The following is a 57,671-nucleotide window of genomic DNA, read 5'->3' as shown; positions in this document are numbered from 1 at the left end:
TCAATGATTTATTGGGATTTGAAATTGGTGACCTCAAAACGGGAAAAATGCTGAATCGGATGGAGGTTAGCGGCTTTCAGAAAGGGCCCGTTAAACGTCACGGCTGCCCGAGTCACGGGGTAGGATTGACGCCTGATGAGCGTGAAGTTTGGGTAGTAGACGGAGCCAATCAGCAGGTGCATTTTTTTGATGCAACGTCTCTGCCGCCCCGTCAAATCGGAAGCTTGGCACTTCGTGACCAACCGGGCTGGGTCACGTTTAGTCTGGACGGTCGTTACGCGTACCCTTCAACGGGAGAAATCATCGATGTGGCCACACACAAAATTATTACAACCCTTATTGACGAACATCAGCAGGGAGTTCACAGCGAAAAAATGATGGAAATTCACTTTAACGGTCCCAAACCTGTCCGGTTAGGTGACCAATTTGGATTGGGACGGGTAAAATAAAGCCCCGTCCCTATTGAGAGTTAGTCTCTTTTGCTTTCGCGTTTTGCTTTTTTCTCAGCACGCTTTTGCTTCAAATCTTTTTCAGATTCTTTTTTCTTTTCTCTTGCAGGCTTATCTTTTGACATAGTTGTACAGGTTTTAATTTAATAGCAAGTTATCATTTTTTTGACAAATAGTTAACTAAAAATCGAAGTGCATTTAAAGTAAGAAATCAGAACTAAGACATTTTCCTGCCTCTTACCTCCTATTTCGTATTTCCTGCTTCGGGCTCTCAAAACAAGCTCAAAAATTTCGGTGGAACTTTCGTTTCAAAACGAAGTTTTTCCTTCGTTATTGGATGCGTGAAACCTAAAATCCACGCATGAAGTCCCAAACGGCCAATGGGATTGAGGCTGGAGCCGTATTTTTTATCGCCAATCACCGAATGCCCCAAGTCCTGCATGTGAACGCGAATCTGGTTTTTTCGCCCTGTTTCGAGGTTGACTTTCAGGAGCGAAAACTGCTTATTGGATTGGATGGTTTCGTAGTGCGTTATGGCTTTTTGTCCCTGATTGGGGTTTTGACTGGAGTACACAATCAACGCTTTACTCTCATTCAAATACGAAATAATCGTCCCCGAAGGCTCTGCCAAAACACCGCCTACCACCGCCAAATACGTTCGTTCTTTGGTCGTGGGTCCCCAAGATTCCTGAAGCATTTTTTGTATTTTTTCACTTTTGGCAAACACCATTACTCCTGACGTTTCGCGGTCAAGACGATGAACGATAAAGATTTTATGAGTCGGGCTTTGTTGCTTTACGTGGCTACTCAGAATGCTGTAAGCCGTTTGGTCTTCTCGGCGGTCGGTGGCAATCGAAAGCGTTCCTTCTTGTTTTTCAATCACAATCAGGTGCGGGTCTTCAAATAAAATGGTAAGCCCGGCGTATTTTTGCTCTCTTCCGGCTTTGCTCCCGCTGATTTCCACTTTTTGATTGGGTTTCAGGAGATGATTGAATTGCGTCACCACGCGGCCTTCCACCAACACCTGTTTATCCCGCAACAGAGTTTTGATATTATTCCGATTTTTTTGCGGCAACTGAGCTATCAAAAACAACATCAGTTCGACCTCTTCGGTCACTTTCAGGTACGCAGACGGTTTATCTTTATTCATTTCTTGAAATTTATTCAAAGATAACAGAAGCCAATAAACCCCAATCTTTCATGATTCATTGGAGGAGTATTATCTTCAATTTAATTCTTGAATTCGCCAAATAGACTTAGCATCTTTAGCCAATTCCTTTTGGCGTGAAGAAACTTTTGCTTCGTTCCAACTAGTATAATTATTCGGAATAGAACTCGTAAGGTGACTTTTGCTTTTTTCAAAAATTTTAACTTTGTCAATATATTTTAAAATGTCTGCTTCTTTGTTTAATTTCCGTTCCAATAAGCAAAGATTACCAATACGATAAATTGAACGATTCAACTCTTCTTGAGAAAAATTTCCCCAACTTTCATCAGCGCTCTCAGGCAAAATATGTTCAATAGTATATAAGTCACTGTCGTAATTAATTTCGTTTCTAAATTTATACTCTTCAATTTTTGCCAAAATATATTTAACAATTTTGTGGTTTCTACTCGTATTTTTAAATTGTTTAGTAGAAAAATCATTTTCAAAACTACTGTCAGGCACATAAATAGATTGAAAATCTAAAATTCCATATTTTTTTTCTGTATTTATTTTCAAAGCAATTGAATTATATACATCTTCTTGTGCATTAGGATTTAAGCCACCAATAATATTATATCGAAATGAAATAACAGCACAAATTTTTACCAATTTTTTAAAATAGTTTATTTCGAGGTTTTTGTAACCTGACAATAAAAGAGAATTCGTCTGTCTAATTTGAAACAGCTTTAATTCCCCTAATGATTCTTTAATTTCAAGGTTAGACTTCCAAAATTCATCATCGGGGTTTTGAATTGCTAAAAACAAGTCTGCAGTATCTTTTAAATTTCTAACCAAGCTAAATACAGCTTCTTTTGTAAGTATACTGCTTTTTATTGTCTTAAACAAGTTCTTCTTCCCAACGGTTTTATTGTAACTATTCCAGTAATACCTCAAATAATCTTCAAATTTCTGTTCGCCAAGTTTACCTACAATACTGCTCCAAATATTCTCTAATTCTTCTATTTCTGAAACATGGAGTTTTGTCTCATCAACCACCGAGAAAAGATGGTTTTTTAATAAATCAGATGAAGAAAGTTGAACTCCTCTTGCATTAAGTGTCTCAAAAACCTTGAAAGCATTCAATTGATCAGTAACTTCAATAACCGTAAAGAATAATTTATCTACAATATCATCTATGAATCCAGCAAGTTTTTCACCACTTTTAAATTCTTTTTTTACTTTATCATAATACCAATTAAAACATTCCCGCATGTGCTTTTCTGAGGTATTAGTATTTCTAAGAGGCAAATCTCTTAGTAAAACTAAATATTGCTTATAGTAATCATCACTATTTCTGTTTAATTTAAGCTTATTATTTGATATTAAAGTTACGGGATCTACATAACCTATATAACTATTCAGTAAATTTTCTTTCCTCTTATAGTTATTATCACTCTCAACATTGCTCTCTACTAAATCATTTAAACATTTCAGAACAGTGAGGATTAATATACTTAAAGTTGTTAGTCTTTGCTGCCCATCAATTATAAAATAGTTTTTATTATTCGAAGTTTGAAGAACTAAATACCCTAAGTAATGCTCCTTTTCTTCATTGGTAATGAGCATTTTAATATCCTGCCATAAATCATCCCATTGTTCATACTCCCAAGTATAATCTCGTTGAAATTTGGGGATTTCATAACGTAAACCATTCCCCATCAATTGGCGATAAGTTTTATTGGATGTTTCTTGAATTCCTTTCATGATTTTTGATACTCTAATTTAGAAAATGTTCAGCTATATGTGTATTTTTTCTACCTATCAATCACAATCCCTTCAAAATCGTTCAGTTGACTGAGTTGCAATTCCAAAAAACCGTCTTTCCACGTATAGACCACCAGCTGTTTATTGACCATTGCAACTACCTTCGAGGGCTTAAAGGACAATTGAATTTTAAACAACAGGTGGTACAAAGGTAACGGTTCAAAATAGGTATTCCCGCTAAAGCCCGTCAAATTAACGAGGTGAACAATCAGACCGTCTTTGGTTTTCTTCTCTCGGTTTTCGGGAACGTTTTTGATGTATTCCTGCAAAATCACTTCTACTCGCTCGTGCGCATTGGTCTGCAGCAATTGATTGGCTTCGGGAAAAACAGCGTCAATCACATCCAGCAAAATATTCTTATGCTCCTCATAGCCATGCAGATAGTACAACCTACCCAAGTTGATGGGCAACAGCACTGCTTTGCTTTTTTCGTGTTGTTTCAAGCCCATCGCATAGTAGCCCGTAGGCTCGTGGCCTCCAATGATTTCGGGCGGTCCAGGGCGACCTTTGGAGAGAATCGGGAGCATTTTTTTGTCCGTTCCCGATAAATCGTACAGTCCTAAATTAAACTTCCAAAACAGCATTTTCTGTTTGGTGAAGCGTTTGAAAACGTCCTTGTTATCCGGCGTCAAATAAAAACCGCTGCCTTCGTGATCTTTGTTGATAATTTTGGCCCCAAACAATTGGAATAAGACTTCGGGATTATCAAACAGCGTCTGATTGGTCGCAATCAGATTCACTCCCTGTTGACTTGCTTCTTTCAGCACCTGCACCGATGCCTTGCTCAGATACGTAATATCGGGCAAAATCAGCAGTCGATAGTCTTTGATTTTATCCGAAAGATGTTCGATTTGGGCGTCTTCCACAATATCAAAAGGAATATGGGCTTCTTTCAGCATCAACTGAATTCCCCGATATTCCTGCATCGGCGCCCCACTCGGCCACGAACCCGGCGCTATCACCGCAATTTTAGCGACGGAGGTGTATTTCCCAAAATACGGTTCGTATTTTTTGTGATGGGCGTAGATTTTCTTAATCACGTCGTAATTACGCTCGTCTTCGTAACCGCGCATATCGCCCATCATGCTGATATCCAAGCCCGAACCATTGGCGATGTTTTCATACAACCGAATGGAAACTTCCTCGGGTTCCACCGCATTGTACCGCGACTGAAAGGAAATTTGCTGAATACTGCTGTTGCTGATGATGTGGTCGGGGAAAGAATTAACGGCATTCCCCACGTTGTCGGACGACATATAGGGCCAATAGAGCAAGCTGTTGGTTTGTGATTCGTGGCGAATAATGTCCACGTACTTATCCAGGTAGGTACAAATGGCAATTTGGTCGCTCTTCGATTTTACCAACGTGTGCAACCGTTTTGACCAATCTTCCACCGTGAACTTCTTAAATTCTAAGTATTTCTGAAAAACGGCATCAGCTTTGTTTTCTTCTGTCGGCAACGCCAACCCATTACTGTAGTCGGCAAAGCGTTTTTTATCGTAGTTATTCTGGTCAATGCCGTGGTATTTGCCTTCGTACGGATTATTGACCTGATACCCGGGCATGTTGAGAAAAATACCGTCAACCGCAAAACGGTCAATGACTTCCTCTATGATTTTAAACGCCTTATCCTGCACGTAAGGCGCGTTGATAGACACCACGTACATGTCGGTGTTGATGATACGTTCGCCCTTGGGCGAAAGGTAGCACCAATCGGGGTGCGCCTTGAAAATACTTTCGTGTACCCGACTGAAATCAAACCGTACGATGACCTTAATTCCCCGCTGATGACATCGTTGAATGACGTCGCCCAACATATTTCCTTTCATGTACGGATTGGTGTACTGAAAATCCAGTTGGGTAGGATAAAACGCCATAATCCCCCCCGCGTTGATTAAAAGCGTATTGGCCGAACACGCTTCCAAGTCTTTCAGTAAGGAATCAGCATTTAACGTAGCGGCTTCATACGCCGGCAAATTCGTCTGAATCACCCGCAGGTTATTTTGCTTCCACCAAGGAATACCAACGGGCCACTTGATGGGGGGAGCAGATTGAGTTGTTTTCTGAGCAAAGCAAAAAGTAAAGGGCCAAAAGAGCAGAAGAATATATAAAACGAGAGGCTTTTTCATACAATAGCGAATGGATCAATTCATTCTCCAAAGCGTCATAAGCCCCAATTTTACCTCATTTTTAATACTTCGCCCCTGCTCCACCACCGCCAAAATCACCACCGCCGAATTGTACACCGCTATCAGCCGTTTGAATGTTGGTGGTAATTTGGGATAAAACGACCGTTTCAATCCTAAACTGAGCATTTTCTCCTGCTTCGGGAGCAAAACTAAAACCATATTTCGGCGTTTTGAGTTGTCGAATCACGACGTAGGCGATTACAGAAGCAGCTATTCCGCCGAGTATCATCCCCCACTCCACAGGCAAAACCGCGTGATAAAAACGTACAGTCAAAATCGAACAAACGACCGCCAAAATCCCCAACGTAATCAAGGTACGGTCGCGCCAACGAAAGCCTCTGTACAGGTAAAAAACGGGAATCAGAAAGGTCAGCCCCCAAAATAACGGTGCAAACGCAATCTCTGGTGCGGGGTCGGGCAGGCCATTGAGGGCTGCATTGGCCTGACGTACAACGAGGTAATTACCTGCGGCATAAAACAGCACCAAGGCCGCGATACTCACCCAGTAAAGAGCCATTTGCCAATAAAACGAAGTTTCTTTTTTCAAAAAGCGTCGAATCACCTCATACGTTATGCCCGTACAAATCATCAATGCAAAAGGAAGCAACGATTTTCCGACGGGATTTTTCATTAATAGCGAGGCAATGATAAACAAGGTGGTCAAAAAGGCTCCCAAGGCCACCAACGGTTCGCCAAAACTATAAGCAGCCGCCAGTAAAAAAGGCAAAAACAATAACGCTCCCACCCATAGTTCATCGATTTTGGCACTGTCATAAATTTGAAAAACTATGGGCCCAAACGACCCTAAAATGCAGTATAACAACGCATTGTCGAGGCCCGAAAAATGCAGTTTTCTTTCTCGGATAAAATACCGAAGGGCAAATAAAGTCCCAACGCCGTAAATCATGGAGATAATGGCAAAGCCGACAAACGATTCGCCCAAAACAGCCAGGGCGACAAAGGAGCTTCCAAAACTGAACCCAAAGCCGCCAAACAAAAACAGGACAGCCTTGATGAAAATGTTGGGATTGTAGGGTACCTCAGCGTGGAGTTTCTGAATTTCCGTGGCCTGACTCTCACTCAAGAGGCCCTCTTTTTGAAAGCGTTGGACTGCTTTCTGAGCGTATTCGTTGCGAAGAAGGGTTTCGTTATAGAATTTCATTGGTCAATGAGTGAATTGCGAATTAGTGAATTAGTGAATGAATCATTTGCCGGTGTTTAAGCCTGAGCGTAGGTGCACTGTTAACTATTAACCGTAAACTCCTCACTTCGGTCGGAGTAATTTTTTGTAATTGATGATAAACAGAATGACCCCTACCGAACTTCCGAGGAAGTAAAGACCGGATAAGGAAAAGAAGACATCATTGTCGTCAACCCATTTGAACAGCAGGTAAGTAAATGCAATGTAGCCATACAACACCGCCATCAACAGAAACAAAAAGGATTGTTCTTGTTGGGCATATCTAAAAAAATACCACGCTCCGGCCGCAATCACTACCGCAAACACATACCAATAACTTGATGAAACCAAACCCGCTAAAGCACTGATAAACATCAAATTGCCGCCCAAAAGTAAATAGGTAAAAGTAAAATGGCGTTTGATGTTTTGCTTATCCAGCCAAAGACTGATTCCAACTGATGCAATGCCGAAAAGTACCGCCGTATTGATGATCGACTCATTGTTAAAATCGTTGGAAGTCAATACTTCAAAGGGCGTTACGGTCAATCCTACCCACGAAGCCAAGGCCGTCAGCCCCATGGATAAAACCCCGCGATGGTCAAAACGATAGGCACAGAAGATAAACAAAACGGCGGGAATCATCGTAGCTAACCCGTAGCGCGTTCCAAAGACGTTGTAGCGCCACTGCACGTAGCCTTCGAGCGATAAAAACAAGGTGGCACCTATTAACAAAACAAAGTCGGTAAACTTCGATTCGGTGTCCACTATGCCCTTGGAGAAAGGTTCGCTGTGGCGATAGGTGTAATAAAAACAACCGCCCGTCAGCAAAGCTAACGCCGCAATGAGGGCGTCGTGGCCAATAGTATCAATATTTTTGTAAATAAGGATAGCCGCCCCTGCCGTAAACAGCAAAATACCCGCGTACAGCAGGGTACGAAGCAGAATATACAGCGAAACCGGGCGTGTGCGCTCGTGGCTTTCGATTTGAGTACGCTCGGCAGAAGTGAGCAATTGGCGTTGTTGCCAATCGTCAAGAAGGTCGGTTAGAGGGTTCATATAGGCAAAGATGAAGCTTTATTTTCAAACCTTGAAATTCAGTTATTTATCGTACATTTCATATTTTTTATGGCATTCATGGTTCAAATAAGTTTTCATCTCCTAATTTTGTGCAATTTTTGAACATACCTCCCCTTCAATTATAAAAATGCCCAAAAATCCAAACATCAAATCCATCCTCATCATTGGTTCCGGTCCCATTGTTATTGGTCAAGCCTGCGAATTTGACTATGCAGGTTCCCAAGCCGCCCGTTCGCTGCGGGAAGAAGGTATTGAGGTCATTCTGATTAACTCCAATCCCGCTACCATCATGACCGATCCCATCAATGCGGATCATGTGTATTTAAAGCCTTTGGAGAAAAAATACATTATTGAAATATTAGAAAAGCACAAAATAGACGCCGTTTTGCCAACCATGGGAGGCCAAACGGCGTTAAATTTAGCCATCGACTGCGATAAAGCCGGTATTTGGAAAAAATACGACGTGCAAATCATCGGGGTCGACATCAAGGCCATCGAAACCACCGAAGACCGCGAAAAATTCCGTCTTAAAATGCTCGAATTGGGCGCGGGAGTTTGTAAAGGTCGCACCGCTAAATCATTCCTCGAAGGCAAAGAAATTGCGCAGGAAATCGGCTTTCCATTGGTAATCCGCCCTTCTTTCACTTTGGGAGGAACCGGTGGTGGTTTTGTCAATACCGCCGAAGAGTTTGACAAAGCACTCCAACATGGTCTCATTGCTTCCCCCGTCCATGAGGTGTTGGTAGAGCAAAGCATCATGGGTTGGAAAGAATACGAATTAGAATTGTTGCGCGACGGCAAGGGAAACCTGATCATTATCTGCTCGATTGAGAACTTCGACCCGATGGGTATCCACACGGGCGACAGCGTGACCGTAGCTCCTGCCATGACGCTGCCCGATACGCTCTACCAAAAAATGCGTGATTTGGCCATTTTGACCATGAACGGTATCGGTAAATTCGCAGGTGGGTGTAACATTCAGTTTTCGGTCAATCCCGAAACCGACGAAATCATCGTTATTGAAATTAACCCTCGCGTTTCGCGCTCGTCAGCGTTGGCTTCAAAAGCAACGGGTTATCCCATTGCCAAGATTGCTGCCAAAATGGCCATTGGGTACAACTTAGACGAACTCATCAACCCGATTACGGGCAGTACTTCCGCATTTTTTGAGCCTACTATCGACTACGTTATCGTAAAAGTACCGCGTTGGAATTTCGACAAATTCCCCGGTGCCGACCGTTCGTTGGGCTTGCAGATGAAATCCGTAGGTGAAGCCATGGGTATCGGACGTAATTTTCAGGAAGCGTTACAAAAAGCCTGCCAATCGCTCGAAATTCGCCGCAATGGCCTCGGCGCTGACGGAAAAGAACTAACTGATGTAGAGGCAATCAAATACAGTTTGGCCCATCCAAGTTGGAACCGCCTTTTCCACATCTACGACGCCTTCAAAGTAGGGCTTTCGTTCAAAACCATTCAGAACCTGACCAAAATTGACCCCTGGTTTCTGCACCAAGTGGAAGAATTGGTGGAGTTGGAAAAACAAATCCAACAATACGATTTGGAAGACCTTCCCCCAAGTTTGGCACTTACGGCTAAGCAAAAAGGCTATGCCGACCGCCAAATTGCGCATTTGTTGGGCGTAAAAGAAAGCCGCATCTACAAATACCGCCAAGACCACCACATCAAGCGCGTGTTTAAGTGCGTGGATACCTGCGCCGCCGAGTTTGCCGCCAAAACCCCTTATTACTACTCCACGTTCAGCGTATCGCAGGACGAGCCGGAAAATGAGTCCATCGTTTCTGACCGTAAAAAAGTGGTAGTATTGGGCTCCGGTCCTAACCGCATCGGACAGGGAATTGAGTTTGACTACTCGTGCGTACATGGGGTGTTGGCCGCCAAAGAAGCCGGCTACGAAACCATCATGATCAATTGTAATCCTGAGACGGTTTCTACCGACCCTGATATTTCGGATAAACTCTACTTTGAGCCCGTTTTCTGGGAACACGTACACGCCATCATCATGCACGAAAAACCCGAGGGCGTTATCGTACAGTTAGGCGGACAAACGGCGTTGAAAATCGCTGAAAAGCTCCACCAATACGGCATCAAAATCATCGGCAGTACCTTTGACACGCTCGATTTGGCCGAAGACCGCGGTCGTTTCTCAGCCTTGTTGCGCGACTTAGGCATTCCATATCCTCCGTTTGATACCATCCGTACTGCCGATGCCGCTGCTGAAATCGGTAAAAGCCTGGGCTTCCCGCTGTTGGTACGCCCCAGCTACGTTTTGGGGGGACAGGGCATGAAAATCGTCATCAATGAGCAGGAATTGGAACAGCACGTAGTAAAAATCCTGAACGATATTCCCGAAAACAACATCCTGCTTGACCACTACTTAGAAAACGCCATTGAAGCCGAATCGGATGCGATTTGCGACGGTGAAGATGCGTACATCATCGGGGTCATGGAGCACATCGAACCCGCCGGTATCCACTCGGGCGACTCGCACGCGACCTTGCCGCCGTTTGATTTGACGCCCGACGAAATTCGCCAAATTGAAGAAATTACCATCAAAGTGGCCAAAGCGATGAAGGTGAAAGGTTTGATAAACATGCAGTTTGCCGTAAAAAATGGCGTAGTGTACGTGATTGAAGCCAACCCACGCGCCTCACGCACGGTGCCGTTTATCTGCAAAGCATACCAAGAACCGTACGTAAATTACGCAACGAAGTTCATGCTTGGCGATAAAAAAGTGAAAGACATCGACTTCAAACCCGTGAAGAAGGGTTGGGCCATTAAAATTCCAGTATTCTCGTTCAGCAAATTCCCGAACGTGAATAAAGCATTAGGCCCGGAAATGAAGTCCACAGGCGAAGCCATTTACTTTATTGACAGTCTCGAAGACGAATTCTTCCAGAAAATATACGGCGAGCGCAACATGTATTTGAGCCGCTAATAATTTGTCACGCTGACAAGCCTCTGAAAGCCTTCGTGAAAACGAGGGCTTTTTTTATTAAACCAATCAACGAGTGGAAGCCGGCACATTATTCGGAAGCAACCTATTATTTTTTGTCACTCTGAAAGAGTCTAAGTTCATTTGATTGGACGCATAAAAAGAGGCCAGTGGGCACTTACCGTGTTACAAACACTTTGTTTATTTTTGGAGTCGTAGTTGCAAACTACGACCAACTGGGGTTACTTCTTTCAAAGAACACAACAAATTTCTCAAGGTTCATGTCAAGCAAATAGAAAGAGAGTAGTTTCTCTGATTTGAAAAGGTCAGCAATTTTCTTACGCAGGTTTCTGTATTTCTTAAATTCTGCTTTTAAATCAAATCCTTCATCGCCGCAATAGGTTTTGTAGTATGATGTCTGAAAGAAAAATTTCTCTTTTATCTCTTCTTCATCATAGTCGTTAAGTTCAATGTCCCAAACATCAGATAGTTTTATGGAAAGTCTTTCTCCGTCTTGTTCGCCTGTAATTTCTTCTAGGAGGTCTTCAAGTTTAGCATTCTCAAATGAAGAGCTTTGCACTTCATCTTCATTTTTTGCAACAAACCAAACTTCATCAGTGCCTTTTAATGCTCGGTAAAGTGATGTTGTCCTTTGTTGACCGTCAAGAACCAGCCTAAAGTTACCACCGATTTTATTAATGTCTTGAATTTGCTTTTTAGTAATTGTCTTTACTTCGAGTGCTGGTCGCTTTTTCCCTTTTGTTATTTTCTTACGGTTGTCTATTTCCCTAATAGCAATGTCAAAAGAGGGTATGCCGTAAATAATTGCACCAATAAAAATGTCCTTAACTAAGGAGTCAAACAAGTCATAGGTTTTGGAAATTTCCCAAACAAAGTCACGTTGGAACTCAGGAAGAAAAATTTTCTTGTCGTCAATGTCAAGAATTAGTTGTTTGAGTGATTGTGTTTGCTCCATATTTCTTTTCTAACTATCCATTTATTAGTAATTGCTCAGGTTGAACTGTCGCCATAGCATGACCGACAACAAGTGAATATACACCATTATGGAGGTTATCCAACAAAATCTTCGTATCACTCACATAAAAGGGAGTTATTACTCTATTCTACACAAAACAAGCCCCAAAATACCATTTTTCAAATCCAATTCCCCTAATATTGTCTCCGTTTTGTGTCTTATTTATCAAACGATAGTTGCGTATCTCGGCTTTTAACCACCGTGTTGCACAGAGTAGTGCACAATGTCCAAAAGTGCCATTGGTAAATAGTAGAACCCATAGCTCAAAACCTTGTTTGACCAAACCTAAACCTAACAATCAGAATTTCGCTGATGACCTACGAAGCGCTGCAAACCCGTTTTAAATCTTTGATTGACCACAATCCCATGAGTACGTTCCAAGTTCTCATCGTGGCGATTTGTTTCATTCTCAACATGAACGATGGCATTGATGTCTTGGTCGTCTCGTTTTCAGGTTCCGAAATCGTGAAAGAATGGGGGCTTTCCAAAACGGAATTGGGATACATTTTCAGCGCGGGTTTGATGGGAATGACGGTTGGGGCCTTTTTTCTGGCTCCTTTGGGCGATACTATCGGCCGCCGAAAAGTTTTTATCCTGTCATTGGTGCTGATTACGAGCGGCATGTTGTTGGTTTTTATTTCAGCCGCTTATTGGCAATTATTGCTTTTGCGTTTTTTAACGGGCATGGGTATTGGAGGTATTTTGCCCACGATGGCCGCCACCGCATCCGAGTTTTCCAACAACAAACGTCGCGATTTTAACGTAGGTTTGGTGCAGGCGGGCGGGCCCGTGGGTGCCATTTTTACGGGATTCTTCTGCGCGTACGCCATTCCCGCCTACGGCTGGCGATTTGCTTTTCTGTTTGCCGGGGGTATTTCGTTATTGATGCTCGTTCTCGTGTGGGTATACATGACGGATTCTCTGGACTTTTTGAGCAAACAGCAACCCGAAAACGCCCAACAAAAAATCAATATCTTATTGAGCAAAATGGGTCACGAAGGCATTTCGGCTTTACCCGAAAAACCCCTGCACTACGCCAACGCCCCCGTCAAAGCGTTATTCAGTCCCGAGTATCGGAACTCCACCTTCAAACTTTGGGTAGCTATTTTCTTTGGTTTTTTAACCTTGTATACGCTCATGAGTTGGGTGCCCAACATCGCCAAAGAGGCGGGACTACCTTTTGAAATGGCCACCTACGTCGGCATCGCCCTTAACGCCGGTGCCGCCATCGGAACGGCGGGTTTGGGAGTCGTGGCGGCGCGATTGGGTTTGCGAAAAACGGTATTGAGTTTTATGCTCTGTGCTTTTGTCGTGATACTGATCTACGGGAACGTCCCGTTGACGACAACGCTGATCTTTGTGACCATTTTCCTGATTGGTATTTTTGTACAGGGAGGGTTTAACGGTATTTATCCCACCATTTCGCGGGTCTATCCCACCGAAATTCGTACCACCGGCGTCGGATTTTCGATAGGTGTAGGGCGTTTTGGTGCCATTTTAGGGCCTACCTTATTTGGTGTTTTGTCGGATGCGGGGTTTAGCACCGCCTTGCTTTTCAGTCTTTTTTCGCTTCCCCTTTTAGTGACGGGATTGTTTGTTTTCAGCCTGAAATCGAAGAATTTGGATGAGAGGAATGAATGACGAATACGGTATATAGAAGATACTCAATAGGGATATTCGCGGAGCCATTGCCAAAAATTTTCCCGATGGATGATTTTTGTTTCGGCGGGTTGATAACTGTCTAAAAATGCCTGTGGAAACTTTGATTTAGCTTCCGGATTCCACTTGAACTCAAAGGCATAAATGTTACCGTCAATTTCTTCGATATAATCCACTTCTGCCTGCTGTTTATTTCGCCAAAAGTAGGTACGTCCATGGAAACCATTGTACGCCAAAAGCTTTTTGCGCTCGGTCATTAAAAAGTTCTCCCACAGTGCTCCAATGTCATTTCGGGTAACAATCGGATTGAAATTTCCGATGAGTGCATTTCGAATACCGTTATCGTAGAAATAAATTTTCTTTTTTGTACTTATCTCATTTCGTTCATTTCTGCTCAATGCCCCCAAACGATAGACTACAAAGACCTGTTCCAATAAATAAATATAGTTGTCTACTGTTTTTACATCGGCGGAAACCAAATTGGCCAATTCATTGAGTGACACCTCACTACCCACCTGCAAAGCCAACGCTTTCAGTATCTTTTCCAGTAATTGGGGCCTTTTTAAACCTACCAATGCCTGCACATCCTTATACAAATAGCTGCCGGCAATGTTTGTCAGAATCTCTTTCGCATCCAGAATATTAACCACTACTTCGGGATACATTCCGTACACCAAATAATGAGGCAACAGATTCAGAAATTGAGGTATTCCCTGATACTCCATCAATTCTCCACTGCTGATCGGATACAGAAAGTACTCCCATTTTCTGCCGGTCAGCGGCTCCTGGGTTTTGTCAGCAATGGTTAGTGAGGAAGAACCGGTGATGATAAATTGAACCCCCATTTCGGCATCAATCAATTGTTTACAAATCAATCCGACTTGTTCAATCATTTGTGCCTCGTCTAAAATCACTACTTTCTTATGACCAAAACTTTGTTTCAATGCCTCAATCCCTGACATGGACCACAGCGTTCTGGTAACGATACTATCACCGCTGAAATAGGTATACTCTTCCTGTAAACTTTCCGCAAACGCTTTGGCCAACGTAGTTTTCCCTACCTGTCTCGGACCGAAAATCAAAAAGGCTTTTTTAAAATCTAACCTCTTTTCTAACTTTTTCTGCAGTGCTCTTGCAATCATAAAAGTCTATATTTTCCCAAACATACAGACTTTTATGGATTCAATTCCATAAAAGATATACTTTTTGTGGAATTGAATCCATAAAAGTTACGAAAGTAAAGATAATGGAGAAAAAGCAAAGGCCATTTTTAGGAGAAGAATTAACCCAATTTCAGCATCCTAATCGCATTTTCTTTCAGGATCAACGGCTTTACTTCTTCTTTAAAGCCCGCTTCCTCAAAGTCATTCATCCAGCGTTCGGGCGTGATCAACGGAAAATCAGTTCCGAACAATACTCTGTTTTTCAGCATCGTATTGGCATATTGCACCAATTGTTTGGGAAAGTATTTAGGCGACCAGCCGCTCAAATCAATGTACACATTGGGCTTGTGCATCGCAACGGAAAGGGCTTCGTCCTGCCACGGCCAACTGGGATGCGCAATGATGATGGGGCAATCGGGAAAATCAATAGCGACGTCGTCGAGGTGCATGGGGTTGGAATATTCCAAGCGCAAACCGCCGCCACCGCGTACGCCTGCGCCAAAACCCGAATGTCCCGAATGGAAAAGCATCGGGAGCTTATACTCCGCAATAACTTCGTATAGATGATACGCCATCTTGTCGTGCGGATAAAAACCTTGCACCGTCGGGTGGAATTTAAAGCCTTTTACGCCGTAATTCTCAATCAAATCGCGGGCTTCTCTAGCACCCATGCGTCCTTTGTGGGGGTCAATACTGGCAAAGGCAATCATCACATCATCGTTTTTGAGAGCTACTTCTGCCACTTCAATGTTGGGAATACGGCGTTTGCCCACATTGTGCTCTGAATCCACCGTAAACATCACAAAGGCAAGGTTGCTTTCCCGGTAAAAATCGGCCGTTTCCTGAATCGTCGGACGTTTGTCTGACTTAAAATATTTGGCAAAAGCCACGTCAAACTCCGACCGATAGTCGTCGTGCGGCTGACAACACGACACTTCCGCGTGCGTGTGTACATCTATGGCAGTGATTTTTTGAAGATCTATCATTTTTTTAATATGTTTTTGCGAATGACGAATTATTCGAATGACGAAGGACGAATTTTTTAAGCAACACTTTCGAATGACGAGTTATTCAAGCGGGCCGCCGCAGTGACGAATGTATTTAGTGAAAAAAATTTATTCGTCATTCGTAATTCTAAATTCGTCATTGGAAAAGTGACTAATCCTAAACAACATCGTCTATCGAAATAAATTTTCTTTTATGAACATAGATGAACTAAAGGTGAGATATAAAAACTGGGCAATCTCGGTTATTTTATTGACGAGAAAATTACCCAATGAACCGGAATTTAAGGCCGCGAGAAACCAAATTGTACGTTCGGCTCCGTCAACAGCCGCTAATTATCGCGCAGCTTGTCGAGGAAAATCAACTCCTGATTTCATTAATAAGCTCAAAATTGTGGAGGAAGAATTAGATGAAACAATGTTTTGGTTAGAATTTATCGTTGCGTTGTTACTGGACATCAGAACGGATATAATACCAGTCTACAAAGAAGCCGATGAACTCCTATCTATCACGGTCTCCTCCATCAAAACAGCAAGAAAAAGCGATAAATGAGGGAGAATGACGAATGGGCGAGTGACGAATGTTGTACTAAAAAAAATTCGTCACTCGTCATGCTCTCATTCGTCATTCAACAAATCCTGCCTTTGCCTTCACTCCCGTTTTGACCCAACTTCTGAGTTCGTCAAAAGCCTGGGTGGTTTGGGAATTGGTGAAATTACAATGGCCTTGTCCATTAGTGTATTTTACCGTGAAATAGGCGTCTTTGCCCTGTTTATGAACCATATTTTCAAAATTAACGATCCCGTACGTCGGCGGAATGAGCTGGTCATAAATGGTATGCATGGCCACCACCGGCGTGTTGACATTTCCCGTACGGTCGTATTTAGAAAAAATGGATTCGGGGTTGACCGTGGCCGCCAAGCGCTCGGCTTTCTGATTGACAGCTAAGTCGTTGGGGAAACCGCTGTACAGGGTGTTGGTATTGTCAAACGGATTTCCTCCCGTTTTTTGGGCTAAATCACGAAGTACATTTTCATTGAAAAATAACGAGAACGGCAGATCGTCTGCTTTCAGGTCGAAGCGTTTGGCAAAAGCTACCGCTAAGGCAGAATCTTTTGCATAAATAGCCTTCCGGATTTCCATCGCGCGGGCTACCATTTTACGGGCATCCTGCGCCTGATACGGCTTCGATAGGTCGAATATCTCGGAGAGCGATTTGACCACGTTGGGAAACAATCCATTGAACGTAGCGTACATATCAAACTCTTTGCGACACTGCAAATACGGCCGACTCGACAACGGACACAGCGGTAAAGCGCCGTGGTAATTTTTGCCGAAATTTTCCATCATCGCCAGCGTTACGCCGCCGCCCAAGGAATGCCCTACCATAAAGGTCGAATCGGGTTTTCCGTATTTTTTGACAAAATAGCCCCGCAAAGCTTCCGTATCGTCCACACCTTCGGGCAAAGAATACCCCTGAACACGGTAATCGGAAGCGGCAACGGCAAAGCCCCGTTCGAGAAAAGGAGCCATTCGTTTTGGAAAATCAGAACTCTCACTTTGGAGCGGTTTGGCCCCCATAAACTCGTAGCCGTGCGCATACATGACCAATTTCCCTTTCCAGTTTTCGGGAAAAAGGATACGATATTTTGCCCCAATGATGGCTCCTGTGTCTATTTTTGATACATTTTGAGCAAAACTCAAACACGGAATCAGGAGAAAGAAAAGTAGTTTTTTCATTCGATTAGTTGTCTGCTGCGTTTATGCTTCGCCCCATACTTTAATGGCCGTATTCACCACCAATTCCATCTTGCGCCATTGGTCATCGTGAGTCAGGTCGTTGCCGTGGTGAGTGGATGAAAATCCGCACTGCGGACTCACGCACATCTGCTCCAAAGGCATGTACTGAGCGGCTTCGTCAATGCGTTTCGCCAAATCGTCAATGCTTTCCAGTGCTCTTACTTTTGACGAAATAATGCCCAAAACCACATTTTTATCTTTGGGCACAAAACGCAACGGTGCAAAATCGCCCGAACGCTCGTCGTCGTATTCCAGAAAATAGGCGTCTACGTTGATGCTGTTAAACAGAATTTCCGCGACGGGTTCATAACCGCCTTCGGCAAACCACGTACTCCGGTAATTGCCTCGGCACAGGTGAATGCCGACCGTCAAATCCTCGGGACGGCCGTCAATGACCGAATTGATCAGCGCGGCGTAAGTTCTGGGCAATTCGTTGGGGTCTTCGCCGCGTTCGGCGGCAGCGGCCCGCATTTTTGGGTCGCAGAGGTAGGCCAAATTAGTATCATCCAATTGCAAATAACGCAGTCCTGCTTTGTACAAATGATCAATTTCCTGCCGATACGCCACCGACAAATCATGGAAAAACTCGTCCATGTCGGGATACGAATTGATGTCTATCGATTTGCGCCCACCTCTGAAATGCACCATCGTCGGCGATGGAATGGAGACTTTCGGCGTTTGGGTTACGACTGATTTTAAGTACTCAAAATCAGCCACCTGAATGTCTTTAACGTGTTTTAATTTGCCCGTTACGCTCAATTTTGGCGGCGTAAATCCATCTTCTGCCGCTTTGGCATTTGGGTTAGCATCGATGCCGCCCGTGACGGTGACGCCATCCAATTCTTTCAAAAAATCAAGGTGAAAATAATCCCGACGAAATTCTCCGTCGGTGATAGATTTCATGCCCGTAGCTTCCAATTTTTTGACGGTCTCGGCAATGCCTGCGTCTTCAATGGCGCGCAATTCTTCGGCTGAAATTTCGCCTTTTTTCCATTTGAAGCGGTTTTCTTTTACTTCGGGCGTACGCAGCAAACTGCCCACGTGGTCGGCTCTGAAAGGAGGATTCATTGTATAGTTATCGGTTAATCGTTATCAGTTCTTGGTAAAAAATAAAGTACATAGCTATTTTGCTGCCATTCGGATGGCTCCGTCAAGGCGAATCACTTCGCCATTAAGCATTTGATTTTCAATGATATGTTTCACCAATGCCGCGTACTCATCGGGCTGACCCAGCCTCGAAGGAAACGGCACCTGTTGGCCCAGCGAAGCTTTGATATCGTCGGACATTCCCATGAGCAGAGGGGTTTCAAAAATCCCCGGCGCAATGGTCATTACCCGAATGCCGAATCGCGCCAACTCGCGTGCAATCGGCAACGTCATACCTACAATACCGCCTTTGGACGCCGAATAAGCGGCCTGCCCGATTTGACCGTCGAAGGCCGCCACTGATGCGGTGTTAATGATAACTCCCCGTTCGCCGCTGCCTCCCGCTTCATTGTTTTGCATGACAGCCGCTACCAATCGAATGACGTTGAAGGTGCCGATAAGGTTGATTTGGATGACTTTCGAGAAAAGCCCTAACGCGTGAGGGCCGTTTTTCCCCACTACTCGTTGGGCAGGGCCGATACCGGCACAATTGGCTACGCCATTGATACCTCCAAACGTACTGATAGCCAAATCAATGGCATCCAGAACCTGTCCTTCGTCGCTTACATCGGTTTTCGCAAAACGGGCCTGTGGCCCTAATTCACGTTCGGCTTTTTGTCCTGCCTCTTCATTCACATCGAGCAAAACGACATTACCGCCATTTTCCACAATCATTTTTGCCGTGGCAAATCCCAAGCCCGAAGCTCCACCGGTGACGAGGAAAGTTTTTTGTTGTAATTGCATAATTCAATCGTTTTCTATGGAACACGGATGAAACGGATCCTTCGGAACACGGATTTTCACAGATTTTTTAAATTCAATTCTCTACGCGCTTTAATTTTTTAAATCCGATTATACTCTGTGCTTCTCTGCGTAAACCTTTGTGTAACTCTGTGTAAAAAAAATTTACGACAAGAAGTATCAAAGAGTCACCGTTTCCCGTACAATTTCTCCACCAAATTAGCTCTATATTTCAATACGGCCCGCTGATTCAGTGAACCTTTATCAGTGATCTCCCCCAAATCAATGGAAGGCGGCTCGATGGCGATAACGGCTTTGGCTACCAAAGTTGCACTTCCCGTCGCCTGTGCCTGTAAGCGTTCCAGCATTTCATCAATGAATTTTTGCACCGATTCATGCTGAAAAGCATCCTCATTAGCAATATATTCATCCAATGCTGCCAATTTCCGACAGGCATCGGGATTTAAAAATAATATGACCCCAACATAATCACGGTCCAGTCCCGCAATGACCACATCCTGCACAATAGGCGAACCTGCCGTTAACACTTTGGCCTTCAAAACGCCCACATTCACCCACGTTCCGGTCGACAATTTGAAATCTTCGGCAATGCGACCGTCAAACGCCAAGCCTCTATCAGGCTCATTTTCGTCCACAAACTTCACCGCATCGCCCGTTTTGTAATATCCCTCTTCATCAAAGGCATTGGCGGTCGCTTCGGGATTCCGCCAATAACCGGGCGTGACATTGGGTGCTTTGTAGCGTGCCTCCATTTTATCGCCATCGGGCACTAATTTTACTTCCATGCCCGCCACCGGCACGCCCAACAAGCCTGAAAACGCCCCGTGCCAACTCGCAAACATGGCCGAGGGTCCCGATTCAGTACAGCCTAAACCGGTAATGATGGGAATTTTTTGGCCAATGGTTTCCAACGCCAACTCTTCCAGGCGGTTCCAGACGGGCTGCGCTAAACTGGCACCGGCATAAAAAAGAATATGTAAATTTTTAAAAAATGTATTTCGTAACTCAGGCTCTTTTTCAAAGTAAGGAATCAACATTTCAAAGCCTTTGGGCACGTTAAAATACGCCGTGGGCGAGATGCCGCGCAGATTTTGAACCGTCATTTCGACGCCCTTCGGCGTAGGTTTACCCTCGTCGATGTAAAGCGTGCCGCCGTTGTAAAGGGTCAATCCAAAGTTATGATTTCCGCCAAAAGTGTGGTTCCATGGCAGCCAATCCACAAACACAGGCGGCTCAGATGCCATAAAAGGAAACACCTGCGTAATTTGCTGTAAATTGGCGCACCACATCCGCTGCGTGTTGATGACGCCTTTGGGCAAACCCGTTGATCCCGAAGTAAATAACACTTTGGCTACCGTATCGGCATTTACCTTAGAATACGCCGCTTCTACGGCTTCGGTAGGTACCGTATTTAACAATTCAGCAAAATCTATCTCCATTCCCGACTCGACCGTCACGATTTTCGCCTCGGGAAAAAGCTGTTTGGCCAAGGTCAGGGCTTGGGCATATACTTTTCCATTTTGGGCAAAAATGACTTTGGGGGTCATCACTTCCAGACAATGTTTCAGCTTTCCAAAATCATTGGAAATCAACGAATACGGCGGAGAAATCGGCGAATACGGAATGCCGATGTGAACCGCCGCCAAGGCTAAAAGCGCGTGTTCGAGACTATTTTCAGAAAGAATAACGATGGTTTCGCCCTCAGAAAAATGCAGGTCGAGCAAGTATTGGGCAATGCCGCGTACTTTCTGCACCGTTTCCGCATACGATATTCCTTCCCAGTTACCGGTTGTAGGGTTTCGATGCACCAGAAATAACTTATCGGGCTCTTTATTAGTCCAATCAATGAGTTTTTGGGTTAATTTTTCGGGAAACTCCGCCAACGGTTGTTGTAATTTCAACAAAACGGAGCCATCCGCTTGTGTCGTTTTTTCGGTAATCGTTGGCCCAAATGCAGTATCTTTAAACATAGCTTAACTGTCTGTATCTCACTAATTAAATCACCTTTTTGGCGCGTCCTTCCAAAAAATCCTGTAATCGCTTTTGAGCTTCTGGGCTTGCCGACGAGATCGCCGCAATGAGCGATTCCATCATCAATCCCTCTGTTTGTCCCGAATCAACGATTTTGGGCAAAACGTGCATCAGGGCGTAGTTGGTTATTTCGGCGTTGGAAGCAATTTTTTTAGCCAACTCAACCGCTTTTTCGAGTCCTTTTCCCTCTTCCGTTACGTATTGTGAAAGTCCATAGGTCAGTCCTTCTTCGGCAGTCAGCACCCGGCCCGTGAGCATCATGTCGGTCATGCGCGCCATGCCGATGAGTTTGGGTAACCGCACCGAAGCACCGCCGCCCACAAAAATCCCGCGCTGCCCTTCCGGAAGAGCATAAAAGGTGCTTTTTTCGGCTACTCGGATATGACACGCCGCCGCAATTTCCAATCCTCCTCCCACACAGGCACCGTGCAAAACCGCGATGACGGGTACGGTACCAAACTGAATTCTCTCCATGACCCGATGCCACATTCGGGAATGACGCAGTCCCTCCACGATATCTCTTTCCCGCAAGGCCGAAAGGTCGAGGCCCGCGCTGAAATGGGAGCCTTCTCCGTAAATAATCGCGCATTTGATGCCGGCAGGTATCGTCGTAAAAACGGTCTCAATGCTCAAAAGCAGTTCATCATTGATGGCATTTCGCTTTTCGGGGCGATTGATTTTTACGAACAAAAGTTCGTCTTTTATTTCAGTTTGCAGCATACTCTTTTGACGTTGAATCACGTAAAAATTAAAAACTTGTCCCTATTTATACTCTTGCACTGCAAGTCGGTAAGGCTTCAACGATAACCAACTGAACAACAGACCAAAGCCGCCACCTATCAGGTATAGAAATACAATGGAATAGCGAATCATAGATTCGTCTTTAAAAACAAAATCGGTAAAAAAGGCCACCAATAACGGCCCCAGGCCAATGCCGATCAGGTTGAGAATAAAAAGAAAAATCGACGAAGCCAACGCCCGTACCTGGTTGGGCATGATTTCCTGAATTGCCGCCGTGGCCGCCCCGAAAGGAGACGCCAAACCAAAAACAGGAATGGAAATAGCTAATAACGCCCATTCGGCTTTGGGCAGGAGCGGTATAAAAAAGGCAAAAAGTGCCATCGATATCCCCAAAACACCCACGCGCAATCGGCCGTCAGCGATGCCCTGTTTGGTCAGTTTATCAGCATACCAACCGCCAAACAAAACGCCCAACAGCGAAGCAACGACCACGACGGCTCCATAAAATGCCCCTGCTCTCGGAGCTTCCCAACCGTAGGTACGAATGACAAACGTGGGTATCCACGCATTGCAGCCGTAATTGATCAATGCCTGACAGGCCGTGGCAAAGCAAATCAGCAAGTAGGCTTTTCTATGTTTAAAAATGATTTTCAGCGATTCCGAAAAAGAAAGTTTAACCGTTTGATTTTTAACCATTAAAGTATTGGTACGCGCGGGTTCCTTAACCGTAAGAAGCAATAAAGCAATTACTAATCCGGGCAATCCTACGTACAGAAAAATCAATTGCCAGGGGAAAATTTCACCAAAAACAGGCACCGTAACCATCCCTTCGGCGGGCAATTTGGCCACAATTCCCGAGCCGATGAGCATTGCCAAACCCGAGCCCAGAAATACGCCCATCGAAAACACGCTCATGGCCGTCGCCAAACGATTTTTAGGAAACAGATCGGCAATCAGCGAAAAAGCCGAAGGCGACAGCGTCGATTCTCCCACACCAACACCCATACGCGCCATGAAAAACTGAAAATAATTGCCAATGCCCGCGCAAAGTGCCGTCATGGCCGACCAGACCGTAATACCTACCAGAATGATATTTCGGCGGCTGCTTCGGTCGGCAAGTCGCCCGATGAACATGCCGAACAACGTGTAAAAAATTGCAAAACTCAGCCCCATCAACAAACTCATTTCGGTATCCGACAGGTGCAAATCCCGTTTGATGGGCTTTACTAACAGACTCAAAATTTGACGATCAATAAACGAAGAAATATTGGCCAGGGTCAGCACAAAAACGGCATACCACGAAGCGCGGAGCGAAGAGGGCATCAATTGCGTTGGGTTGAAATGTTACAAAAATATATCAGAATAACACAATGCAAAGTTGCGCTTTTTTTAGCTCAGATGGTAGGCAAGAAACGTTGAATAGTATGCAAAAACAATCTTTTTTTAAATAATAAATTTCGAGTGACGAATTATTCGAATGACGAGTAACGAATTTTAAATACCGAATTTGAATGTATTTATTAGTCCTCGTTATTCTAACCCGCGGCGGCGGGCCGCTCATCATTCGCAAAAATGTGCTGCTTGAGCCATTTGAATAATTCATTATTCACACAAATGCCCCGCAAAACCATTCGTCACTCGTCATTCGAGTCATTCGTCATTCACTTAGTCTATACTTCGAAGGCGTCATTCCCGTATTTGTTTTAAAGAATCGGCTGAAATCGCTGGGTTCAAAGCGGCCAATTTTGAAGGCAATTTCACCAATGGTCAGATCTGTTTGTTTCAGTAACACTTTTGCCTCTAAAATACGCATATCATCAAGCAGGTGATGGGCTGATTTTCCCGTAGCGGCTTTGACACATTTGTGGAGATGGTTGGGCGTAACGGCCAAATAATCAGCAAATTCAGCCACCGTTTTTTTCTCATAGATAAACTCCGAAAGGGCATTTTTGTAGCGTTGTGTAAGCAGTGCCGACGCATTTTTTACTTTTAGCGCAGCAGGCTCCATTTGGAGTTTCAATTCCGATAAAAGCGTATGCAAGTAAAGGGGAATCAACGCAAAACGCTCTTCCCGGTTTCTGTAATTTTCATTTTCAAGAATATGCAATAACTGCACAAAACGCTCTTTGTCGCTTACTTTCAGCAGCGGCTCGCCGGTGAGTTGAAAAAAGGGAAAGTCATTTTCAAAATCAATTTTGAAAACCGATTGATTGAAGATTTCGGGCAGAAAATGGCAATAAAACCCTTCGGCATCAGCGCTGACGTACTCCAACGACGTGATTTGGTCGGCGGCAAGAAAAAAGAAAGAATCGGAAGTAATTTCATAATTGGTCAGCCCTTTGCTGCGGATGACTTTTCCTTGGGTTAGAAATACAAAAAAACAAACCGACCGGCGGTGGGGCAACAACGGCAGCGTCAAGTGATGTTTATAATCCTCGATGCGCGAAACGTGAAATCGGTCGTAAAACCCCGAAATAGGCGCTTTCCAGCCCGCAAACAAATAATCATCAAACTGCGATGGCTTCAGAATCGGAATCGGAGTGTTCTTCTTTTTGGTCATTGCGCTTTTTGAATCTTTCAGTAAAGTACAGGCAAACTTTCCAATACTCTTACCAGTCAGTTTATCAACGGTCTGGCCGACTTTGGTGTTCTTACTAAAGTCCTATTTAGCATAGGTTCTTTTGCAGGTCAAAAAATACCTGCAAAGGCACTAATTATCCCTTTACTCCTCCATTTCAAATGTAACCGTGACATTGCCCGTCCCAAGTGCCGCCACAAGCCCGTTTACATCCTCTATTTTCCCAAGCTTTGAATAGCTGTAAGAGGTTGAAAATGACTTGTAAAAAAGCACCAACGTGTTTGAACCGTACAACATCAAATCGCCCGATTGAATACTTGCCGGGACAGACGAATTTGTGGGAAGACTTTTCGGCAAATCGAAAAACTTCTCGTTGTTATTGAGTTCTTTCATGCTGATTGTCAGGGGCAACAACGCCTTAAAAGCTTTTGCGGTGGGGTTATCCAAAAGAGTGGCCGTAAAGGTGCTTGCTCCGATTTTGATCCGAACTTTGTTGCTTTTTACTGCATTGTCAGTTGTCATTTCCTCGGTATTATTTGGTGGTAAATTATCTTTATCGCAGGAGGCTAAACAGGCAATCATTGAAAACATAAAAGAGAAAGTCAGCAATAACCGTTTCATAGTGATTTGTTTGATTAGCGTGTCTATTTTCATTTGAACTCTTTATTTAAAAAACTTTGCAGGCGCAAAACACCTGCAAAGGCACTAATAAAACTTTCCGTTTCCGCATTTTCAGAAAGATGCGGCATCAATTACATAGCGGTATCTGGCTTCTTTATTCATCACTTTTTCCCAGACTTCATTTATCTGTTCGGCTTTAATAATTTGTATTTGCGGCAACACATTATTATCCGCACAATAGTGAACTACTTCCTGTGTTTCAGGAATACCACCAATGAGGGAGGCATTAAAATTTACATTCGACGTTGCTAAGCCTAAATTATTGAGTGTTAGTTCAAAACCCGCAGGCATTCCTAATTGCGTATAAGAGCCTCCTCTTTTTACCATAGAGGCGTAAGCTGCTACATCATATTGGGTCGGTATGGTGGAAACCATATAATCCAACATTCCTTTGAATGGTTTTAGTTTTGCGATATTATCGACCACAATTGCTTCTTTTGCACCAAATGCAAGAATGTCTTTTACTTTATCCTTTGATGTTGTAAATGCGTACACATCAGCCCCTTTCGACACGGCTAATTTTACCGCCAAGTGTCCCAATCCTCCAATACCCGCAACGCCCACTTTATCGCCTCTTCTAAAATTTGCCCTCATCAATGGCGAATAGGTTGTAATCCCGGCACAAAGCAATGGCGCGGCATCCTGAAGACTGATGTTGTCGGGAATATGAACCGCAAAATGGTCTTTTACTACAATATTGGTTGAGTAGCCACCTTGCGTAATGCCTGTAGGTGAGTTTTTATTGGGATAGCCATAGGTAAAAAGCGTTTCTCCATTATCACAGAATTGCTCTTCGCCATGTTTACAACTATCGCAATGCATACAACTATCCACCATGCAGCCAACACCCGCTCTGTCGCCCACTTTAAATTTTGTAACATTTTTTCCTATTGCCGCCACAATTCCGGCAATTTCATGACCCGGTACCTGCGGATATTGTTGTTTTCCCCAATCGCCTTTCATTTGGTGAATATCGGAATGGCAGATACTCGCAAATTTTATATCAATCAGAATGTCGTTATCCCCCACTGGTTTTCTTTCGAATTCCCAAGGGCTTAATTTCCCCGATGCATTTTTGGCGGCATAACCTTTCGACTTTATATTCTTGCCAATAGGTTTAATAGTACTTTTTTGTGAAAAAACTTGCAAGCATTACACCCGCTCCCGCAAATGAAGATTGCTGAATGAACCTTCTTCTGGATTGCTGTTTCTGATTTTTCATACGTTTTTTTACTAATGAAATGGTTGAATAATTATTAAAAAATACTGCCTACTACCGCTTTACACTTTTAGCATTAAGTAAATAAGCGAACTACAGCCGACTTTGGGGTAATCACCAAAGTCGTTTTCTCTTTATTTAAAAGACTTCATATCCACCACAAAGCGATATTTCACTTCACTTTTTTCCAACCGCTCAAAAGCCTCATTGATCTGCTCAGGGTTAATGAGTTCAATCTCTGCGGTGATGTTATGCTCTGCACAAAAATCAAGCACTTCCTTGGTTTCGGCGATACCGCCGATGTTAGAACCGGAGAAACTTTTTCGTCCATTCACAACATTAAAAGCCCCTACTTCCAGAGGTTCATTGGGCAATCCAACCAAGACCAATGAACCGTCTACTTTTAACAAATTCAGGTAAACATTTACGTTGTGTTTGGCAGATACCGTGTCTAAAATCATGTCCTGTTTTGGACAATTTTTCATTTGTCCCGCGTCAGATGACAAAACGACCTTATCCGCACCCAAACGTTCCGCATCTTCAGCTTTTGCCTGGGAAATGGTAAATACCGTTACGTAAGCGCCCATTGCCTTGGCGATTTTGATGGCCATGTGGCCTAAACCGCCCAGCCCGATGATACCGACGTTTTTTCCGGGGCCTGTTTTCCAGTGCTTTAAAGGAGAATATACCGTAATACCCGCACAAAGAATCGGGGCTGCACCGGCCAAATCCAATGTTTCGGGAATATTCACTACATAATTTTCATCCACTATAATGCTTTCCGAAAATCCACCATAGGTAATGCCGCCGTGTTTTTTGTCGGGTGAGTTGAAGACTACGGTCCAACCCTTATCGCAAAATTGTTCGTTTCCATCGTGACAATGATCGCATTCGCGGCAACTATCTACGATACATCCCACCCCGGCCAAATCGCCTACTTTAAATTTGGTAACTCCTTCCCCAATTTTTGTGATTTTTCCAATAATCTCGTGACTGGGAACAATCGGATAGACTGTGCCACCCCAATCATTGTGAACAGCGTGTAGATCGGAATGACAAATACCGCAATACAGAATATCTATTTCCACATCCTGAGGCGTAACATCCCTGCGCGATATGGTTACATGTTTTATCGGTGCCGTAGAAGCTTCTGCTCAATAAGCGTTTATAATTTTTACACTCATATCATCCATTGATTTAGTTGGTGATTGTTTAAGTAACCGTGACCTTTCTCGTCACAAACTTGGCCGCGAACCCGACTACCGCTTTCAGTGATTTACTTTGTCAAACTCTTCATCCGTGACGGGATTCATCCACGTAACCTGCACCTCCTCCTTATAATTGGTAATGGCAATGTGGACCATTTTTGTAGTAGCTGATGCACCGTGCCAATGCTCTACATTTTCAGGGATATTCACAACATCCCCTTTTTTAATTCCTCTTGCCTCCGCCCCTTTTTCCTGATAAAACCCTTGTCCTTCGATCACAATCAAAGCCTGTCCTTTAGGATGCGTATGCCAGTGGGTTCTGGCACCCGGCTCGAAAGTGACTGCCCCGGCCGAGAATTCATGATTTTTATCTTTGACGACCAAAGGGTGCAAAAATGCTTCGCCGGTAAACCAATCAGTGGGGAGTCTTTGCCCTTTTGGAAAAATCGAATGTTGATTAGCAGTTTCCATTTTTTTCAGATTTTTACTGTTTTTACAATTTGACAGTAACAACATCACTATAAGTATGCCGGCTACTGTCAAAAGTTGGTGTGAATACTTCATTGGTACGTTTTATAATATTTTAACCACTTTAGCCGGAACTCCGGCAACTACGGTATTGTCAGGAACGTCTTTGGTGACAACCGCCCCGGCGGCTACTACCGAATTTTCGCCCACCGTTACGCCCGGCAGGATGATTGCCCCTGCCCCAACCCACGCATTCCGTTTTATCAGGATTGATTTTAAATCAAGTGCTTTACGTTCAGTGGGTTGAATCGGATGATTTTCGGTGATGAGCTGAACATTCGGGCCAATCAGTACATCGTCTTCAATCGTGATACCGCCTAAATCCAAAAAACTGCAGCCGTGATTGATAAACACATTTTCTCCGATGTTGATAAATCGCCCGAAATTGGTGTGAAAAGGAATAAATACGGTAGTTGATTCCTCCACCTTCTTTCTGATTATTTTACTCAACCACTGCCGTACTTCGCTGCTGTCGGTTGAGGCGTTCAGCTTTTGCGACAACTTCATGGTTTCGTTGACAATCTCCGTAATTTGGGGAAATTGGGGGTCTTCATATCGAATAATACCCCCTTCCAGCATTCGTTCGAAAATGTCTTTTTCTTTGTTCATTTAATTTTTCATTAACTCACATATCACCTAAAGCATAGGCGTATTAGAATTGGAACTTGTTATTTTAAGATTCTAAAGCTTCTGCTAAAGTTATAGGCGACCATTACATTCCACATAAAGTCTTTGTTACCGGATATATTCGACCGGAAAGTTTGGTTTATCGTAGATTGAAGCGTGAACGGAAAATCCTTTTTGGACAGAATGGCGGTTCCTGAAAAATAGGTTCCTCGGCTGCCGTCGGTAAGCAACAAATACACCATCGGAATAAGATGCAGTCTGATATCTCCGCCTACCTTGATGTTGGAAATACTATTGTTTAAGAAGAAAACATCGGTGTTTTGCGGGCCATTTTTTTGCAAACCGCTACCGTGCAAATACACGGCTCCAATGCTCCAATTAGGCGTGATTTTATAATTTGGTACAACCTCAAAAGCCAGAAATCGCAACAGTTCGGTTATTTCGGTCGTTTTTCCGTTCTCGGTTAGGTTGCGGCGTATAAGCGTAAAGGCAGGATGATATCCAATCCTCAAACTGAACTTTTTTTGTTCGATCAGTCGGTACCTGAACCAAAAAATCAAACCGCCTTTGCTCGCATCCGGAACAAGGCGAATGTCAGGACGGTCCGCCGCAGCGGTCAAAACTGAATCTTTTTTTACGCCAATAAAAATTCATGATGGTTGCCGGACTGTTTAAAGAGAATGTCGGAACGATAGAAAAACCATTGTTGGTGATGCCCACCGAACCCGAAAAAGTGGAGACTCTTTGGGTACTGTCGGGAGACTGTCCTAAGCTCGTTTGTGAAACAAATGCAAAAAGAACTAAAAAGAAAATCGTATTTATGTACTTCATTTAGAGGATGTTATTCGTTCAAAAATAATCTTCTGCAAAATTACCCTGTACCTATAAGATTGCCTTTATACATTTTACGGTTTTACTTACCATTTTTACGGTCGGTACGTTGAGTTCACTTTTTCGTTTGTAGTTTTGACTAAAAAACACGCAGATGCTCATCTACGATACCATCAAAAAGTACAGTGAGACATTCAACAACAAAACGTTGCACCCGCTTATCAATTTGGTTGATTTGGATAAGGCTGCCCCATTAATAAGGACCAAATTCAGGCTGAATTTTTATGCGGTCATCATCAAAGAATCCCACTGCGGGGATTTGCGCTATGGCAATCAATATTATGATTATGCCGAAGGAACCGTGGTGTTTTTTGGACCAAGGCAGATCATCACCAACGAGCCCGAAGGCGAACTGCATCAACCTTACGGCACGGCCCTCATCTTTCATCCCGATCTTATCAAAGGCATGAGTTTGGGCAAGCAGATTCACGAATATTCATTCTTCAGCTACCAATCCAATGAAGCATTGCATCTTTCGGAGAAAGAAAAAGAAGTTGTAACTACTTGTTTTGGAAATATTGCCACCGAAATCGAACAAAACATTGACCGGCACAGTAAAAAGTTGATCGTGGCCAATCTTGAGTTGCTTCTGAAATATTGTTCGCGATTTTATGACCGCCAGTTTATCACCCGCGAGCATGTCAATCACGGCATTATTGAGCAATTTGAGCAAAAACTGAACGAGTATTTGTTGGGCGAAAAACTGAAAACCAACGGCGTGCCAACCGTTGCCTATTTTGCCGATGAATTGCATCTTTCCCCCAATTATTTTGGCGATTTAATCAAAAAAGAAACGGGGAAAACCGCTTTGGAATACATTCAGCTTCATCTGATTGATTTGGCGAAAGAGCGGATTTTTGACACCGCTAAATCGCTCAGTGAGATTTCTTACGAATTGGGCTTCAAATACCCGCAGCATTTTACCCGATTCTTTAAGCAAAAGGTGGGAGTAAGTCCAAATGAGTATAGAGGAATGAATTGATAATGATTGGCCAACTTTGATGTTATGCCAACGGTGGTGCTTTCACCAATGTTTTCTTTGGAATCAATAGCTGGCTTAACATTGCAGGTGAAAAACACCTGCAATGGCACTATAAACAATCTCTTAAACCTCAATCACCGGCACTTCACCTTCCACAATCAACTTTCCTTCCGTCACTGACTCAACATAGTCAACCGTTATCCCCGGTGCAATTTCCAATAGTTTAAAGCCTCCTTCGGGCACAACTTCAAACACGCCGAGTTCGGTCACGATTTTCTTGACACAACTAATACCCGTCAGAGGCAGGCTGCATTTTTTGAGCAATTTGGATTCACCCGCTTTGTTGACGTGCTGCATGGCTACGATGATATTTTTGGCAGAAGCCACCAAATCCATCGCACCGCCCATGCCTTTCACCATCTTTCCGGGGATTTTCCAATTGGCAATATCCCCATTTTCAGACACTTCCATGGCTCCCAAAATGGTCAAATCCACGTGTTCACCGCGAATCATGGCAAAACTCTCCGCCGAACTGAACAGCGAAGAGCCGTCCTGCATGGTTACTGTTTGTTTTCCTGCATTGATTAAATCTGCATCCACTTGCTCTTCCGTAGGGAATGGCCCAATGCCGAGCAAGCCGTTTTCTGATTGCAGTACTACGTTGATACCTTCGGGGATGTAGTTGGCCACTAAGGTGGGAATTCCAATGCCCAAGTTGACATAGTAACCATCACGAAGTTCTTTGGCAATGCGTTTGGCAATGCCGAATTTGTCGAGCGGTCCAGCCCCCCCCGCCCCCAATGGGGGAGCTCCTTTATACGCTGATTTTAAATGGGTTTCAATCTTTTTTAGAACTTCTTCTCGTTTAAAAAGTATCTCATCATTTGTAAAACGAAGAACATGATACCCTTCATTTTCCAACCAAATTGTTCTTTCTTTATCTGATACCAGATTATCAGGCAATTGATGAATAGACCCGTCAATTTCGATAATCAACCCCTCTCTTAAACAAACAAAGTCTGCAATGTATTGGCCAATAATATGTTGTCTTCTAAACTTATATCCTTCCAACTTTTTCCCAATTAACCCCTCCCACATAATTTCCTCAGCTTGAGTAGGATTATTTCTCATTCTCTTTGAATAATCTTTCAAAAGTCCATAAGTAAAAGGATCCGCTTTTTGCCAATAGGAAGAATCCCGTAAAAGATTTGTTCCCCCATTGGGGGTTAGGGGGCTGGGGGCCGTTGTCCGTTGCTCAATTCGCTTTTCGTAGTTTTTACCTTCAAAAATCCGCTGAACATAGATGCCCGGAACGTGAATCTCGTTGGGTTCTAACTCTCCCGCCGGAACCAATTCTTCCACTTCGGCAATGCAAACCGTGCCGGCTGCTGCCATCATGGGATTGAAGTTTCGGGCAGTACCTCTAAAAACCAGATTCCCCGAAGTATCCCCTTTCCAGGCTTTCACGATTGAAAAGTCAGCTCTTAGCCACGATTCCATCAGGTATTTTTTTCCGTTAAACTCCCTGACTTCTTTGCCTTCGGCTACTTCGGTTCCTACCCCGGCCGGGGTAAAAAACGCAGGTATCCCCGCTCCTCCTGCCCTTATCCGCTCGGCAAGCGTACCTTGGGGAATCAGTTCCACTTCCAGTTCTCCCGAGAGCAACTGTCGTTCAAACTCCTTGTTTTCACCCACGTACGACGAAATCATTTTTTTGACCTGATGCTTTTGAAGCATCAACCCAATTCCAAAATTATCCACGCCAGCATTGTTTGAAATACAGGTCAGGTTTTTGACTCCTTTCTCCACCAGAGCTGCAATACAATTTTCAGGAATACCGCACAATCCAAATCCCCCCAACATCAATACGGCTCCGTCCTGAATATCTGCAATGGCCGCATCGGCCCCGGTTACTACTTTATTGATCATAATTAATTGTGAATGGTGAATGACGGGTTCGCCCGTGCGGTGATTTAGTGAATAAATTTACTCAAATTACCCTATACACCTGAATCAGGACTTTGTCGGGTTTGCGAATGCCGGTGGCTACAAAAACGGAACGGGTCAACCACGCGTATTTGGGGTCAACGGTTTCAAAAACAGGAATGGAACGGAAATAATATTCTGAAGGGTTCACATCTTTTCCTTCGGCCAGTCGTTGCATCACTTCGGGTTTTCCGTGACGAAGTCCCTGATTGACAATCGTTATTAAAACTCCATCGTCGGTCACCAACACGTAACGGGCGTCCAATTCTGCTACCCCATCAGTGCGAATGATTTGCCAATCATACCCCCCCGGCTGTACGATCCCTTTGATATTTTTTCCTTCAAAGGTCCCGCCCGTAATCGGAATCATGCGGCGGTTTCCCTTTGGCGTATCTCCCATGACCTGAATCGCCGACACTTCTACCCGTAACTCAAAAGCAAATTCTACTTCCATATTTGTTGGTCGTTATCCGTTATCCGTTAATCGGTTATCCGTGTTCCGTTAATCCATTATCCGTTATTCCATTTCCCGTATTTCCGTTTTTACCCTTTCTTATTCAGAGTTTGAACATCAAAGCCCGCCACCTTCTTGTAATGATCCATTACTTCTTCCAACTCTGCGTGCGGTATTTCTTCTTCCGAAAAGCCGTCAGGAAAGCGCTCTTCCATCATGTCCATGATTTGGTCGGGACCTTTGGCGCGGTTTTGTAAGACCACTTTTGCCGCCGCAGGAACGCGTTCACGGTCATATGCTTCCAAGGCTTCCAACGGATTTACGTATTTCAGCAAACATTCGGTCAGGTAATCCGCATCCAAAATCGCCTGCGAAGCACCATTGGAACCAATGGGGTACATGGGATGGGCGGCATCACCCAACAATGTAACTCGACCAAATGTCCAACGATCCAGCGGGTTACGATCCGACATCGGAAACTCATATACGGCTTTTGCACCGTCAATCATGGCTGGCACATTGATCCAATCAAACGTCCAATCTTTGTAAATATCTACCAAACGCGCTTTGTCCGCTTCGCGATTCCAATCACGGGCGGTGAGTTTCGATTTTCCTTCTCTCAGATTGCCTACCCAATTGATGAGATAGTCGCCGTTTTCGTCGGGCGTCGGGTCAATGGGATACACCACCATTTTTTGTCCCATGTGCCCGATCATCACCATGGTAGTGCCGTTGAGAAAAGGTTTCATACGGGTGGTACCACGATACAGTACATTTTCGGAATACACAGGCGGCCCTTCGTTGGGGTACAGTTGTTGGCGCACTACGGAGTTAATTCCGTCGGCCCCGATCAACACATCGCCTGTTTCCCGGTGAATCGGCTCACCCGTTTCGCGGTTTATAAAATGCGCAATGACTTCGTTATCTGTTTGTTCAAACGAACCCAAATGATGGTTGGCAACGATGGCGTCGGCACCCAATACCCGCTTGGCTTCTTCAAACAAAATCATTTGCAGAGTACCGCGATGCACCGAAAACTGTGGCCATTTATAGCCCGCAAACCGCCCGCGCGGCTCCGACCAAAAGGGTTGCCCGAATTTGTTAAAATACGCCAAATCAGTGGTTTCAATGGCATTTTGCGCAATAGTGTTCTGCAAACCGAGATTGGTCAGCACGCGCACAGAATGGGGCAGGGTATTAATGCCCACCCCCAACGGTTTGACTTCTTTGACCGATTCAAACACCTTGACTTCAAAGCCTGCGTGATGTAGGCACAAGGCCGTGGTAAGTCCCCCGATTCCGCCTCCAATAATGATGATTTTCATAGGTCGCCCCCCGCCCCCCAATGGGGGAGTTTTTCGTTCATTTGGGTTTAGATAATAATTTCTCGTTCTCCAACGACTGTCAACACCTCTGTATTTAACAGGCAATCCGCCAAATAATGGATTTTTGACAGTTCGTATTTATAAAAAAATTGCATGGTTTGAATTTTCGACTCATAAAATACCCGGTCGTCTTCACTCACGTTTTGCGTTAAAAGTGCTTTTTGAGCAACCTGCCCCATGCGAAGCCATTGCCATGCCACATTCAGGATGCCGAAAAATTCCATGTAAAGCGTGGCATCCGCCATAAATACCTCGGCATCCCCCTGACCCGCAATTCCCAGCAAATGATTGGTAACCACCTCAAAACGCTGCAAGGCATTCGTGAGCGCATTGCAATAAGGTGTAAATAATTCATAGTTCGTTGCTTCAGTTACCTCTTTCTGCACTTCTTCCCGCCAAAGTTTCAGGCCCAATCCATTATTGCGAGTCACCTGTCGACCCAATAAGGCCTGCGATTGAATCCCCGTGGTGCCTTCGTAGATGCTCATGATGCGCACATCCCGCGCCATTTGTTCCAACGGAAAATCTTCGGTATAGCCATAGCCGCCCAGCACCTGTAAACCCTGATTGACCGATACAATGCCCATTTCGGCCCCATAGGTTTTTGCCACGGGCGTGAGCAATTCGAGCAGGGCGTCGTACTTGGTCTTATCTTCTATCGTCTCACTCACTTTGAGCAAATCCATGTAGTCATAACATTGAAAAATAAACGCTAACGCACCTTCTACGACCGCTTTTTGGGTCAGCAACATTCGCCGCACGTCGGGATGATTCAGAATAGCAGTCGGCTCATTTTGAGCATTTTTGGCATTCAATCGTCGTCCCTGCGTACGCTCATGTGCATATTGCAACGACGCATAATACGCTGCCGAAGCAATTGAAATACCCGTCAGGCCCACGCCCAATCGCGCACCGTTCATAATCTGAAACATTTGAGGCAGTCCCTTATGCGCTTCTCCGAGCAGATACCCCACACATTCATTGTTTTCACCAAATCCCAAATGAAGTGCCGGCGTCGCTTTTTGCCCCATTTTGTGAAAGATTCCGATGGATGCTACGTCGTTAAGCCCCCCCGCCCCCAATGGGGGTGCTAATGCCATTTTCGGAACAATAAAAAGGGAAATTCCTTTGGTGCCTTTGGGTGCCCCTTTAATGCGGGCCAAAACCAAATGAATAATGTTTTCTGCATAATCCTGATCTCCTGCCGAGATGAAGATTTTCTGTCCGTTGATTTTATACGTACCGTCAGCTTGAGGAGTAGCCATTGTGCTGATGTCCGATAATGAACTACCTGCCTGCGGTTCGGTCAGACACATGGTTCCACCCCATTTTCCTGATAATAAGTGCGGTATAAATTGGCGTTTCTGTTCGTCGGTTCCAAAATTCAGAATCAAATTGGAACAGCCCACTGCCAAATCGGTGAACATGATAAAGCTGTTGTGCCCGCACATGCAGATGTACTCGACCGCGGCGTTGACCGTTTTCGGTAATTGCTGCCCTTCCCATTCCAACGGAAACGTGGCCGCAAGCAATCCCGATTCAGCGTATGCTTTGATAAAGGCATGAACCCCTTCATGGACTTTCACATGACCGTTTTCGAGTTCGGGTTGTTTCCGGTCCGAGTCCATGTAATTGGCCAACATGATTTTTTCGCTGATTTCGGTGGCCGTATCCAACGTCATGTCAAACGTCTCCCGGTCGTGGGCATTGAAGTTCTCGAACTGCGTCAATGATTCCGCGTTCAGTACTTCGTAGAGCAAAAATTGAATGTTTCGGCACGAAAAAGTCTTCATAGGTTAGTTATTCGTAGTAACTGTTTTACGGAAAGAACCGGCCCATATTGCCAACAGGCCGATAAAAGCTACGCCCGTCATCACGATGACCATCGGTTTGGCCGTACCGTCATAAAAATAACTGCATACCGCTGACGCCACCGCACCCGCCCCCATTTGAATACTGCCCATAAGTGCCGTAGCGGAACCTACATTTTTAGTAAACGGTCGAATCGCCAGCGCCATGGCATTGGCCCCGATCATTCCCAAACAAAGCGAATAGAATCCTACCAATGTCATGATAACGGGCAGGGAAAGTTGACCCAACAGCACAAAAATCAGTAACGCTACGCCCATCGCGGCCTGCGTCAGTAATCCCCTGAACGCAATGGTTTCACTGTTATAATACTTTAATAATAACCGATTTAACTGGCTTCCCGCCACAAAAAACACGGCATTAAAGCCAAAAAACCAACCAAATTCTTTCTCTGTTACGCCCAATAATTCCATATACACAAAAGGAGCGTTGGAAATAAACGTAAAAATCCCGGCCGTATTCATGGCTCCCACGATAGTATAGGCCAGAAACGCAGGATTGCGAAGGATGGAATAAAAATCAGCAATGACGGCCTGCGGTTTCAGCGAAATACTGCGGTCTTTGCCTTTGGATTCGGAAAGCAGAAAATAGACCAACACAGAAACAAAAAAGGCAAACCCGGCCAATACCCAAAAGATAGCCCGCCAGCCTAAGCCCACCACCACAAACCCTCCCACGGTCGGGGCAATGATGGGAGCAACGCCCATCACGAGGGTCATGGTCGAAAAAACATGCGCGAGTCGATTGGCAGGAAACACGTCCCTAACAATGGCGCGATTAGCCACCATCCCCATGCTGCCGCCAATGGCCTGAAAGAAACGAAGTATAATGAGCCCTTCGACCGAAGTAACCATGGTGCAGCCAACGCTTGCCAAGATGTACACCGCGAGCATAAGCAACAGCGGAATCTTTCGGCCAAAACGGTCAATCAGCGGGCCGTTCAGTAATTGCCCAAGGCAAATCCCCACAAAATAGCTACTCATGGAGTAGGCCACCTGCGCAATAGACACCTTTAAATCCGCGGCAATACTCGGAAAGGCAGCCAGGTACATATCGGTCGAAAACGGCCCGATGCCCTGTAATGCCCCCAAGAGAAGGATGATGGTACGTTCCTGTTTTTTGGTCATCCGTTACACTCGTTCAATCACTACCGCATATCCCATCCCCACTCCAACACACATGGACGCAAGCGCGTAGCGTTTTTTTGTTCTAATTAACTGATTCACTGCCGCTTGAATGATACGCGTCCCCGACATGCCAAGCGGATGGCCCAAGGCAATGGCGCCTCCGTTGGGATTAATTCTGGGGTCATTATCAGCCAAGCCTAGATTTCGGGAGACGGCCAAACATTGGGCTGCGAAGGCCTCGTTGAATTCAATCACGTCCATGTCGTCGAGTGTCAAACCTGCTTTTTGGAGTGCTTTTTGCGAAGCCGTGACGGGGCCAATGCCCATGATGCGGGGCTCTACACCTACCACGCCTGAGCTTACGATGCGGGCTTTGGGAGCCAAATGGTATTTTTTCACCCCTTCTTCGGAAGCAATGAACATCGCCGCCGCGCCATCGTTCAGGCCTGAGGCGTTTCCTGCCGTCACGGTGCCTCCTTCTTTTTTGAAGGCAGGTTTGAGTTGGGCCAATTTTTCGAGCGTTGTCGTTCCTTTGATGAATTCATCGTTGGCAAAAACCGTCACAACTCCCTTTTTATCCACCAATTCTACGGGAACAATTTCTTCGGCCAATACGTCGTTTTGCTGCGCGGCAAAGGCTTTTTGCTGTGAATTGTACGCAAAAAGGTCTTGGTCTTCGCGACTGATGCTGTACAGTTCGGCCAGATTTTCGGCGGTTACGCCCATGGCATCCGTGCCGTACATTTTCTGCATTTTGGAGTTGATAAACCGCCAGCCAAAGCTCGAATCGAACATCTGCGCATCGTTGCCAAACGGTTTGGACGTTTTGGAAATTACCCACGGACTGCGCGTCATGTGTTCCATTCCGCCCGCAATCAGCACATCGCCATCGCCTGCTTTAATGGCCCGATTGGCATGAATCACTGCCGACATCCCCGACGAACACAGCCGATTGACGGTTTCGCCCGGGACGGTAAAGGGCAGTCCCGCCAGCAACAGCGCCATGCGAGCCACGTTACGGTTGTCTTCTCCCGCCTGATTATGGCAACCCAAAATCACATCTTCAATGACCTCAAGGGGAATGCTTGGGTTACGTTTGATGAGTTCGATAATGGGTAACGCCGCCAAATCGTCCGCCCGAACAGGCGATAAACTTCCGCCAAAACTTCCGATAGGCGTACGTATGGCATCTATGATGAAGGATTCCGGCCCCCTCCCCCCCAATGGGGGAATATTTTTATTTTGCATTGGTTTACACAATAAATTCTAAATAGTTTTCTTTGGTAATTACCTCAAATTTGGCTTCGGGATAGGCATTTCCGTTAATTCCGTCATTGTATTGACGCTATTTAGATAAATTCCGTCAATACGATGACTCTATTTAGCTTTTTTCAATTACAAAGCAATTTCAAACGCCGCACTCGTTTTCACTTTCACTTCTTTCAACGTCACATTTGGCATGAGTTCTATCAGCGTGAGTTTTCCGTTGGGATACCCAAAAACCGCCAATTCTGTAATGACCAGATCCACTACGTTTGAAGCCGTAAGCGGTAAAACACAATCGGGAACAATTTTCAATGAACCGTCAGGGTTGGTATGGGTCATGGTGATGATCAATTTTTTAGCACCTTTGGCCAAATCCATCGCACCACCCACGCCCAAAAGCGGTTTGCCGGGCACCGCCCAGTTGGCCAGATTCGCGGCTTCGTCCACTTCCAAACCACCCATAATAGCCACGTCGATGTGTTTGCCACGAATCATGGCAAAGCTATCGGCGCTGTCGAAATAACTGCTGCCCGGCAAGGCCGTAACGGGAATTTTTCCCGCGTTGACCGGATAATCCATCGCTCCGCCACCGTCCGTCGGTACGGGACCTACACCCAACATCCCGTTTTCGGTGTGGAGAATGATACCGTGTTCGGGTGTGATGAAATCCGCCACAAGCGTCGGAATGCCGATGCCGAGGTTCACGACATCGCCTTTTTTCAATTCTGCCAATGCCCGTTTGGCCATGTTCATCCGCGATTCATCCACTTTTTTGGAAGAACTTACCGACGCCGACGAGCCCAAATCTGCGAGGGTAATTTTGGCTTCCACCAAATAATCCACAAAACAGCCCGGCGTATGCACATGCTCAGGGGCAATTTCACCTACGGGAACAATCTCTTCCACTTCGACAATTACTAAATCGGCAGCGGTAGCCATGGCTTTGTTGAAGTTATTTTCGGTCATACGGTATTGCAAATTCCCTGCGGTATCGGCCCGCCACGCCCGAATAAAGGCCACATTTCCCCGCAACCCTTTGATAAATACCTGTTCTTCGCCATCAATGATTTTGGTTTCCCGTCCCTGCGCAATGAGCGTACCGGCAGACGTGGGCGTATAAAATCCACCGATACCTGCTCCGCCCGCGCGGAGGGCTTCGGCGAGCGTGCCCTGCGGAAGCAATTCGTAGTCTACGGCTCCCGATTGAGCGGCTTTAACGGCATCGGGATTGGACGTAAAAAACGACCCAATCATCTTTTTAAGTTGGCCGTTGCGGAGCAAACGCCCGCCTCCCAAGCCTGGTTCGCCCGTATTATTACCGATAAACGTAAGGTTTCCGGTGCCGATTTCAGCAAGGGCGTGCATGAGGTGAACGGGATTGCCCGTCATTCCAAATCCGCCCTGTAGAAGCGTATCGCCATCTTTTACCATGGCAGCGGCCGTATGTAAGTCTATAATAGATACTTCTTTCATTTCGTTTTGCGAGATTTTTGTATATTCGTAAAAAAAACAGACTATGATTACGCTTCGCCCAATTGATGAGGTTATTGATTTTATTACGTCATTTCCTGCCCCTGAAGAAGTACTGACTTATCATCCTTCTCAGGCCCTTCAGGAAAGAGTGGAATTCTTAGTTGAAAAGAAAAAAGAAAGTACCCTTTCAGAAGAGGAAATAAAGGAATTAGAAAATTTTTTACTGATCGAACACATTATGCGAATGGCAAAAAAAAGAGCAAAAAAACAGCTCTCACTATGAACCGCTATATTTCAGAGACTATTCGTAAAAATGTCATCAAAAGAGCCAACCATTGTTGTGAGTACTGCCAAATCTCCGATGATGACATTTATTTCCCTCACCAAATTGACCACATCATAAGTCGTAAACATGATGGAGGAAGTACGCTTGAGAATTTAGCTTACGCCTGTTTCGCTTGTAACAACGCCAAAGGCAGTGACATAGGAACCATTTTACTCCCTGATAAAGTTTTCATTCGGCTATTCAATCCCAGAGAAGATATTTGGCAAGACCATTTTGAAATTGAAAATGGGGTTATTTATGCCAAAACCCATATCGGACAAGCTACTATCAAAGTATTAAGCCTCAATGATATTAACAGAGTTATTGAACGTATAACTTAGACTCACTCAAACGTCTCAAAAGGCAAACCTACGTAGTTTTCGGCAATCGTGGTGGCGTATGCTTTTGATAGGGTAATATAGTCAAACTTGGCTTTTTGTAAATGGTATTGAAACGACCCGTGGGCATCCTGTTTGTGGAAAAGCGTAGTCATAAAGTTGGAAAAATCCTGCGCTCGCCAGATTCGTTTGAGGGCAATGGTGGAATAATTGTCCAACTGCTTCAGGGAGTTGTTTTTGTAGAAATCCACCAATCCATCTACCAAGTGCTTCACGTCCGCCACGGCCAGATTTAAGCCTTTCCCGCCCGTTGGGGGCACAATGTGCGCGGCGTCTCCTGCCAAAAACAAGCGTCCGGATTGCATATTGTCCGTAAAAAAGCTGCGCATTGGCGTGATGCTTTTCTCAAAAATAGGTCCTGAGTTCAGTTTCCACCCTTCGGTACCCAAGCGAATGGAAAGCTCTTCCCAAATCCGATCATCGGACCAATTTTCGACGCGGTCGTCATTTTCTACCTGAATGTACAGGCGGCTTACTTTTTCCGAACGAAGACTGTGCAACGCAAACCCATTTTCATGGTACGCATAGATCAACTCCTCGGACGACGGAGCAACGTTGGCCAAAATCCCCAACCAACTGAATGGGTAGGTAATGGAAAATTCGTTGAACACATTTTTGGGTAACGTTTTTCGACCTACGCCGTGGAAACCGTCACAGGCCGCCACAAAATCACATTCAATGATTCCGGGTTCACCTTCATATTCAAAATGTATTTTTGGTTTTGATGTATCAAAATCCTCAATTTTGGTGGCTGAAGCTTCAAAATACAGCTGCTCGCCTCCCACCAACCACGCATCGGCCAGGTCTTTGACCACTTCCTGTTGGCCGTAAATGGTGATATTCCGACCATTGGTCAATTCACCAAAAGGCACGCGAATGCGCTTTCCGTCAAAATTCAAACACACTCCATGGTGTTCCTGACCTTCTTTTACAAGGCGGTCGGCTAAACCCAAATGTTTGTAAATATCAACGGTATTTTGCTCCAACAAACCAGCTCTTACGCGAGATTGAACATATTCGCTACTGCGGTTTTCGATAATGACTGATTCAATGCCGTGTTTTTTGAGCCAATGCGCCAGCGTTAATCCTGCCGGCCCCGCTCCGATGATACCTACTTGGGTTTTTATCTTTTTCATAGCCCCCATCCCCCAAAGGGGGTATTTTGAGTTTATTATTTAATTTCTATTCCTAATTCTTTAAAAACTTCTTCGGCTGAATGAAAGGCTTCGTTGGCGGCGGGCAAGCCGCAATACAGGGCCGATTGCATGATAACTTCTTTGATTTCAGCCACCGTTACGCCATTATTGAACGACGCTTTTACGTGCATTTTAAACTCGGCCTTTCGATTTAACGCAATGAGCATCGCCATCGTAATCAGGCTTCTGTTATGTTTCGACAAATCAGGTCGAGTCCAGATTTCACCCCAAGCATAATTCGTGATAAAGTTTTGAAAGTCCGCATTAAACGAATTGATATTGCCGCTTGCTTTGTCCACGTGCGCATTGCCCAATACCGAACGCCGAACGTGCATTCCTTGGTCATACGTGGATTTTCCCACTAAAAAATCAATCAAAATTGCCGCATATTCTTTGGGCAATTCTGTACTTGCCAAGTGACGAGCCGGCAGTATTTTCAATGTTGAATTCGGAATGTTTTTTGCCAAAAATTCGGCCTGTTCCACATTGGTTACGGGGTCTTCATCACCCGTAATGACCAAGGTTTCAACGGTATTATTTTGTAATTGTTCCCTAAAATCCGCATCTCGAATGGCCGCACAGCAATTGGCATAGCCGGGCACGTGACTCCGTAAAAACATGGCTTTGGTTTCCGCTACGCGTTGGGGATTGTTTTGGCGAAAGCTTTCGGTAAACCAACGCTCCATGGTATCCTCCACGATGGCCTGCATCCCGTGTTGGGTAATGGTTTCGATGCGACCGTTCCAACGTTCATCGTTGCCAATTTTGGCCCCCGTATTACTGATAACCAGCTTTTTAATGCGTTCGGGGTGATGTATTCCCAGCCATTGTCCAATCAATCCGCCCATCGAGAGCCCGCAGAAATAGGCGGTTTCAATGCCCAATTGGTCCAACAGATCAATGACCTGTTTTCCCAAATCATCTATTTTACAGTCATATACTCCCCCATTGGGGGTAGGGGGGCTGGTATTATAACGTAGTACCCGAAAAAAAGGCAACAGATAAGGCACGAGTCCGTCCCACATCATCATTTCAGAACCCAGCGAATTGGAAAAAACCAATACCGGACTGTTGGGCGTGCCTTGGAGTTTGTAATTGAGTTTCATTTTTTTATTTTGTATAACCATTAAGGAATTAAGAGACATTAAGTTCTTACTCTTTCTTAACTTCTTAATGGTTTCAAGATTTCGTCAATCATTTCCAAACTCAGTCCAATGGAGTTTTCGGGTTTGAATAATGCTTCCAAATCAGGAACATCAACGTTCATATCAATCAGTACTTCTTTCAAATGCTTTTGTTGAGGAATGGCTGATTTACACGCCTTTTCAACCAATTCATGGGCGTTTATCTTACCTATTTTCGGAGCCAAAGCCAGCGAAACATTCTCGGCATAGATCAAACCTCGGGTCAATTCTAAGTTGGCCAACATACGTTTTTCGTCCACTTCCAATCCTTCAATCAGTTCAATGGCACGCTCCACCGTTCCGGCGGTCAGGGCCATGAGTTGGGTCAACACTTCCCATTCCGAATGCCACAATCCCGCCGAACGCTCGTGTTCCTGCGGCATGGCCGAAAGGATAGACGCCACCAAATGCGGCACGCGCGTCGCATTGGCCAACATCGCGGCACAGGTAACGGGGTTTCGTTTGTGCGGCATGGTACTTGAGCCGCCTTTTCCTTCGCCCGCCCCTTCAAATACTTCTCCGATTTCGGTCTGCATCAACAGCGAAACGTCTTTGGCAATCTTGCCCAAACTCCCCGTCAAAATCCCTAAAATGCTTGCCCATTCAGCGATGGTATCACGCTGGGTTTGCCAGGAAGAAGCTGATTGTAAACCTAATAAATTGGCAACGGTTTGATTCACTTCTTTGGAAATAGAGGAGTTTCCACTTCCTACCGCTCCGACCAATTGAAGTACCAAAACGCGTTTTTTAGATTCCTGAAGGCGCTGTTTTGAACGTTCGATACCTTCCAGCCAAGCGGCGGTTTTGAGTCCGAAGGTAATCGGTCGCGCCTGTTGAAGCAGCGTCCGGCCAATCATCAAAGTGGTACGGTGTTTTTGCGTAATTTTTACTAAACTTTGTGTTAGAACTCCTAATTTCTCCTCCAACCAATCCACGTAGGTCTGAATCTGCAAAACTGTCGCCGTATCCACTACGTCCTGACTGGTTGCCCCTAAATGCACGTATTTTGAAGCTTCAACGTCGTTGTTTTTGACGATTCGAGTCAGTTGTTTTACCAACGGAATGGCAGCATTGCCGCCAAGTTTGACTTCGGTTTTGAGTTTATCAATATCAATCCGATTGGCATGACAACATTCCGCAATAATCGCCGCCGAACTCACCGAAATAATTCCATTGGCTGCCTGCGCCTCTGCCAATGCCGCCTCAAAACGCAGCATCTGAGCGATTGTATTCCGGTCGGAAAACAACTCGTTGATTTCGGTCGAGTAGAATAGTTCGCTGTATAAGGACATTTTTTTGAATGACGAGCGGACCGCCGCCGCGGGTACGAATGACGAATTACGAATAAGTTTTTTGAATGGCGAGGGACGAATGGAAAATGGAGTACAAAAATTCGTCATTCGTCATTCTATTTTAGGCAATGACATTCAATCTATATTTCAAAAAAGACCGTTTCTCCTTCGCCCTGCATACGGATATTGAATTCGTAAACGGAGCCGTTTTGGGAAGCAATGAGCGTATTTCTGCGCTCGGCAGAAACGCTGTTCAACACTTCGTCCTGCTCATTCAGAGTTATTTCGTCCGAAAAATAAAGACGCGTGTACGAGTGAATCAACTGGCCGCGCATAAACACAATCACCGATAAATAAGGTGCCTGACCATTGACCGAAGCAGGTTTTGTGGTATGAAAAATGAAACGATTTTCAGCATCTGTTCCCGTGCCGAAGCGGCCGAACAATTGATTTTCGCCGTCGTTTTGCCAAATCTCGATCATCGCGTCTGGAATCACAACCCCTTCGCCATCAAATACTTTTCCGACGATGGTAATGGTATTTTTTTGGTCAATGGGGCTTGCCATTTGATGGCCGACCAAACTTTTGAAATCATATAAATATTGCTCCGGCGTGAGGCCATACGCAAAATAAGGGCCAACGGTTTGAGAAGGAGTTTGTTTCATTTTTTTATAAATGACGAATTTAAGGGAATGACGAGGGACGAATGACGAAGTACGAATGGGAAATAACGAGTTTACGAGTTGTAAGTGAGGTACAAAAAATTCGTCATTCGAATAATTCGCCATTCAAAACTACAAACTCTCAAAAGGTGTCTGACCATGGCCTCTCAGGACAAAATCAAAGCGGTAGCCCAACGCAAAATTGGGTTCGGTGATGCTTAGATCAAATTTTGAAATCAACAATTCGCGGCCTTTGGGCGGTACTCCCAGAAAAATCGGGTCATATTGAAGGAGCGGATCGCCAGGGAAGTACATCTGCGTTACCAAACGGTTGGTGATATTGGCCCCAAACAACGAAAAGTGAATATGGTTAGGACGCCATGCGTTGTGGTGATTCCCCCAAGGATAGGCTCCCGGTTTGATGGTGTAAAATTTATAATTTCCTTCCGAATCAGTCATGCAACGACCCGTTCCCAAGAAATTTGGGTCGAGCGGCGCATCGTGTTTATCTACTTTATGCACATAACGACCTGCCGAATTGGCCTGCCAAATTTCAATGAGCGTATTCGGAATCGGTTGGCCGTTTTCGTTCATTACCTTTCCATGCACTACAATTCGCTCTCCCAAAGGCTCGCCGTTCTTAATTGCATTTTTTGTCAAATCATTATCAAATTCCCCTAATTTGAAATCTCCGAAAAGCGGGCCTGTCAACTCAGACAAAGACTGTTTCAAAACCACTAAAGGCTGTGAAGGAGCACGCAAAACCGTTGATTTATATTCGGGAGACAATCGAGGCGGATGTACTTCGTAATCGAATTGATTGTAAATTAGATGGGTCATTGAAATAATGTATTGGAAGAAAATACCTGCTTAACCTGTACGACAAAGGTACAGGAATTGTGAAAGAGTATCTTGGATAAATCAAAATAATACTTGTACAAATTAAACATTTTTTGCAGTATTGAATTCCCGATAAAACTTTACTTTTTAATCTTTGTCGCCCTGAAAGGGCCTAATGGATGCTTTCAGAATGACAAATGAGGATTTTTGATTTTAAAGCGCTATTATTATTAATTATTTATTCCAAGTATTTTTAAAACATCTTCATGAATAAAGCCCTTGTCAATTACAAAGGACTGTACGGCGACCATCAGCATCCGCTTTTACCCAATTTCATTCATTATGAGGCATTGGAGACGCGGAGTAAAATGTACGATTGGGAAATCAATCAACATCTTCATACCGATCTCTATCAGATTTTTATTATTGAGTCGGGCGAAGGGGTTTTGATTTCGGAGCAGAATGAGATTCAACTAAACGCTCCCTGTATCATTACCATTCCGAGTCATACATTGCATGGTTTTACTTTTCAGCCGTCGGTTTGCGGCGAGGTCATTACGTTTTCGGAGTCATTTTTGGAAAGCCTTTTCAAAAACTCTCCGAGCGTATTGCTCGAACTCAATCATTTGAAGCACTTATCTTTTGAAAATGAGCCGACCGTTTTTGGCAATATTCTGCTTTTGAAGAATCAAATTATCAAAGAGTTGTATGAAGAAAACCCCGAAAAGCAAACCGTTTTGCAATCGCTTTTTCACGTTTTTTTTATCAGTTTGTATCGTTTCAGTCTTTCGCTTAAAAACCCAATTGCTCCCTCCGACAATCGAACTTTACGGTATTTTCAGACCTTTCAGAAGAGTATTAAAAAGTCGTTACAGGAATCAAAATCCATCAACGATTACGCCAAGGAGTTAAACATTACCACGGTTCACCTCAACCGCATCTGTCAGTCGTTGGTACAAAAATCAGCGTTGCAGATCGTACACGAACACCTCATCAATGAAGCGAAGAAATACCTATTGAATACAACGTACACGATATCAGAGGTTTCTTATTTTCTCAACTTCAAGGACCCGGCGTATTTTACGCGATTGTTCAAAAAAACAACGGGGGTATCGCCAAGCGAGTTTCGGAAGAATTAATTTGCCGTTGTGCCGTTAACAGTTGATTCGTTTCTGCATGGGCAGTCCCGCCGTTAACCGTTATTTGTTGATCCGTTATCCGTGTTCCGTTTATCCATTTTCCATTTCTCCCGCCTAACTAATCCTTTTAGAAGAAAGATACATTGTCATAATGCCCGCAATGGCTGCCGGAATGGCAAAAACCAAAAAATTGGCGGTCATGGTCAACCCCATTTCAATCAAAATTCCACCCAACATAGGCCCCACAATTCCTCCCAATCGCCCCGCGCCCATGGCCCAACCTACGCCGGTGTTACGAAATTCGGTCGGATACATGCGGGCTGCTACGGCATACAGTCCCACAAAACCGCCCTGAATTCCAAACCCGAGCAGGCCAAAAATGACCAATAACAACGAAGAACCGGAAAACAAACCAAAAATCGCCATCAAACCAGCAGTCAGAAGCAGGAAAACGCCGATGGTTCTTTTTAAGCCGTAAATACTTGAAAAATAGCCTTGAGTAACGATTCCGACAAAAGCGCCCAGATTAAAAACCGTGCCGGCATAAATGGCTAACTCCATCGACAAACCGGCGTTGGTAGCCAATTTGGGAATCCAGTTGGTCAAAAAATACAACGTAGCAAAGGCCATAAAAAGCCCTCCCCAAAGTTGTAACGTAGGGAGTTTGAACTCCTGAGTCATTAGGGAGCTAACGGAACTTTCATTTTTGTGATGCTCTCTGATTGGCAACGTTTCCAGCGCGGCAATGTCCATTTTGGAGAGAATGGCATTGACATTCAGAAGCGCATTTTTGGGTTTGGCCTTCAAATAGTAATCAACGGATTCAGAAAGAAAGAAGTAAATCAACGGTACCGCCAACGTAGTCACAAAGCCCGCCAACTGAAACATGGTCGCCCATCCCATCTGCGGGATTACTTTGGCCGCTGCCAAGCCGGACAAAACGGCCCCTACCGGGTAACCGGCCACCACAAAACTCACCCAAAAATCCTTGGTTTTATTAGGGGTGTATTCGGAAGTGAGCGTAGCCGTACTTGCCAACATGGCCCCAATCCCAATGCCGCTAATCAATCGAAAAACAATCAAATAGTTGATGCTTTGGGCAAATGCAGTACAGAAGATACTGATTCCCATCAACATAGCGCACAACAAAATCATCTTTTTTCGGCCAATAATATCAGCCCTTGGCGCCAAAAACATCGCCCCTATGGTCATTCCCAACAGACCGGCACTAAACACGATCCCCAGCGCGGAAGGAGTAATGGACCATGCTTTGGCAATGGCCGGGGCTGTATACGAAATCACCATAACGTCCATGCCATCGAGCATGTTTATCGCCAGGCATACAAATACAGTAGCGTATTGCAGCCGAGTCATTTTGTTTTTATCAATGTATTCTTTTATGTCAAAGTGCATGAAGGGTTGTAGTTTAGGAAAGCAAAGCAGATAATTTTATTCGATGAAAGTTAGAGCAACTATTCGCAAAAGTACACGCTTTATGCGTTATACAAGATGTAAACTCAATTTTCAACATAACTTTGGTCTAAACCTAATGCCCTTTCTACCTGCAACTTACTCTTTTATCTCAAAGGAATAGTTACCCGATTCCAACGGAATAATCACTTTCCCATTCTCCTGCTTTAACCCTTTCCATTGGGCAATAGACTTACCGCTTTCGCTGATTTGGGAAGCAGATTTTGCGGACAAATACAGCATCGCCGATGTATTAGGCGGAACAGTCGTCTTATACGTCCACTTGCCGTTTTCCAATTTCCATTCGCTGTTGATTCTACCGTACACCGAATCGTAATACCCTTTGGCAAATGTCATTACCTTGTCCGGGTCAGGGGTTGGTTTTAAGATAAATTGCTTGAAAGCCACACTTTCGGGGCTGCGCTGAATTCCCAATGAATAATTGTACATCCACGAGGCCACTGCGCCAAACGAATAGTGATTGAAGGAGTTCATGCTGTTGTTGCCACCAAACCCATTCTCGACGGTGTATGAGTTCAAGCGTTCCCAAATCGAAGTAGCACCATTGACAACCGAATACAGCCACGAAGGATAATTCCGCTGTTGTAACAATCGATAGGCCATGTCGTGGTTTCCGTTTTCCGAAAGCGCTTCGGAGATGGAAGCCGTACCAATGAATCCCGTCATCAGGGAATATTCAGGGCGTTCGATGCCTCCGTCGTCTTTGTTTTTACGTTGAATGGCTTCGTTTAAGTACTTGATAGCAAATGGCTTATTTTCTTCATTAAAGGTACCCAACGCCAACGGAACTGCGTACGAAACCTGCGTATCCATCAACTCTCCTTTGTCCGATTTTTGTTCGGCCTGTTGTTGTCCGGGAGGGCCCATGCGAGCAGCTTTCACGCCTGACTTGATGGTTTTGTGGGTAGTTTTGTCAACGTACACTTCGTTGAATTTAGCTTTTACGGCGTTGTGTTGGGTCATAAAATTGGCCGCTTCTTCGGTTTTTCCCAGCGCAGTCGCCGCTTTTACCATAATTTCTAAATCATACGCATAGTAAGCCATCCAAATGAGCGTATTATCGTTTTTGCCATTTTCGGGACTCAACCAATCGCCCAACGGACCTTCGTTCAGAATACCCGTGTTCTTTTCGACTTTAGTCTCCAAAAACTGCACATACTTCTTCATGGCGTCGTAATGTTCCTTCAACAGGGGCAAGTCGCCGTATTGCTGATAGGTTTCCCACGCCACAATGATGCCCGCGCTGCCCCAAAGGGTACCTCCAAAACCGCCACCCATCGGAGCCACGTCCGTAAAGCGACCGCTTTCGGCCTGCACATCACGCATGGCCAAAAGGTGGCGGCGGAGAAACAAATCGGAGTTGGTCAGGTAGGTAGCGCTTCTTGAAAATACCGAAATATCACCGCTCCAACCCATGCGCTCGTTACGGGCGGGCGTATCGGTCGGAATCGAAAGGAAATTACTGCGCAACGACCACGTAATGTTTTGCCAAAGTTTATTGACCAATTCGTTTGAGGTTTCATAACTGGACGAAAGGCTGTTTATCGAACTGATAACTAATCCTTTAACCGAACCAGCAGGAACAGCTTGGTCGATGCCCGTAATTTCTACGTAACGATAGCCGTGAAAAGTAAAACGGGGTTGAATGGTTTCATCACCGCCTTTCAGAATGTAGGTATCCTGCGTGAGTGCCGCGCGAATGTTCTCCATCATTACCATCCCTTCATTGCCTTTGTAATCAGGCAGACTTGGGTATTTAACTTCGGCATAACGCAGGATGATTTCCTGTCCTTTTTTACCGTTTTTGATGGCAATTTGCGGCACGCCCACCATGTTTTGCCCCATGTCGTACACAAACACTTTGGGACGAACTTCTTCCATACTACGGGCGGTGAGGGTTTTGACGATGCTTGCATTGTCTCCCATTTGCCCAACGAGTTTAAAATCTTTGTACTCCAACGACGACTTTCGGCCCAGCGCATCGGTAAAAGTACCCGCATACGCGGTACCTTCCAGCGGCACTTCTACGGGCGATTTCCAACCTTTATCATTATAGGAAGCCATTGACCAATCTTTTACCAAGCCTTCTTTGCCTGCATCGTACACTTCTCCCTGAAAAAAGCTGCCGTAGCGAACGGGACCGTCGTTGAACAACTTCCAATCGGTAGGATTTGAGGTAATCAACTGTTCAGAACCATCGGCATACGTAATGACCAATTTGCTCAAAAGCGATTGTCGGTCACCAAAGTAATTCCAACTTTCGCCGCTGAACGTAATGTTTCCGCTCCACCAACCTTCGCTTAACCAAGCACCGATGGCATTTTTTTCTCCCTGCTTTAACGCACTCGTCACATCGTAAGTTTGGTACATGTGATTTTTGTTGTACTGAGTTAGGCCCGGGTTGAAGCAATCACTACTCACGCGTTTTCCATTCAAATACATTTCATAAATTCCCCGAGCCGTTACGTACAGGCGGGCGCTTTTGATGGGCTTTGCCTGCGTCGCAAAAGTGGTGCGCAGCATGGGCGCGGCGTTTTTGCTTGGGTCTGCCAAAATCAGCGCATTGCCTTTGATTTTATAAGCGCCATTTTCAACCGTCAAATTAGCCGATTTGAAAATGCCGGCGTATGAAGTTGTATTGAGCTTTTCAGAAAATAAAGCATTGGAAGGAATACGAAAATTTTTGATGGTTACGTCCGAAAACTGCGCCGTTTGGTTATCACCCACCCGAAAGCCAATATCAGCCAACATTGGAAAACTGATGTAGTTGTTTCCGCTTCCTACGGGATTTAAGTTAAAGCCCCGCGCACCAAAGCCTCCTGTCGCTTGGCCCGTTGATTTTTCTTTCAGTTTATTATCATTTTCTCTTCCGTCAACGTACAGCTCAAACAACCCAAAATTACAGTCGGCAAAGACTTTATGCTTCTCGTATTTATTGGCATTGTTGATGAGTTTCTGCGAAATTTCAAGACTTTTAAACGGTACATCCGCTTTGTCATTGGGCGTGTAGCCTACCCGATATAGATGCAGTTTTGCCAATCCTTCGGGTGAGTCACTTACACCTGAAATATCCAACTCAAATGCGATATAACTTTGATTTTGACCATTTTCCACCCCCATTAAATTCAAATCTTTCTTCTTCAATCGCTTATCATTTCCTCCAAAAACAAACGCTGCTTTGGTCGAATTGGAAGCCTTATCCAATTGAAGACCGTATTCAAATTTAAACACGGACAGATAATGCGAATAAAACACTAAATCCTCCGCTCCTCCCCCAATCCATTTTGCGCCTGACCAAGCTGAAACAGCAGAATTCATCAACCCCGTTTCAAACCACGAACTGCTTGAGGTCGTTGCGTTTGCATTGTCCCAAACCGTCACTTTCCACGTATAGCGCATAGTAGCTTTCAGCGGAGTTCCAGCATATTCGATGCCATTCGAGAGATCGGAATTTACTTTTTTGGAATCCCAAACCACTTGATTAGTGGCATCAGTCACCACGAGTTGATAAGCTTTCTGTGAATAGCCCCTTTTGGCATCCAAAGCTTTCATTTGCCAACTGAAATGGGGATTGGAAATATCCGTACCCAACGGTTTTTCCTGTTGGTTTACTTTTAAATTTTCGATGACAACACCCGCAAACGCAGGGCTGATAAACGCCGCCAGCAGGAGGAAAACAAAGACAATTTGCTTCATAAAATTTTAGTTTTGGGGAATGGCAAAAGTGGTAATTTAATGGATTTTAAGCGTAAACCCCTTCAGTAAGTTCAAAATTATGACCGTTTTGTACTATCTGTGTCCTGTACCGTCCCGTCATTGTCTCAAAGTGATACAATAAAAATTGGGGTCATTTTTCGCATTTCATACCATAAACAATTGCTTCCATACCAAATCAAACCATCCCAAACCTATTTTTTGTAGCTTTGAATTATGTCAAAAAAAGGAATAGAAATAGCGGGCAATTTTGTATTTTGGATCATTACGGGTCTTGTTATTGTCACTCATTATTCATTTTATAACATTACCGTACAAACCGTCAACGGTCATGATACCTTCATTACGACTAAGGATGAGGCTATTTTCACAAAACTGCTAGCCCTCATCGGCATTTCGTGCGTTCTGTTTTATGCAAATTTCACCCTTGTTTTGAGCCTGATTCATGGCAAAAAAATGGGTAGTATTATTCTAAAATCATTGTTGCTGTTTGTCGCTGCCAATTTTGCTTTCAACATTTTCCAACATCATATTTTCGGCATTCATCAAAAATCGGTGTCAATACTTTTGAGCAGCGGCATTATCATTTTCTATTTTACCGCTTCCATTACGTATGCCACCGGTAAAATTTGGATTATCACGGAGAGTAAGAATCAAAAATTGGAGTTGGAAAAAACGCAGGCAGAACTGCACCTCCTTCGTTCCCAGTTGCATCCTCATTTTCTGTTCAATGTGTTGAACAACCTGCTTTCGATGGTCAATCAGAAAGAAAACCCCGCGTTAGCAGCGGCTTTTGAGCGATTATCGGGATTATTACGCTACGTGGTGGTCGATACGGCCGATGAAAAAATCCCCATTCGGAAGGAAATAGAATTCATCCGAAACTTCGCGGAATTACATGCCTTACGGTTTGAAAAAGAAGAATTGGATTTTCAATTAGAGGTACTCGGCACCCACGAAATGCTGCTGATTGAGCCGGCCATTTTTATTCCTTTCATTGAAAATGCGTTCAAGTATGGGGTTGAACCCGAAAAAATATCAATTATCAAAGTCGTTTTTGATTTGACGGATGAACATAAAATCAAGTTTAGCTGCATTAACCAAATCCACGAAACCATGCAACAATTGAAAGGCAGTGGCATGGGAATTGAATCTTCCAAAAAACGACTGAATTTGGTCTATCCCCATCGGCATCATTTGGAAATAAACCAGAATGGAAATTTTGAGGTGTTGTTGGAAATTGAAGTAGGAAAAAGCAATACTAATGAGTAAGACGTATATCGCTGGTAGTGTTCTCGCTGCCAATTCTTTTCCCTTGAAAGAAATAAAAAGGTTGCGTGCCCGCAACCTCGGCATAAAAAATTTGAAGTTTCAAACTACTTTTTTACATTTGGATGCAGCAACAATAATACACAACAATACAAAAACGGGGCCGCCCGTGCGGTACAGCATCAATAAGACAACAAAATATCAAATAAGTACAATATAAATACAAAAAGTACGGCAAAACTTGCGTATATTCGAGAGTTAGCAGAAATAATATGAAAGACAACCAAAATCAACACTATGTTCCTCAATATTATTTGAAAAATTTCTCAAAAGACGGACATATTCATGTTTATGATCTAAAAGATAAAAAGCCATTTACAAATTCCATCAGCAATGTTGCGTTTAAGAAGCATTTCTACAATGTGGACACTAACTTTTTTAATAAAATAATCGAAAATGAAGCATTTGAAGAGGAAGACTTTATAGACAAACTAATCAATAAACATTATGAAAGTATTCTTGCAGCATTTTTCGACAGTTTTAATCCTACTAGAGAACGTATAATTAATAATGACAACAGGAAAACTATTTCGGTCATTGATTTTCACAGCTTAGTAGATTTTGTTCTTGTTCAGACATACAAAAATCCTAAACTCCAACTTTTCTTTGAAATGATGCAGGAACAAATTAACAAAAACAAAGAAATTGGTTATATAAAACTAGACAAGATTGGAAGAGGAATAGTCATTCTATTAGTGCTTAATGAACTTCATTATGGACGGAAAACTCAGATAAAAAAGGAAATAGTCGAAGTGTTTAATCCGATTATTGAAGAAATTAAGACTTGGAAAGAGTTAGTGACTAATTCTTATAAGTATGTTTACTGGAACTTGACTGATATTGACTTCTTAACCTCTGACTTTGGAATGTCATTTATGCGATTAAGTCCAGAGGATAATTTTACAACAATTTTTATTCCGATAAATACTAAAATTGGGGTGCTTTTGGTGAACAAAAAGAGTTCAATATGGAACAATAGAATCACCAATAGTTCGTCAATATTAAAAATTGACAATTCAGAAAAAAGACAGATTGAAGTGTTTAATCAAGCTATTATTGAAAATGCTAACAGATTTGTATTTTCTTTGAATGGACAATTCCCAGAGGATATTAAATCAGTAACATATAAAGAATGGTGGAACAGAAAATAATTTCTTCTGCTAACAGGCGTTTGGCAAAAAAGCGGGTTCAGTGGTTAATTGAACATTCTACCTCGTATCAACTTTTGTGCTGGGCTGACAGTTAAGTGCTTCTATGCCGTTGGTGGTGTTCTCACCGCCAACCCCTTTCCATTGAAAAAAGGTTGGTGATAACACCAACCTCGGCGTAATAAAAAACAACCTTACTAAGTCAATTTCATCTATCTGTTTTTGTAAGGGAATAATCGTTTAATAAAATTTTTGTTTTTTTGCAAAAAAACGATAAAATGTTCATAATTGTAATAAAATGGATATATATTGTAGGAACCACAAAATTCTGACTATCATTACTTTATAGTTCCTATACACTTCGTCTATTAATAAATTTAAAATTTTAAAACACAATTTTTTAAAATAATTATCTATATGACGCTAACTTGGAATAACTGTTTTTCTGAAAAAAGATTCGGCTTTAGTATAATCCAACCTGATATTCGTACAGAATATGAAAGAGATTGGGACAGAATAATTTTCTCAAGCCCCTTTAGACGTTTGCAAAATAAAACCCAAGTTTTCCCGTTGCCTGAGGAAATTTTTGTTCATAATAGGCTCACACATTCTCTTGAAGTTGCAAGTGTAGGTCGTTCATTAGGAAAAATAATTGGAAAAAAATTAATTAAATTGGAGGAAATTAAATCAGACGACAAAGCAAGAAAATTTTATCGCAATAGTTTAAAAAATGTAATAAGTGCTGCATGCTTAGCTCATGACTTGGGAAATCCTGCATTTGGGCATTCGGGGGAGGAAGCAATTTCTAAATATTTCAAAAAAAGAGATACTGAAAACACTGTTGATATAGAATTCAAGAAGCAATTTTCACCTTAATGAATGGCAAGACTTGACTACTTTTGAGGGCAATGCAAACGCCCTAAGGATTATTACACAAAATCAGAAGGGAAGATTTGAAGGAGGGTTTAGATTAACTTACTCTACCATTGGTTCAATCCTAAAATATCCTTGTGAATCAAAAGCAAGTGAAGGTAAAAAGGGCGAAAACACCGAAAAAAATATGGGTATTTTAAAGCAGATGAACATATTTTTCTTGACGTATGTAAAGAATTAAATATGATTGATGAATCAAAAGATGGATTAGTTTCTTACAAAAGACACCCATTCGTCTACTTAGTAGAAGCCGCAGATGATATTTGTTACAATATTATTGATTTCGAAGATGCCCACAGATTAAAAATACTATCTTTTGAAACTGTAAAAGATATTTTTTTAGAAATAATTAAAGCAAACCCTAAAGAGAACCTTACAAAGGTTGAAGATAACGTTTTGATACTTAAAAGTGATAAAAATGAGTGCCTTTCCTATTTAAGAGCTAAATGTATAAATTCATTAACATACATGTGTGCTGATGTTTTTATGGATAACAAAGATGAAATTTTAAATGGTGAATATGATAATTCATTAATAGAAGATATTCCAGAAATCAAATCTGTTTTACAAGAACTAAGTAAAATTAATATTGAATCAATTTATAATTATAGAAAAGTCGTTGAACTTGAAATTGCTGGTTTTAGAATTATGAGTTCTTTGGTTGAATATTTTGTAACATCGGCATTAACACCAGAAGCTGACAGGGAGAAAGAACAAAAGAAAATTTTAGAACTTTTACCACGTCAATTCAGCTTTGAAGAAAGTGATACACCATATTTGAAAGTAATGAGAATTTTAGATTTTATATCAGGAATGACAGACCTTTTTGCTCTTAAATTGTATAGAAAGTTAAGAGGAATCGAAATTTAGTTGTATTACAATTTGTCCTTGCAATATATTTGGAGGAACAATTTTCATCTATGAATTACCTTGATTTTTGAAAATACAAAAAATCTTACTATTAATTGGCAATCAATTTGAAAATTTTATTCAAAGAACTTAAAACATCGATATCATCATTCTTGCGTCCGAATAATCTCATCAAGTAAAGATAATTAACTGTAAATTAATAAATAAATCTAAAATTTAACTATTTTAATGCTTTGGGTTGGAATGTGTAAAATTAAAACATCTCATTATGGAAGTTGAACTTAATAGCAAAACAATATACGAAATTTTGAAATCAAAAGGTATCACACATTTTCATCATGTAAATACAGTTGCTACATCTAAATCTTTCTTATCGAAAAGGGCGTTACTTTCTCGTCAAAAAGTTGAAGAAATAGGATTACAACAAACCCCACAAGATTCTGACGAAATTGACAGAAAATTTGATATTTATAACTATATCTTTTTAGATGGCATAGACTTAGCAAATTATTTCTCAAGACCAAATATATATGGACCTGTGCTTTTTAAGTTTTCCATAGACGCTTTACTAAAAATACCGACAATTAGAATCACAAAGGGTGTACGAATGTATGCAGGATTGCTTCCTAAGCGGCCATTCTGACCAATTGAATTACCTCATCCCATTGATTACTAAGGTTTTTTGTTCTCAGATTTAAAACTTGCTGTGCTCCA

General features: G+C 43.7%; 49 protein-coding genes and 3 pseudogenes (1 of these 52 running past the window's edge). 13 read left to right on the top strand and 39 right to left on the bottom strand.

Annotated elements, in window-relative coordinates:
• Window positions 1-449: the 3' portion of a YncE family protein gene (locus tag Q0081_RS06970; RefSeq protein ID WP_298350665.1), read on the top strand. 682 nt of this gene lie to the left of the window's left edge; only the last 449 of its 1,131 coding nucleotides appear in the window; its start codon lies off the left edge, out of view; it ends in the stop codon at window positions 447-449.
• A gap of 271 nt (window positions 450-720) precedes the next feature.
• Here the strand turns inward: Q0081_RS06970 and Q0081_RS06965 are convergent, their stop codons facing one another.
• The 5 genes from Q0081_RS06965 to Q0081_RS06945 all read right to left on the bottom strand — a co-directional run bounded on the left by Q0081_RS06965 (window position 721) and on the right by Q0081_RS06945 (window position 7,845).
• Window positions 721-1,599 carry an RluA family pseudouridine synthase gene (locus tag Q0081_RS06965; RefSeq protein WP_298350663.1) on the bottom strand — a complete coding sequence of 293 codons (879 nt, stop codon included), beginning with the start codon at window positions 1,597-1,599 and terminating at the stop codon, window positions 721-723.
• A gap of 75 nt (window positions 1,600-1,674) precedes the next feature.
• The gene (locus Q0081_RS06960; protein ID WP_298350661.1) at window positions 1,675-3,360 is read right to left on the bottom strand and encodes a DUF262 domain-containing HNH endonuclease family protein; all 1,686 of its coding nucleotides are present in this window, start codon (window positions 3,358-3,360) and stop codon (window positions 1,675-1,677) included.
• 50 nt (window positions 3,361-3,410) lie between these two features.
• Entirely contained in the window at window positions 3,411-5,549 is a 2,139-nt protein-coding gene (locus tag Q0081_RS06955; protein WP_298350659.1) for an alpha-amylase family protein, read from the bottom strand.
• 61 nt (window positions 5,550-5,610) lie between these two features.
• Window positions 5,611-6,771 (bottom strand): hypothetical protein, encoded by a 1,161-nt coding sequence (locus Q0081_RS06950; protein ID WP_298350657.1) that lies wholly within the window; start codon window positions 6,769-6,771, stop codon window positions 5,611-5,613.
• Between the two features lie 102 nt (window positions 6,772-6,873).
• Window positions 6,874-7,845: a DUF2157 domain-containing protein gene (locus Q0081_RS06945; protein WP_298350655.1), complete on the bottom strand. Its 972-nt coding sequence runs from the start codon at window positions 7,843-7,845 to the stop codon at window positions 6,874-6,876.
• Between the two features lie 148 nt (window positions 7,846-7,993).
• Between Q0081_RS06945 and carB the strand changes: the two genes are divergently transcribed.
• Window positions 7,994-10,822, top strand: coding sequence for a carbamoyl-phosphate synthase large subunit (carB, locus tag Q0081_RS06940; RefSeq protein WP_298350653.1), 2,829 nt, complete (start codon window positions 7,994-7,996; stop codon window positions 10,820-10,822).
• Window positions 10,823-11,045: 223 nt separating this feature from the next.
• Here the strand turns inward: carB and Q0081_RS06935 are convergent, their stop codons facing one another.
• Window positions 11,046-11,795 (bottom strand): DUF262 domain-containing protein, encoded by a 750-nt coding sequence (locus tag Q0081_RS06935; protein ID WP_298350650.1) that lies wholly within the window; start codon window positions 11,793-11,795, stop codon window positions 11,046-11,048.
• Window positions 11,796-12,167: 372 nt separating this feature from the next.
• On the opposite strand from Q0081_RS06935, the gene Q0081_RS06930 reads away from it, so the two are divergent.
• On the top strand, window positions 12,168-13,496 hold the full coding sequence (locus tag Q0081_RS06930; protein ID WP_298350648.1) for an MFS transporter: 1,329 nt from the start codon (window positions 12,168-12,170) through the stop codon (window positions 13,494-13,496).
• 23 nt (window positions 13,497-13,519) lie between these two features.
• On the opposite strand, the gene Q0081_RS06925 is transcribed toward Q0081_RS06930, so the two are convergent.
• Both Q0081_RS06925 and Q0081_RS06920 read right to left on the bottom strand, forming a co-directional pair.
• The gene (locus Q0081_RS06925) at window positions 13,520-14,656 is read right to left on the bottom strand and encodes an ATP-binding protein (protein ID WP_298350646.1); all 1,137 of its coding nucleotides are present in this window, start codon (window positions 14,654-14,656) and stop codon (window positions 13,520-13,522) included.
• Between the two features lie 140 nt (window positions 14,657-14,796).
• Complete coding sequence (locus Q0081_RS06920) at window positions 14,797-15,663, bottom strand: amidohydrolase family protein (RefSeq protein ID WP_298350644.1); 867 nt, start codon at window positions 15,661-15,663, stop codon at window positions 14,797-14,799.
• Window positions 15,664-15,877: 214 nt separating this feature from the next.
• Here Q0081_RS06920 and Q0081_RS06915 point away from each other — a divergent pair, with 214 nt between their 5' ends.
• Window positions 15,878-16,234 (top strand): four helix bundle protein, encoded by a 357-nt coding sequence (locus Q0081_RS06915; RefSeq protein WP_298350642.1) that lies wholly within the window; start codon window positions 15,878-15,880, stop codon window positions 16,232-16,234.
• Window positions 16,235-16,306: 72 nt separating this feature from the next.
• Here Q0081_RS06915 and Q0081_RS06910 read toward each other — a convergent pair whose 3' ends face one another.
• The 14 genes from Q0081_RS06910 to Q0081_RS06845 all read right to left on the bottom strand — a co-directional run bounded on the left by Q0081_RS06910 (window position 16,307) and on the right by Q0081_RS06845 (window position 29,834).
• Complete coding sequence (locus Q0081_RS06910; protein ID WP_298350640.1) at window positions 16,307-17,422, bottom strand: alpha/beta hydrolase; 1,116 nt, start codon at window positions 17,420-17,422, stop codon at window positions 16,307-16,309.
• Between the two features lie 21 nt (window positions 17,423-17,443).
• Complete coding sequence (locus Q0081_RS06905) at window positions 17,444-18,550, bottom strand: 5-methyltetrahydropteroyltriglutamate--homocysteine S-methyltransferase (protein ID WP_298350638.1); 1,107 nt, start codon at window positions 18,548-18,550, stop codon at window positions 17,444-17,446.
• A gap of 54 nt (window positions 18,551-18,604) precedes the next feature.
• Window positions 18,605-19,372 carry a 3-hydroxyacyl-CoA dehydrogenase gene (locus tag Q0081_RS06900; RefSeq protein ID WP_298350636.1) on the bottom strand — a complete coding sequence of 256 codons (768 nt, stop codon included), beginning with the start codon at window positions 19,370-19,372 and terminating at the stop codon, window positions 18,605-18,607.
• 185 nt (window positions 19,373-19,557) lie between these two features.
• Window positions 19,558-21,360, bottom strand: a complete 1,803-nt coding sequence (locus tag Q0081_RS06895) for a feruloyl-CoA synthase (protein ID WP_298350634.1) — start codon at window positions 21,358-21,360, stop codon at window positions 19,558-19,560.
• Window positions 21,361-21,385: 25 nt separating this feature from the next.
• Entirely contained in the window at window positions 21,386-22,141 is a 756-nt protein-coding gene (locus Q0081_RS06890; RefSeq protein ID WP_298350632.1) for a crotonase/enoyl-CoA hydratase family protein, read from the bottom strand.
• A gap of 42 nt (window positions 22,142-22,183) precedes the next feature.
• Complete coding sequence (locus Q0081_RS06885; protein ID WP_298350630.1) at window positions 22,184-23,485, bottom strand: MFS transporter; 1,302 nt, start codon at window positions 23,483-23,485, stop codon at window positions 22,184-22,186.
• 334 nt (window positions 23,486-23,819) lie between these two features.
• Window positions 23,820-24,722, bottom strand: a complete 903-nt coding sequence (locus Q0081_RS06880; RefSeq protein ID WP_298350628.1) for a helix-turn-helix domain-containing protein — start codon at window positions 24,720-24,722, stop codon at window positions 23,820-23,822.
• A 162-nt stretch (window positions 24,723-24,884) separates the two neighbouring features.
• The gene (locus Q0081_RS06875) at window positions 24,885-25,394 is read right to left on the bottom strand and encodes a cyclophilin-like fold protein (RefSeq protein ID WP_298350626.1); all 510 of its coding nucleotides are present in this window, start codon (window positions 25,392-25,394) and stop codon (window positions 24,885-24,887) included.
• Window positions 25,395-25,472: 78 nt separating this feature from the next.
• Window positions 25,473-26,570: an NAD(P)-dependent alcohol dehydrogenase gene (locus Q0081_RS06870; protein WP_298350624.1), complete on the bottom strand. Its 1,098-nt coding sequence runs from the start codon at window positions 26,568-26,570 to the stop codon at window positions 25,473-25,475.
• A gap of 204 nt (window positions 26,571-26,774) precedes the next feature.
• Entirely contained in the window at window positions 26,775-27,728 is a 954-nt protein-coding gene (locus Q0081_RS06865; RefSeq protein WP_298350622.1) for an NAD(P)-dependent alcohol dehydrogenase, read from the bottom strand.
• Between the two features lie 180 nt (window positions 27,729-27,908).
• Window positions 27,909-28,319 carry a cupin domain-containing protein gene (locus tag Q0081_RS06860; protein WP_298350619.1) on the bottom strand — a complete coding sequence of 137 codons (411 nt, stop codon included), beginning with the start codon at window positions 28,317-28,319 and terminating at the stop codon, window positions 27,909-27,911.
• A gap of 102 nt (window positions 28,320-28,421) precedes the next feature.
• Window positions 28,422-28,985 (bottom strand): sugar O-acetyltransferase, encoded by a 564-nt coding sequence (locus Q0081_RS06855; RefSeq protein ID WP_298350618.1) that lies wholly within the window; start codon window positions 28,983-28,985, stop codon window positions 28,422-28,424.
• Window positions 28,986-29,044: 59 nt separating this feature from the next.
• Window positions 29,045-29,623: a hypothetical protein gene (locus Q0081_RS06850; protein WP_298350617.1), complete on the bottom strand. Its 579-nt coding sequence runs from the start codon at window positions 29,621-29,623 to the stop codon at window positions 29,045-29,047.
• Complete coding sequence (locus Q0081_RS06845; RefSeq protein ID WP_298350616.1) at window positions 29,598-29,834, bottom strand: hypothetical protein; 237 nt, start codon at window positions 29,832-29,834, stop codon at window positions 29,598-29,600. The genes Q0081_RS06850 and Q0081_RS06845 overlap by 26 nt, the downstream gene beginning before the upstream one ends.
• A gap of 154 nt (window positions 29,835-29,988) precedes the next feature.
• Here Q0081_RS06845 and Q0081_RS06840 point away from each other — a divergent pair, with 154 nt between their 5' ends.
• Window positions 29,989-30,876 carry an AraC family transcriptional regulator gene (locus Q0081_RS06840; protein ID WP_298350614.1) on the top strand — a complete coding sequence of 296 codons (888 nt, stop codon included), beginning with the start codon at window positions 29,989-29,991 and terminating at the stop codon, window positions 30,874-30,876.
• Between the two features lie 123 nt (window positions 30,877-30,999).
• Here the strand turns inward: Q0081_RS06840 and Q0081_RS06835 are convergent, their stop codons facing one another.
• The 9 genes and pseudogenes from Q0081_RS06835 to Q0081_RS06795 all read right to left on the bottom strand — a co-directional run bounded on the left by Q0081_RS06835 (window position 31,000) and on the right by Q0081_RS06795 (window position 40,436).
• A complete protein-coding gene (locus tag Q0081_RS06835) occupies window positions 31,000-31,677 on the bottom strand; it encodes a 3-oxoacid CoA-transferase subunit B (protein ID WP_298350667.1) in 678 nt (225 codons plus the stop codon).
• Window positions 31,678-31,716: 39 nt separating this feature from the next.
• A pseudogene (locus Q0081_RS06830) lies at window positions 31,717-32,028 on the bottom strand (endonuclease domain-containing protein); the annotation flags it as partial.
• Between the two features lie 93 nt (window positions 32,029-32,121).
• A pseudogene (locus Q0081_RS06825) lies at window positions 32,122-32,805 on the bottom strand (CoA transferase subunit A); the annotation flags it as partial.
• Between the two features lie 61 nt (window positions 32,806-32,866).
• The gene (locus Q0081_RS06820; protein ID WP_298350612.1) at window positions 32,867-33,316 is read right to left on the bottom strand and encodes a DUF3237 domain-containing protein; all 450 of its coding nucleotides are present in this window, start codon (window positions 33,314-33,316) and stop codon (window positions 32,867-32,869) included.
• A gap of 89 nt (window positions 33,317-33,405) precedes the next feature.
• A complete protein-coding gene (locus tag Q0081_RS06815; protein WP_298350610.1) occupies window positions 33,406-34,641 on the bottom strand; it encodes a flavin-dependent oxidoreductase in 1,236 nt (411 codons plus the stop codon).
• 47 nt (window positions 34,642-34,688) lie between these two features.
• Window positions 34,689-36,494: an acyl-CoA dehydrogenase gene (locus tag Q0081_RS06810; protein ID WP_298350609.1), complete on the bottom strand. Its 1,806-nt coding sequence runs from the start codon at window positions 36,492-36,494 to the stop codon at window positions 34,689-34,691.
• 3 nt (window positions 36,495-36,497) lie between these two features.
• Window positions 36,498-37,697, bottom strand: a complete 1,200-nt coding sequence (locus Q0081_RS06805) for a multidrug effflux MFS transporter (RefSeq protein WP_298350607.1) — start codon at window positions 37,695-37,697, stop codon at window positions 36,498-36,500.
• A 3-nt stretch (window positions 37,698-37,700) separates the two neighbouring features.
• Window positions 37,701-38,945 (bottom strand): 3-oxoadipyl-CoA thiolase, encoded by a 1,245-nt coding sequence (pcaF, locus tag Q0081_RS06800; protein ID WP_298350605.1) that lies wholly within the window; start codon window positions 38,943-38,945, stop codon window positions 37,701-37,703.
• A 147-nt stretch (window positions 38,946-39,092) separates the two neighbouring features.
• On the bottom strand, window positions 39,093-40,436 hold the full coding sequence (locus Q0081_RS06795) for a 3-oxoacid CoA-transferase (protein WP_298350604.1): 1,344 nt from the start codon (window positions 40,434-40,436) through the stop codon (window positions 39,093-39,095).
• 43 nt (window positions 40,437-40,479) lie between these two features.
• On the opposite strand from Q0081_RS06795, the gene Q0081_RS06790 reads away from it, so the two are divergent.
• Window positions 40,480-40,719 (top strand): hypothetical protein, encoded by a 240-nt coding sequence (locus tag Q0081_RS06790; RefSeq protein ID WP_298350601.1) that lies wholly within the window; start codon window positions 40,480-40,482, stop codon window positions 40,717-40,719.
• Complete coding sequence (locus tag Q0081_RS06785; protein ID WP_298350598.1) at window positions 40,716-41,102, top strand: HNH endonuclease; 387 nt, start codon at window positions 40,716-40,718, stop codon at window positions 41,100-41,102. Before Q0081_RS06790 ends, Q0081_RS06785 begins: the two co-directional genes overlap by 4 nt.
• A gap of 2 nt (window positions 41,103-41,104) precedes the next feature.
• Here the strand turns inward: Q0081_RS06785 and Q0081_RS06780 are convergent, their stop codons facing one another.
• The 6 genes and pseudogenes from Q0081_RS06780 to pcaH form a co-directional block, all read right to left on the bottom strand.
• The gene (locus tag Q0081_RS06780) at window positions 41,105-42,295 is read right to left on the bottom strand and encodes a 4-hydroxybenzoate 3-monooxygenase (RefSeq protein ID WP_298350596.1); all 1,191 of its coding nucleotides are present in this window, start codon (window positions 42,293-42,295) and stop codon (window positions 41,105-41,107) included.
• A 35-nt stretch (window positions 42,296-42,330) separates the two neighbouring features.
• Window positions 42,331-42,717, bottom strand: coding sequence for a 4-carboxymuconolactone decarboxylase (gene pcaC, locus Q0081_RS31825; protein ID WP_409034051.1), 387 nt, complete (start codon window positions 42,715-42,717; stop codon window positions 42,331-42,333).
• Window positions 42,718-42,723: 6 nt separating this feature from the next.
• Window positions 42,724-43,461 (bottom strand): annotated as a pseudogene (pcaD, locus tag Q0081_RS06775) (3-oxoadipate enol-lactonase); the annotation flags it as partial.
• A gap of 56 nt (window positions 43,462-43,517) precedes the next feature.
• A complete protein-coding gene (gene pcaB, locus Q0081_RS06770) occupies window positions 43,518-44,831 on the bottom strand; it encodes a 3-carboxy-cis,cis-muconate cycloisomerase (RefSeq protein ID WP_298350592.1) in 1,314 nt (437 codons plus the stop codon).
• Between the two features lie 140 nt (window positions 44,832-44,971).
• Window positions 44,972-45,496: a protocatechuate 3,4-dioxygenase subunit alpha gene (gene pcaG / locus Q0081_RS06765; protein ID WP_298350591.1), complete on the bottom strand. Its 525-nt coding sequence runs from the start codon at window positions 45,494-45,496 to the stop codon at window positions 44,972-44,974.
• A gap of 129 nt (window positions 45,497-45,625) precedes the next feature.
• The gene (pcaH, locus tag Q0081_RS06760; RefSeq protein ID WP_298350589.1) at window positions 45,626-46,333 is read right to left on the bottom strand and encodes a protocatechuate 3,4-dioxygenase subunit beta; all 708 of its coding nucleotides are present in this window, start codon (window positions 46,331-46,333) and stop codon (window positions 45,626-45,628) included.
• Window positions 46,334-46,599: 266 nt separating this feature from the next.
• On the opposite strand from pcaH, the gene Q0081_RS06755 reads away from it, so the two are divergent.
• Window positions 46,600-47,472, top strand: coding sequence for a helix-turn-helix domain-containing protein (locus Q0081_RS06755; RefSeq protein WP_298350587.1), 873 nt, complete (start codon window positions 46,600-46,602; stop codon window positions 47,470-47,472).
• A 114-nt stretch (window positions 47,473-47,586) separates the two neighbouring features.
• On the opposite strand, the gene Q0081_RS06750 is transcribed toward Q0081_RS06755, so the two are convergent.
• Window positions 47,587-48,885, bottom strand: coding sequence for an MFS transporter (locus Q0081_RS06750; RefSeq protein ID WP_298350585.1), 1,299 nt, complete (start codon window positions 48,883-48,885; stop codon window positions 47,587-47,589).
• 156 nt (window positions 48,886-49,041) lie between these two features.
• Entirely contained in the window at window positions 49,042-52,659 is a 3,618-nt protein-coding gene (locus Q0081_RS06745; protein ID WP_298350583.1) for an alpha-L-rhamnosidase, read from the bottom strand.
• Window positions 52,660-52,893: 234 nt separating this feature from the next.
• On the opposite strand from Q0081_RS06745, the gene Q0081_RS06740 reads away from it, so the two are divergent.
• The 5 genes from Q0081_RS06740 (at window position 52,894) to Q0081_RS06720 (ending at window position 57,600) form a co-directional block, all read left to right on the top strand.
• A complete protein-coding gene (locus Q0081_RS06740) occupies window positions 52,894-53,949 on the top strand; it encodes a sensor histidine kinase (RefSeq protein WP_298350581.1) in 1,056 nt (351 codons plus the stop codon).
• Window positions 53,950-54,218: 269 nt separating this feature from the next.
• A complete protein-coding gene (locus Q0081_RS06735) occupies window positions 54,219-55,157 on the top strand; it encodes a DUF4238 domain-containing protein (protein ID WP_298350579.1) in 939 nt (312 codons plus the stop codon).
• A 414-nt stretch (window positions 55,158-55,571) separates the two neighbouring features.
• Window positions 55,572-56,030 (top strand): HD domain-containing protein, encoded by a 459-nt coding sequence (locus Q0081_RS06730; protein ID WP_298350577.1) that lies wholly within the window; start codon window positions 55,572-55,574, stop codon window positions 56,028-56,030.
• Between the two features lie 240 nt (window positions 56,031-56,270).
• Entirely contained in the window at window positions 56,271-56,957 is a 687-nt protein-coding gene (locus tag Q0081_RS06725; protein WP_298350575.1) for a hypothetical protein, read from the top strand.
• Window positions 56,958-57,225: 268 nt separating this feature from the next.
• Window positions 57,226-57,600 carry a hypothetical protein gene (locus Q0081_RS06720; protein WP_298350573.1) on the top strand — a complete coding sequence of 125 codons (375 nt, stop codon included), beginning with the start codon at window positions 57,226-57,228 and terminating at the stop codon, window positions 57,598-57,600.
• Window positions 57,601-57,671 lie beyond the last annotated feature (71 nt).

This window comes from Runella sp., assembly GCF_027484545.1.
Classification (GTDB): Bacteria; Bacteroidota; Bacteroidia; order Cytophagales; family Spirosomataceae; genus Runella.
This window is presented reverse-complemented; position numbering and strand designations above follow the sequence as displayed.

Coding starts and splice junctions, on each gene's coding strand:
- Q0081_RS06820 (WP_298350612.1), bottom strand. CDS start 33,316: ATGGAAGTAGAATTTGCTTTTGAGTTACGGGTAGAAGTGTCGGCGATT.
- Q0081_RS06845 (WP_298350616.1), bottom strand. CDS start 29,834: ATGAAGTACATAAATACGATTTTCTTTTTAGTTCTTTTTGCATTTGTT.
- Q0081_RS06910 (WP_298350640.1), bottom strand. CDS start 17,422: ATGAAAAAACTACTTTTCTTTCTCCTGATTCCGTGTTTGAGTTTTGCT.
- Q0081_RS06735 (WP_298350579.1), top strand. CDS start 54,219: ATGAAAGACAACCAAAATCAACACTATGTTCCTCAATATTATTTGAAA.
- Q0081_RS06725 (WP_298350575.1), top strand. CDS start 56,271: ATGATTGATGAATCAAAAGATGGATTAGTTTCTTACAAAAGACACCCA.
- pcaH (WP_298350589.1), bottom strand. CDS start 46,333: ATGACCCATCTAATTTACAATCAATTCGATTACGAAGTACATCCGCCT.
- Q0081_RS06915 (WP_298350642.1), top strand. CDS start 15,878: ATGAACATAGATGAACTAAAGGTGAGATATAAAAACTGGGCAATCTCG.
- Q0081_RS06755 (WP_298350587.1), top strand. CDS start 46,600: ATGAATAAAGCCCTTGTCAATTACAAAGGACTGTACGGCGACCATCAG.
- Q0081_RS06900 (WP_298350636.1), bottom strand. CDS start 19,372: ATGCAATTACAACAAAAAACTTTCCTCGTCACCGGTGGAGCTTCGGGC.
- Q0081_RS06965 (WP_298350663.1), bottom strand. CDS start 1,599: ATGAATAAAGATAAACCGTCTGCGTACCTGAAAGTGACCGAAGAGGTC.
- Q0081_RS06890 (WP_298350632.1), bottom strand. CDS start 22,141: ATGCTGCAAACTGAAATAAAAGACGAACTTTTGTTCGTAAAAATCAAT.
- Q0081_RS06925 (WP_298350646.1), bottom strand. CDS start 14,656: ATGATTGCAAGAGCACTGCAGAAAAAGTTAGAAAAGAGGTTAGATTTT.
- Q0081_RS06855 (WP_298350618.1), bottom strand. CDS start 28,985: ATGAACAAAGAAAAAGACATTTTCGAACGAATGCTGGAAGGGGGTATT.
- Q0081_RS06880 (WP_298350628.1), bottom strand. CDS start 24,722: ATGACCAAAAAGAAGAACACTCCGATTCCGATTCTGAAGCCATCGCAG.
- Q0081_RS06810 (WP_298350609.1), bottom strand. CDS start 36,494: ATGAAGACTTTTTCGTGCCGAAACATTCAATTTTTGCTCTACGAAGTA.
- Q0081_RS06895 (WP_298350634.1), bottom strand. CDS start 21,360: ATGTTTAAAGATACTGCATTTGGGCCAACGATTACCGAAAAAACGACA.
- Q0081_RS06950 (WP_298350657.1), bottom strand. CDS start 6,771: ATGAAATTCTATAACGAAACCCTTCTTCGCAACGAATACGCTCAGAAA.
- Q0081_RS06935 (WP_298350650.1), bottom strand. CDS start 11,795: ATGGAGCAAACACAATCACTCAAACAACTAATTCTTGACATTGACGAC.
- pcaB (WP_298350592.1), bottom strand. CDS start 44,831: ATGTCCTTATACAGCGAACTATTCTACTCGACCGAAATCAACGAGTTG.
- Q0081_RS06740 (WP_298350581.1), top strand. CDS start 52,894: ATGTCAAAAAAAGGAATAGAAATAGCGGGCAATTTTGTATTTTGGATC.
- Q0081_RS06840 (WP_298350614.1), top strand. CDS start 29,989: ATGCTCATCTACGATACCATCAAAAAGTACAGTGAGACATTCAACAAC.
- Q0081_RS06815 (WP_298350610.1), bottom strand. CDS start 34,641: ATGAAAATCATCATTATTGGAGGCGGAATCGGGGGACTTACCACGGCC.
- Q0081_RS06780 (WP_298350596.1), bottom strand. CDS start 42,295: ATGAAAAAGATAAAAACCCAAGTAGGTATCATCGGAGCGGGGCCGGCA.
- Q0081_RS06875 (WP_298350626.1), bottom strand. CDS start 25,394: ATGAAAATAGACACGCTAATCAAACAAATCACTATGAAACGGTTATTG.
- Q0081_RS06785 (WP_298350598.1), top strand. CDS start 40,716: ATGAACCGCTATATTTCAGAGACTATTCGTAAAAATGTCATCAAAAGA.
- Q0081_RS06860 (WP_298350619.1), bottom strand. CDS start 28,319: ATGGAAACTGCTAATCAACATTCGATTTTTCCAAAAGGGCAAAGACTC.
- Q0081_RS06720 (WP_298350573.1), top strand. CDS start 57,226: ATGGAAGTTGAACTTAATAGCAAAACAATATACGAAATTTTGAAATCA.
- Q0081_RS06805 (WP_298350607.1), bottom strand. CDS start 37,697: ATGACCAAAAAACAGGAACGTACCATCATCCTTCTCTTGGGGGCATTA.
- Q0081_RS06905 (WP_298350638.1), bottom strand. CDS start 18,550: ATGAATCCTCCTTTCAGAGCCGACCACGTGGGCAGTTTGCTGCGTACG.
- Q0081_RS06745 (WP_298350583.1), bottom strand. CDS start 52,659: ATGAAGCAAATTGTCTTTGTTTTCCTCCTGCTGGCGGCGTTTATCAGC.
- pcaF (WP_298350605.1), bottom strand. CDS start 38,945: ATGCAAAATAAAAATATTCCCCCATTGGGGGGGAGGGGGCCGGAATCC.
- Q0081_RS06945 (WP_298350655.1), bottom strand. CDS start 7,845: ATGAACCCTCTAACCGACCTTCTTGACGATTGGCAACAACGCCAATTG.
- Q0081_RS06750 (WP_298350585.1), bottom strand. CDS start 48,885: ATGCACTTTGACATAAAAGAATACATTGATAAAAACAAAATGACTCGG.
- Q0081_RS06920 (WP_298350644.1), bottom strand. CDS start 15,663: ATGATAGATCTTCAAAAAATCACTGCCATAGATGTACACACGCACGCG.
- Q0081_RS06790 (WP_298350601.1), top strand. CDS start 40,480: ATGATTACGCTTCGCCCAATTGATGAGGTTATTGATTTTATTACGTCA.
- carB (WP_298350653.1), top strand. CDS start 7,994: ATGCCCAAAAATCCAAACATCAAATCCATCCTCATCATTGGTTCCGGT.
- Q0081_RS06730 (WP_298350577.1), top strand. CDS start 55,572: ATGACGCTAACTTGGAATAACTGTTTTTCTGAAAAAAGATTCGGCTTT.
- Q0081_RS06930 (WP_298350648.1), top strand. CDS start 12,168: ATGACCTACGAAGCGCTGCAAACCCGTTTTAAATCTTTGATTGACCAC.
- Q0081_RS06885 (WP_298350630.1), bottom strand. CDS start 23,485: ATGCCCTCTTCGCTCCGCGCTTCGTGGTATGCCGTTTTTGTGCTGACC.
- Q0081_RS06955 (WP_298350659.1), bottom strand. CDS start 5,549: ATGAAAAAGCCTCTCGTTTTATATATTCTTCTGCTCTTTTGGCCCTTT.
- Q0081_RS06795 (WP_298350604.1), bottom strand. CDS start 40,436: ATGAAAGAAGTATCTATTATAGACTTACATACGGCCGCTGCCATGGTA.
- Q0081_RS06960 (WP_298350661.1), bottom strand. CDS start 3,360: ATGAAAGGAATTCAAGAAACATCCAATAAAACTTATCGCCAATTGATG.
- pcaG (WP_298350591.1), bottom strand. CDS start 45,496: ATGAAACAAACTCCTTCTCAAACCGTTGGCCCTTATTTTGCGTATGGC.